Below are 57,248 nucleotides of genomic sequence, written 5' to 3' on the forward strand. Positions count from 1 at the left end.
ACCGTTACGGTCGGCGTTGTAATAGGACGTCAGATACTGGGCATCGAACGTGGCCTTCATCCGGTCGTTCACGTCCCATGCGACGTTGAACGTCATATTCTGGGTCGCGCTCCACAGTTCCTGATCGAACCGGCCGGTTTCGAACGTCTGGTTGCGGATCGACCCCGACGTCGCATAGCCTTCGTCGTTCCAGGTGAAGGTGCCGCCGGGCAACGGATCGGTGACGTTGCGGTTGTTATAGTCGTAATAATAGGCGCCGGTGCGGTTGAACCAGTATTTGGTCCCCTGATACTGCGCCGTTACCAGCACCGCGTCGCTCGCCTGCCACTGGATCGCCGCCGCGACGCCCAGCCGCTTGCGGTCGCCGGTATCGTCATAGATTTCGAAGCCGAACGGCACCTGCGCATTGGTCGGCGCGCCGGCGATGGTCGTGCCGGTCGGGATCGGCCCGAACGGTCCGGCGAGCAGGCCGTCCTGGCGATACTGGCTCTTGGAATAGACCGCGTTGAACAGCACGCCGATCTCGCCGATGCCGGTGTCATAGCGGTTGCTGTAGAGGCCCGAGATCGATCCGCCGAACTTGTCGACCCGGTCGTAGTAATTGCCCTTGGCGGTCATGCTGACGACCTGTCCCGCCGCATCGAACGGCTTGCGGGTGCGCAGGTTCACCGCGCCGCCGACGCCGCCCTCGATGATGTTCGACGGCGCGTTCTTGTACACGTCGATGCCCGAGAGCAGTTCGGGCGGCACCCCTTCGAGGTCGAACGCCCGGCCGCCCGACGCCGAATAGCTGGCGCGGCCGTCGATGAAATTCTGCACCTGCGTCAGACCGCGCACGGTGATCGCCGGCTGGGTACGATGGTCGAAGTCGGTAGCACCTTCGCCGTAGCGGCGCTGGATCTGCACGCCGGTAATCCGTTGCAGCGCCTCGACGGTGTTCGCGTCGGGCAGCTTGCCGATGTCCTGGGCATTCACCGAATCGACGATCTGGTCGGCGTTGCGCTTGATCGCCTGTGCCGAGCGCAGACTCTCGCGCACGCCGGTGACGACGATCTCGTCGGCGTTCTCGCCGCGTTCGGCGACCTGCGCGGCGTTGAGCGAACCGCCCGTCGGGGCGTCCTGCGCCAAGGCGGGTTGCGCGAGCCCGGCGATACCGATCGCCGACAGCGATACGCCCAGACGAATGGATTTGGCGAATGCCTTCATCAGTGTCCTCCCCTATGCACCGGGTGGTCGCCGCGCGTGATCGCGCTGTCGCCCCCAGTTATCTGACATATTAATCCACCATCATTTATGTGACAATATATAATATTACATTACGTACGACTTGATTGAAAAACAGTCGCTCACTGGCGGCTTGTGCCGGACGGGACGTCGTGGCAGCGCGACCGGCGGAACCGGGGCTCGACCGCGGATAGCGACAGGGGCGACGCCGATGAATCGTGGAAACACCACACCCCGTCCGGCCGGCCCGGGCATCGCGTCCGGCCTCGCCTGACCGATGGCCGACAGCGACCCGGTCCGGTGCGACGACCCGGCGATCCGACAGATCCCGCAGTTCGCGATTCCGCGTGACGGCGGGGACGCGAACAGTATCGCCGCCTTCGGGATGGCGGTGCGCGACGTGTTCCATATCGCGCGGGTCGACCCGGCCGATCCGGCCGAGGTCGAGACGTTGGCATGGCATCTGGGCACCGCGATGTTCGGCCGTTTCGCGGGGCCTGCGCTGCGGTTCGACCGGCCGGCCACGCTGGTCGCGAGCAGCGGGCTCGATCATCTGCTGGTGCAATATTACGAGACGGGCGGCTTCACCGGCGATGCCGGCGGCGAACCGGTCGCGGTGCGGGCGGGCGACATCTGCGTGTTCGACCTTGCCGATACGCTGTCGACGACGACCAGCGCGTTCCGCAATCTCAGCCTGCTGCTCCCGCGCGCGTCGATCGCGCCGATCGTCGGCGACATCGCCAGCCTGCACGGCATGGTGGTGCCCGCCGGTTCGGCGGTCGGCGGGTTGCTGTGCGACCATCTCCGTTCGGTCGCGCGACGCCTGCCCGGGCTGACGACCGCCGAGGCGACGCTGGCGGCGCATGCCACGGTCACGCTCACGGCCATGGTGCTGGCAAGCGAGCGGCGGCGCGAGGGACGCAGCCGGACGCCGTCGTGCCCGCGATCGGCGTTGCTGCGAATCAACCGGTTGATCGATGCCGAGATCGGCAACCCCGCGCTCGACGCCGAGCGGATCGCGCATGTCGCCGGCGTCTCGCGCGCCGCGCTCTACCGGCTGTTCGCGCCGGCGGGCGGGGTCGCGCGGCACATCCGCCGGCGGCGGCTGAGCGGCGCGGCGCTGGAACTGGCCGATCCATTGCGCCGCGTGCGGGTGGGCGAGGTCGCGCAGCGCTGGGGCTTCGCCACCGATCGCAGCTTCAGCCGCGCGTTCCAGCAGGCGTTCGGCATCGCGCCCAGCGACGCGCGCGAACGCTGCCTTGCCTTCTTCACGCCGGGCAATGGCGCGAGCGAAACCGATCCGCGCGATTTCGCCGGATGGATGCGCTCGCTCCACGCCGCCGGGCCGGCCGGCGATCAGCCATAAGCGGCGGCATCGAGTCGGCCGGTCGCGCGCAGCAGCGCCGCCTGCGCGACCAGCACGTCGGCGCGTGCCGCCGCGACCGCCAGTTGCGCGGCGCGCAGCGACTGGTCGGCGACGAGGATGTCGATCGTCGAACGCAGGCCAAAGCCATATTCGGCGCGCACGCCGTTCAGCGCGACGTCGGCTGCCGCCAGCCCCTCGACATTGGCGCGCAGCCGGCCCTGCGCCGCGATCAGCGTCGCCCACGCCGCATCGCTCGCCCGGATCGCCTCGCGCTCGGCGGCATCGGCGTCGAAGCGTTCGGCGCGGTTCAGCGCCTCGGCCTGACGGACGCGCGCGGGGACCAGCCCGCCGGTCAGCAGCGGAATGCGCAGCGACAGGCCGGCGCTGGCGGCGGTGACGCCGCGCAGCCGGTCGTCGCGGTAGAGGCCGCCCGGCCCGACGCTGCCGGTCGCATCGATCGCGGGCGCGCGTTCGGCGCGGGCCTGATCGATCCGCGCCGCCGATGCCGCGACCACCTGCCGCTGGCGCAGCAGCAGCGGATTGCCCGCCTGCGCCGCGTCGCGCGCGGCGTCGCGGGTCGCGGGCAGCGTGGCCGGGGGCACGACCTCCGCCGACAGCGTGCCGGCGTCCTGCCCCACCGCCGCGCGGTACGCGGCGGCGGCCTGTGCCAGCGCGCCTTCGGCATCGGCGAGGTTGGCGACGACGCTGGCACGCTGCGCTTCGAGTTGCGCGACGTCGGTGCGGGTCGCCTGCCCCAGCCCGTAGCGCGAGCGGGCCTCGGCTACCTGCCGGTCGAGCCGTTCGATGCCGACGCGCGCGACCTCGACCGCCTGCTGGTTATACAGCAGCGCGGCATAGGCGGTGACGACGCTTTCGAGGATCGCCGCTTCGGCGTCGCGCAGGCCCGCCGCGCCCGCCGCCACGTCGCGGTTGGCGGCGCGGATCGCGGCGGCGGCGCGCCCGCCGGTCCAGATCGGGAGCGCGACGCTGGCGACCGCCGCGCCGCTGCCGCCGTTCAGCCGGTCGTAGCCGGCGTTGCCCCCCGCCGACACGACCGGCCGGGCGAGCGAGCGCGCCTGTTCGGGGGTTTCGGCCAGCGCCGCCTGCCGCGCCTGCGCCGCCGCCAGTTGCGGGTTGGTGGCATAGGCGGCGGCGATCGCCTCGCGCAGCGTCTCGGCCGAGGCCGGCGTGGCGGCGCACAGCGCCAGCGCAGCGATCCACGCCCTATTCATGGCGCAGCGCCCATGCCGGTGCGGCACGGCTGGCGCGCAGCGACTGGCCGAGCACGGTCAGCACCGCGATCGTCGTGGCGAGCAGCGTCGCGCCGAGGAAGTAGAGCGGCGAGAGCGCAATGCGATCCTCGAAGCCGGTCAGCCAGCTTCGCATCGCCAGCCACGCGATCGGCCACGCGATGACGTTGGCGATCAGCACCGGGCGCAGGAACTGCCCGACCAGCAGCCGCACGATGTCGGTCGCAGATGCGCCCAGCGTCTTGCGAATGCCGATCTCCTTCACCCGCCGCTGCATGTTGAACGAGGCTAGGCCCCAGAGGCCGACGCAGCCGATCAGCACCGCCAGGCCTGCGCCGATCCCGAACAGCCGCGCCGCGCGGTCGTCATCCTCATAGAATTGCGCGAGGCGGGTGTCGGCGGTGTCGCCGTTGAACGGCACCTGCGGCGCCATCCGCTGCCACAGCGACCGGACCGCGGCGAGCGCGGTGCGCGGATCGCCCGAGAAGCGGACGGTAGCGACCGTCGTGCCGAGTTTCTCGGGACGGCGATAGTAGAGATAATAGGTCGGCGGGGTGGGCGAGCGCGGCGAGCCGAAGCGCAGATCGTCGACGACGCCGATGATGGTGCGCGGATTGCCACCGCCGACGGTCTTGCCGACGGCTTCCTCGGGCGAACGGAACCGCAGGCTGGCGAGCGCACGGCGGTTGATAACGATGTTGAACCCGTCGGTCACCTTGTGCAGCTCGGCATCGTCCGCGCCGTGCGCATCGTCGAACAGCCGGCCGGCGATCAGCCGCGCGCCGTGCGTCTCGAAGAAGCGCGGACCGACGATGCCCCAGGTGAGCGACGGCCCCGATCCGGCGACGCCGGGCAGCGGCACGTTGTTGTTATTATCCTCCCCGCTGCCGCCGATCGCGAGATTGGCGACCGTCACCTCGCGGACCTGCGGCAAGGCGCGGATTGCGGTGACGATTCCCGACTTGCTGCTGGCTTCAACCAGTGAATCCGCCAGCGACCGGACGACGAGCAGCCCGTCGCGCTGGAAGCCGAGGTCGGTCTGGCGGACATGGCGGGTCTGCGCGAACAGGACGGCGGTGCCGATCATGAACGCGATGGCGAGGCCGAACTGCGCCACGACCAGCAACTCGCGGATGCGCGTACCCGCGCGACCGCCGCCGGGCGAGCGCACCGACGCCAGCACCGCCGCCGCCGGAAATCCCGACAGCAGCAACGCGGGATACACGCCCGCCGCCAGTCCGACGATCAGCGTCAGCAGCACCAGCGCCGGTACGACCACCACGTACGGAATAGTCAGCGACAATCCGCCCGCCGCATTGACCAGCGGCAGGCCGATTTCGGCAAGGATCAGCCCGACGAGCGACGCGAGCGCGACGGTCAGCACCGCTTCGCCGAGGAACTGGCGCACCAGCGTCGCCCGGTCCGCGCCCAGAACCTTGCGCATCGCGACTTCGCGCGCGCGAAGGCCGGCGCGGGCGGTGGCGAGGTTCACGTAATTGACGATCGCGATCAGCAGGGTCAGGAACCCGACCAGCCCCAGCGTGACGATCGTCGTCTTGCGGCTGGCGCTGTCCTGTCCCTGGGGCACGAGATGGGCGTCGGCGAGCGGCAGCAGTTTCAGTTGCTGGACCGCCGACGGTCGCTCGCCGGGGGCGGCCAGTTCCTTGCCGCGCCGGTCGACGAAGGCGGTCAGCTTCGATTCGAACGCGCGCGCCGCTGTGGAATCGGGAAAGCGCAGATAGGTGGCGAGCGACGCGCTGCCCCAATGATACCAGTTTTCCGACGTCGGGGTCCGGGGCAGCGGGATCAGGATCGTCAGCTTGAAGTCGCTGTTGTCGGGCAGGTCGCGGAACACGCCGCTCACGCGGTAGCTGTTCGGCTGGTCGAACGCGACGACCATCGGCTGGCCGATCGGATCGGTGGTGCCGAAATATTTGCGGGCGATGCTCTCGCTGATGACGACGTTGCCCGGCTGCGCCAGCACGCTCGCCGGATCGCCCTTCACCAAGGGAATGCGCAGCACCTGGAAAAAGGTCGGGTCGACCTGCGCCACATTCTCGCTGGTGGCACGGCCCGCGCGCAGCACGCTGCCGCCGTTCTCGCCGCCGCGGATGCGGGTGCCGATCGTGCCCGGAAAATCCTCGCGCATCTGTTCGAGCAGGCCGCCCATCGTATAGGGGTACGCCCCGTTCGCCGGGCTTTCGGGCAGGCTCCACACCGTCTGCACGACATAGGTCTTGCCATGGTCGGGCAGCCATTTCTCGAACCCCGTCTCGAAGCGGACATAGAGGCCGAGGACGAGGAACACCGCGATGCCGATGGCGAGGCCGCCGATGTTGAGCGCACCATAGCGTTTGTGCCGGGTGAGCGAGCGATAGAGCGAGCGAAGCGCGAAGCCGTTCATGGTTCTCCCTTTCGCGTCAGAGCGCGCGCATGGCGCTGGCGACGATGCGGCCGTCGAGCATGTCGATCCGACGCTTGGCCATGTCGGCATGGCTCGGTGAGTGCGTGACCATCACGATCGTCGCCCCTTCGTCGTTGAGACCGGCGAGGATGTTCATCACCTGCTCGCCGTTCGCGGTGTCGAGGTTGCCGGTCGGTTCGTCCGCCAGGATCAGTTTGGGATCGCCGACGATCGCGCGGGCGATGGCCGCGCGCTGCTGCTGCCCGCCCGACAGTTGGTGCGGGAAGTGGCGGGCACGGTGCGCGATGCCGACCTTGTCCATCGCCGCCGCCACGCGCGACCGCCGGTCCCCGGCATCGTGGCGATAGGCGAGGCCGAGCGCGATATTCTCCTCGATCGTCAGCTCGTCGATCAGGTTGAAGCTCTGGAACACGAAGCCGAGCGTACTGCCGCGAAACTTCGCCAGTTCCTTTTCGTCCATCGCCGCCAGATCGCGGTCGCCGAACAGATACTTGCCCCCCGTCGGCCGATCGACGGTGCCGAGCGTGTTGAGCAGCGTCGACTTGCCGCAACCCGACGGCCCCATGATCGCGACGAACTCGCCCGCCGCGATCGACAGGTCGATGGCGTGGAGCGCGGTCGTCTCGACATCGTCGGAGACGTAGCGGCGTTCGATCTTTTCCATGCGGATCATGTGCGTGCCTTTCAGCGGAGATTGAGGATGTCGCCCTTCACGGACGCGGTATTGCTGGTGACGATGCGCTCGCCGGGGTTCAGCCCGTCGAGCACCTCGACCTGTTCGGGATTGCGCCGGCCGGTGCGGATCGTCCGGCGGCGGGCATGCGCGCCATCGGCGTCGAGCACGAAGGCGCTGGTGCCGCCGCCCGATTGCAGCCAGCCGCCGACCGGCACGACCAGCGCGGGCGCGGTGCTGCCGAGCGTGATGCGCGTGTCGATCGTCTGCCCGCGATTGAGCCCGGCGGGCGGGGGCGAGGCGAACAACAGCTCGACGCGGAAGCGGCCATCGGTGACTTGGGGCAGCACCTTGGCGACGCGCAGGCCCATGCGCTCGGCGCTCGCCGCCTGCCCCACCGCGACCCGGCCGAGATAATATTCGTCGACATCGGCGACGAGCTTCCACGATCCCTCGCTGTCGACCTGTCCCGCCGGATCGCCGGGTTTCAGCGCCTGGCCGGGTTGCAGCGTGAAGTTGGTCAGCCGCCCGCCGGCGGGCGCGCGCACAATGAGCGTGCCCAGCCCGGCGCGGACCGCCGACAGGTTACGTTCGAGCCGGGCGCGGGTATCGTCGAGCCGCGCCCCTTGCGTCGCCGTGATCCGTGCCTCGGCCGCGCCGCCGCTCTGAAGCTGGGCGAGGCGCTTCTGCTGATAGGCGACTTCCTCGGCATAGCTTTTGACGCCGGCGTCGGAGACGAAACCCTTGTCGTGGAGCTGCTCGCGGATCGACAGATCGCGGCGCGCCTTGATGAGATCATAGTTCGCCTGCGCGATCTGTCCGGCGCGGTCGAGCCGGGTGCGCGCGATGCCGAGGTCCTCGCCGGCGATGCCGCCCAACTGGCTGGCGATCTGTGCCTCGCGGGTCAGCACGTCGAGTTGCAGGCTCGGGTTAGCGAGCGTGGCGAGCGGCTGGCCCTCCGCGACCATCGCCCCGTCCTGCACCAGCAGCTTCTCGACCTGTCCGCCCGACAGCACGCCCACCAGCGTGGTCAGGCGCGGCGCGACGCTGGCGCGCACCGGCAGATAATCAGCGAAGGGCGCGCGCTGCGCGGTGCCCGTCTCGATCTGGTCGGCGGCGATGTCGGTCGATCCGCTGGCGGGCAGGAACCGCCACACCAGCACCGCCGCCGCCACCAGCAAAACGCCGGCCAGCAGCGCACGGTGCCGCCACCAGCGTTTGCGCGGTCGTTCGATCCGCCGGTCCATCGCCGCGCCCGGAGCGCCATTGGCATGTGCAGAGTGTTCGCTCATCATGCGGACACTGTCGCTGAAACCCGGGCAAAAACCTAAACCACTATGAACAATGGATTTTCACCGTCATCGCCCACCGGCGACCGTCCGGCGGCGGACGCACCGTCCACGAATGGACAGTCGGCGGACCCGTCAATCCTGTTGATCGACGATAATCCGGCGGTCGCCCGCGCGATGGAAATCGCGTTTCGCATCGCCGGCCACCGGCTCGACACGGTGGCCGGGCCGCAGGAAGCCTATTCGCGGCTGGCGCAGCGGCGCTATGGCGCGATCCTGCTCGACATGAACTTCACGCAAGGGTCGGCCGATGGTGAGGAGGGGCTGGCCTGCCTCAAGCGGATCGTCGCCGACGATCCCGGTGCCTGCGTGGTCGCGGTGACGGCGCACAGCGGCATCCGCATCGCGGTGGCGGCGATGCAGGCGGGGGCGCGCGACTTCGTGATGAAGCCGTGGCGCAACGCCGAACTGATCGCCAAGGTCGCGGCAGCGATGGCGCGCGTGCCGGTGGCCACCCCCGCGACACCGCGCGGCGGTGGCGTGTCGCCGGCGATGCTGCTCGGCGAACATCCGGCGATGGCGCGGTTGCGCGACCTGATCCGCCGGGTGGGACCGAGCGGCGCGGGCGTGACCATCACCGGACGGCCGGGCAGCGGACGGATGCTGGCGGCGCGCGCGCTGCACGCCGCGTCGGGTGAACCGGGCGAGCCGCTGCGGATCGACCTGCGCGATGCCGCCGCATGGGACCGGCTGGGCGCGGCGGATACCAGCGTGATCCTGCGCCATCCCGACCGGATCGACGCGGTGGCGCAGGACCGGCTGCTCGACCGGCTGCCCGGCGGCGTCCGCCCGATCGCCATCGTGCAGGAGGTCGCGCTGCTGACCCCGGCGCTGCGCCGGCGGCTGGCGACCGTGGAGATCGCGGTGCCGCCGCTGGCCAGCCGGGGCGACGACGTGCTGCTGCTCGCCCGCCATTTCGCGCGCGATGCCGCCGAACGCTTCGGCCGGGGCGAGGTGCGGCTGACCCCGGCGGCCGAAGCGGCGATCCGCGCGGCACCATGGCCCGACGAGGTGCGCGGGCTGGCGCTGGCGATCGAACGCGCGGTGCTGTTGAGCGACGACGGCGCGATCGACGCGGCGGCGGTGGTTCCGCCACCGCCGGTCGTCGTCACCGATCCGGGCGCGGAGGCGAATTTCGCGCTGTCCGATGCGGAGCGGGCGATGATCGAGGCGGCGCTACGCGAACATCGCCACAACGTCACCCATGCCGCGACCGCGCTGGGGTTGAGCCGGGGCGCGCTGTACCGACGGATGGCGCGCTATGGGCTGTAGCGGCAAGGCTCCCCTCCCTGACAAGGGAGGGGTTGGGGGTGGATCGGCCTGCGAGGGAACGGCAGCACCTGACCCGAACCTACCCACCCCCGACCCAGTTTCGGGTGAACAGTGCCCCGCACTGTTCAGGTCATGCCTGGGGCATGACCGACCCGAAACTCTTCTCAGGGAGGGGAGAGCATCAATCATCGGTCTGCGATCGGTCGTGCGCGCGGTGTTGCTGGTCGCGGCGGGCGGGGCCGGTCTGTTCGCATGGCAACAGGGCGCGTGGGGGTCGCTCGCCGGGGCGGCGCTGGTCACGCTGCTGCTGACGCTGTCGGCCGGGTGGCGCGAGGCGGGGGTAGCGAGCGCGGCGGCTCCGGCGCAGGGTGACGACGCCGGCAACCGGCTGCTGCTCGATGCCGCGCCGACGCCGATGATCGCGCTGCACGACGGCCATGGCCGCGCGCTCAACCGCGCCGCGCGGCGGCTGTTCGCGACCGACGACCGGATCGTCGCCCTGCCCCCGGCGCTCGCCGACCCGCAGGCACGCGACCTGCGCCACGAGGCACGCCACTGGCGGATCGAGCGGGTGACGCTGAGCGACGCGCGGACGATCGCCACGCTGATCGACGTCGAACAGGAAGCCCGTCTGGCCGAGGCGCGGGCGACCGCCGAGATGATCCATGTGCTGGGCCATGAACTGCTCAACGGCCTTGCCCCGATCACCTCGCTGGCCGACAGCGCGTTGCAGGCGATCGAGACGCCGGGGACCGATCCGGCGCTGCTGCACGAGATTATCGGCACGCTGGCAAGGCGGGCCGAAGGACTGGAGCGGTTCACCACCGCCTATCGCACGCTGGCCCGGCTGCCGGTGCCGCAGCCGCGCGCTACGTCGCCTGCCGGACTGGCGGCGGACTGGGCGCGGCTGTTCGCGGGACGCTGGCCGGGGGTGCGGCTCGACCTGTCGGTCGCGGCCGACGCCGACTGGCCGCTCGACCGCGATCAGGTGACGCAGGGGGTACTCGCGCTGCTCCAGAATGCGGCGGAGGCGGCGGCGGCCGGCCAACAGCGACCGGCATGGGTCGCGCTCGCCGTGTCGATCGAGGCGGCCGGGCTGACGATCGAGGTCGCCGACAGCGGCAACGGCGTGGCCCCGGACGACGCCGCGCGCATCTTTCGCCCGTTCCACACCACCAAGGTCGACGGGACCGGGGTCGGCCTCAGCCTCGCGCGGCAGATCGCCCATGCCCATGGCGGCACGCTGGCGCTGCTGCCCGGCCTGCCGACGCGCTTCCACCTGACGCTGCCGCCGCGCGACCGAATTGCGATGGTTGATGGCGGGGTATAGGGTTTCGGTCGTGCCCGATGCTTCCCCCACCACCGACGCCCGCGCGCTGCTGCGGCAATGGCTGCATGCCGATGAGGACCGGGTGGCGCAGGCGATCGACGCGATCGGCCGGCGCGCGATAACCTCGGCGGCCGATGCCAGCGCGCGGCTGTCGCGCGGCGCGATCCATACCGAGAGCGCCAAGACCGGCCTCGCCGAAGTCGAAGCGGTGGCGCGGGCGCTCGACACACCGCCGCCGCCCTCGGGCTGGCGATCGCTGTTCGCCGCCCCTCCCGCACCGCCCGTGCCGGCGCGGATCGACGCGCTGGTCGAAAGGCTGGCGCGCGAGCGCGATGGCGTCGCCCGGTCGGTCCTGTCGCTGGAAACCGATCGCGACCGCTTCGCCGCCGCCGTCGCCGCGCTGGACGAAGCCGGCGCGCTGATCGCCGCGCTCCGCCCCGCGCTGGAAGCCGCCGCGCGCGAACTGCGCCACGACCGGCCCGAGCGCGCCGCGTTCCTGCGCGAAACCGCGACCGAAGCGCTGCTGGCGCGCGAACAGGACATCCTCACCCAGTCGGCGGTGACACGGCAAGGGCTGCTGACGATCGGCATCCTGATCGACAGCCACACCACGCTGGCACAGGCGCTGGCCCGCGCGCAGGAAACCAGCATCGCCGCGCTGCGCACCGCCGCCGCCGCGCGGGGTGCGGTGGCGGGCAGCCGGGCGCTGGCCGATCAGGCACGCGCGCTCGATCGGGCGGCGGCAGCGGCGGACGGCAGCACCCTGTCCGCCCCGGCGGCCAGCCGCGCGCTGGGCGACGCGGTGATGCAGGCCCGCCGCGCGATCGCCGCGATCGAAGGGAACTAACTGCCTCTAGCGGCATCGTGTCACCATGCACTATCATGCGCGGGCACAGGCAACGGGACGTCGATTGTGACCGGTTTTCTCGACAAGCTCGCAACATGGCTCGGCGGTCCCCTGCCGCCGGCGACCGATGCGCCCGGACCGACGCCCACTCCTGCCCGCGCCGGCATCCAGCCCGACGATCCACGCCTGCCCGATACCTCGCGTCCGCTGGTCGCGCGGTTGCTGGGGCTGATTGACGATCTGGAGGCGCGCGCGGGGCGCGATGCGGTGCTGATCGCGACGCTGACCGAAATCCGCCAGATGCGCGACGATCACCTGCCGCGCCTGATCGCCAGCTATGCCGAGATTCCGCCCGCGCACCGCGCCGAAATCTTTCGCCAGACCGGCCGCTCGGCCAGCTACAAGCTGAACCAGGGGATCGAACGGATGGTGGAGCGGTTGCAGACGCTGTCGCGCTCGCTGGCGCAGGACGACCTCGACAGCTTCGCCGACAATCTGCGCTTCATCGAACGGCGCTACGGCGACGACGATCCGGCGCGGTAGGGTTTGATTCGCCTCGCGGCGGATGCGGTGCCGGCCCGCTCCCCCACCCGGCCACCCACTTGAGTATCCTGCTGGGTGGCCGGGTGGGGGAGCGGGCCGGCACCGCCTTTAACCAAGCCGCATCGTCGGCGTCAGCCACACCGTGCCGCGCCCACGGAACACGAACACCAGCCCCTCGCCGGTGCGCATCGCGTTGCGCAGGCCCCGCACCAGCGGGCGCAGCTCGACCTGCAACGTCGCGGTGTACATCAGCATGAGGTCGCCATCGACGATCAGCTCGTTCTGGCCGTCGAGCTCGATCACCTCGATCTCGTCGACCGGGACCGGCGATTCGATCGCGAACGCCCCCGCCCCGGTCAGCTTGGGCTGCATCAGCCCGTTGCCCGACATGATCCCCGATACCGATCGATGGACATGGGTCGACACCGCGATGTTGGCGTCGCAGGCGTAGAAGGCCCCGTCGTCGAGGATCAGCGAATCCTGCGGCCCGTCCATCGCCGCGAGGATGAAATGCTTGGTCGTGACTTCGGTCCACACCTCGCCATGCCCGGCATAGCGGGTCGCGAACGCGCTTTCGCCCGAGCCGGCCGAGGTGATCGCGCGCGAGAAGAAGCCGCCCGCGCCGGCGTTCTTCTGCACGTCGACCTGCAACTTGCCATGCGCATATTGCAGCGCGCCGGGTTCGAGCAGCGCCGCACCGCCTTCCAGCACGATGCGGACCTGCCGCGCGCTGACCGGGTGCGGCAGGTGGACGTGAATCCCTCCTTCCGCGCCGGCCCCACCCGCGCCGGCGACCGTCATCGGCTGATGGCCGAGGCCGTGTGCCTTGCGGTTGAACTCATGAACCTCGAAGCGGACGCCGGGGCTTTTCTGTTCGTCGATCTTGCTGCGCGTGGTCATTGGTCCGTTCCTGCTATCAGACGAAGGGAATGGGCGTCGGCCACCCCGAACAGCGCGGCGCGACCGAGAAGCCGTTCGGCCCAGGCGGCATGGGTAGCGGGTTCGCACATCACCCCGTCGCACGCGAACACCGCCGGGGCGTCGTCGGCGAGGATCAGCCGCGCCTCGGCGACCTGTCGTTCGCACGGGGCCAGCGCGGCGTGGATCACCGCCACCTGATCGGGGTGGATCGCGGTCTTGGTGAACAGGCCGTGTTCGATGTCGCGGGCGATCTCGGCACGCAGCAGGTCGGCATCACCGAACTGTTCGAGCACCGGCGCGCTCATCGCGAAGCCCCATGGCACGAAGCTCGTGACCAGCATCGCGATGACCCCGCCCAATGGCCCGTCATAGGCGGTGCGGCCGGGCGTGCGCCGCAGCCCCATCGCGCGCAGCAGGTCGTTGCCGCCGATGCGCAGCGCGAGGATACGGTCCTGCACCGCCAGCAACTGGTCGCGCAACCGGCGGATTTCCTGCGGGTCGAGCGACTCGCGCGTCTCCAGCGTCGGCATCAGCCGGTGGCGATCGTGGAGCGGCAGCGCCAGATAGGCCGGCATCGATTCGGCATGCGCCTTGGGCACGACGAAGCCGGTCAGCCGCTCGACGCCGGGCATGCACAGGATATGCCCCAGCATCGCCGCGTCGCGCGGGCGCACGAACAGCAGCGGTTCGGCCGGGCCACCCTCGCGGTTGCCGAGCGTGCGCAGGAATGCGGCGAGCCGCGACATCGCCAGCGGCAGGTCACTCTCGCGCACCGCATCCTCAAGGCAGATCACCGCCGAGCGCAGGCCGGCCACCCGGCGGTTGCCGAGCAACACCTCGACCAGATCGGCACGGGTCGCGGGCAGGTACAGCGTCGCGCCGAGTTCGAGCGCGGTGACGGGTCCATGGTTCATTGATCGTCCCCCAGCGAACGGATGATCGCGACCGCGCGATAACGGGAAGCGGCATCCAGCGGTTCGACCGGAATGCCGTGTTCGGTGGCGAGGTGGAGCAGATGCGCGACATCGGGATCGGCCGCATCGCGCACCAGCAGTCGTTCGGGCATCCGCCGCAACAGCGCACGCGTCGCCTCGGCGATGCCGGGTTTGATGCGGTTGCGGTCCTGCGTGCCGGCGCGCACCAGCAGGTCGGCCAGCATCGCCTCGCAGGCGTCGACGAGCGCCGGGCGGCGGGCGGCATGGCCATCGATCGGTTGCGGCAGCGCGGCGATGGCCAGCGGCGCCAGCGTATCGACGAACGCCTGCGACCGGTCGGCGGCGGCGAACTGCGGATAGGTGACGCAGGCGTGGAAATCGCCCGGGCCGACCACCGCGTCGTTCAGGATCGATCGGCTGACCAGCCCGGAAACGATGCCGTTGAGCAGGCCCGAGGCGATCAGATAATCATCATCGGTCGCGGCAATATCCGCCTGCCCCGCCGGATCGGCGATCACCGCCAGCGTCGGCGCGAACCCCATCGGCCGGTCGGCCAGAGTCGCGCGCAATTCGCCGCCGATCGCGCCCTTGCCAGTCCAGCCGTCGATGAACACCGCTTGGGTCGGATCGTGCCGCGCGGCGATATGCGCCAGCGCAACCCGGTCGATCCCGCGATCGCGGATGATGCTGACCGAATAATGCACCGCCGGGTGGCCGTGCGCGCGCAGCGTCCGCGCGAGCAGCACCCCGATCGGCGTACCGGCGCGGGCGAGCGATACCAGCACCACCTCACGTCCGTCCGCCCGCCGCGCCAGATGCGCGGCGAGGTTCGCGACATCCTGCGCCAGCCGCGCGCCGTTGCGCGCGAGCGCCGCGTCGTACAGCGCGAGATAGTCGGGACCGGGCACCCGTTCGGGGGCGATCATCTCCGAATAATGGCGCTTGCCCGACTGGATCGCCGCTTCCTTGTCCGCCACCGCCGTGGGCGCCAGCGCCACCGGTTTCATGAGGAAGGTGACATCGGCGGGATCATAGCTGCCCGAAAACGGCGCGGGATCGGCCCGGACCGCCTCAGCCGGCATCGAACATGCCCCCGGCAAGCTGCGAGCGCGGCGGCAGCATCGCGAAGTCGCACAGCCCCATGAACGGCGCATCGGTCAGGCTGTCGCCGATGCCGATCACCGGTGCGTCGGGAAAGCGCGCGCGCAATCCCGGCAGGATGCGCGCCACCGCATGCGCCTTGCCCAGATAGGGCGGCATCAGCGCGACGTTGTTGCCGTTGCGATGGTCGGTCCAGCCCGGCGGCAGCGCGGGCACCGCCGCATCGACGACGCCGAACAGCGCGTCGGCATCGGCATCGGCATGTTTGGCGAGCGCATAGAGCGCGAGATCGCCCTCCATCAGCACCCGCGCGTTGATCGGCACGTCGCGCAACGCCGCCTCGGCAGCGATGGCCGCCACCAGTTCGTCGAGCGTGGCGCGGTGTTCGGCGGCGCGCCCGGCGACGATCGCCGCCCATTCGGCATCGATCTCGCTCTCGTCGTTCAGGATCACCCCGCCATGCGCGCACACCGCCGCCTTGAACGGGATATGCGCGCGGCGCAGCGCGTCGAGGCTGCGCGCCGTCACCGGCACCAGATGCGTCGTCTCCGCCAGCCAGTCGAGGAAGCGCATCTGCACCGGCGTCGCATAGCTGAGCGGCGATCCGTCCTTGGCGAAGCCCAGCGGGGTCAGCCGTTCGGGCGGCACGTCGGCCGGGCATTTACGCAGCGTCTGGAACAGCGTGTCGTCGAGATCGACGAGTGCGATCGCGCGGATCATGCCGCCCATCCGATCAGCGTGGCGTTCAACGCCGCGACCAGCGCGGGGTCGATCGTCGCCGCCCCCGTCTCGTGCGCGATCCAGTTGGTCCGCCCATCGGCGGTATCGGCGTTGTAGAGATAATTGGGCACGCCGGTTCCATAATTGTCGGTGAAACAAAGTTTGCTGGCCATCGCCCAGCCGATCCGCGCCGGGCTGCGGCTGGTCGCCTGCACGACCACGTCATGGCCCGCTTCGGCAAGCGTTTCCGCCAGACGGAACGGGGGATAGGTGAATTCGCCGGTGCCGATGATCCTGAGCGGGCCGGTGACGGGCGGCAACGGACCGATCGGCGGCGGCGCGGCGGCGCTGGTGATGCCGGTGCGCCCCATGTTGCGATGCGTCGCCAGGGTGCCGAGCGACGCCGCCGCCATGTCGAACGCGGCATCGGCCGGGGCGATGTCGCCCTGCGTCCATTCCAGCCGGCCGTGGAGCAGCGCGGCGATTGCCGTCGGGCGCGGCATCCGCGCCTGCCAGTCGCGCCCGACCGACCAGTCGGTCAGCGTCGCGACGACGATCCGCTCGACGCCCGGCCATGCCGTCACCAGCGCCTGCGCCAGATTGGTGAGGGTGGTGCCGGTCGACACCTCGTCGTCGACGATCACCAGGCTGTGCGGGGCCGGCAGGTCGGGGCGATAGATCAGATGCGCCGAGGCGTGGCTGTGCGGTTCCTCGAACCGGCACAGCAACGGATGGTCGATCCGCTGGCGGGTCGAATGGATGAAGTGGATGTCGTCGCGCCCCAGCGCCGCGCGCAGTTCGCCATGGACCGTTTGCCCCAAGCACACGGCGGTTTCGGCGAGGCCGACGACCATCACCGGTCCGGGCAGATCGGCGGGGATGCGGGCCACCAGATCGCGGACGCTGGCGCGCATCACCTGCGGGCTGGCGGGCAGATGCCGGCCGAGCACGCGCGACACGATCAGGAAGCCGCGTTTGGGGTTCTCGCGCGCGGCGAAGGCGCACAGGTCGTCCAAGGGCCATGCCGCCTCCTCGACCGCGATGTCGAGCCGGCCGGTCGGCAAGGCCACGCTGCGATGCGGGTTCGGGGTCGTCAGCACTGGCAGGCGATCCGTGCGATCGCGCTGCGGGTACGGGCCACCACCGCCGTCCGGCCGATCGGGGTCGCGTCGTGCGCCATCTGGGGTTCCAGTCCGTGAGAATCGAGAAAACTGAGGATCATCGCGCCCTTGATGCCGAAGTTGATGTTTTCCGCGCTGGCCCCCGACCGGCGGATCCGGTCGAGGTTGAGCGAAGAGCTGACGAGGCCGATCAAATGGCCCGCCATGTCGAGAATCGGACCGCCACTGTTGCCGCTGGCGATCGGCGCGGTGAACTGAAACACGCTGCTGTCGTTGCCGATCCCGCACAGCGCGGCGATATTTCCGGCGCTCGCCTGCGGCCCGGTGCCGAGCAGCCCCTGCAACGGAAAGCCGAGCGCCACGACATCCTCGCCCAGATGCAGTCCCACCTGCGAGCGGAACTGCGCGATCTGCATGAGCGGCGTGTCGACGCGGAGCAGCGCGAGGTCGTTGCGCGGGTCGGCGAACACCATCTCCGCCGCCAGCGTCCGCCCGCCGACATGGACGCTGATCGTGCGAACGTCCTCGACGACATGCGCGTTGGTCAGGATGTGATGCGCCTCGATCGCGATGCCGCTGCCACTCGACTGGCCGGGGCGGTCGCCGCGATCGGGCGTGTCGTCCTGCAACCGGGGGTTGAGCCGGTCGCACCATGCCCGGTCGAGGCCATAGGCGGCAGCGATGGCGGAAAGGCCGACCGCGAACCCCTGTCCGTTGGCGGCGATCCGCCAGCCGCCCTGATGGCGGTACAGCTCGATCAGGATCACCGCCGCCGCAGCCTGCCTGCCCGGGTCGACCGCGAAGCGCAGCGTGTCGCTCGCGATGGTCAGCCGGGCGTCGATCGGGCGATTGGCGGGATCGAACGCGATCAGCAACAGCCGGTCGACCCCGGCCGGCAGCGCGGCGGGATCGATCCGCAGCCGCGTCGCCTCCTCGAAGCCGACGCCGCTGCGCAGTTCGCGGGTGATCGAATCGATCGGTGCGAAATCGGCCGCCACCCGCCGGTCCGCGCCCAGCGCCACCAAAGCCAGCGGCGGCGGCGCACCGCCGGCCAGCACGAACGTGGTCGCGCCGGCCGCCGGTGCCCGTTCGCCCGCGATCAGATCACGCATCGCGGGCAGGTCCTTGCGGTCAGACGTTGACGCCGAACGACCGCGCCAGCGGCCCGAGGCCCCCGACGAAGCCCTGACCGATCGCCTTGAACTTCCATTCGCCATTGTGACGATAGAGTTCGCCGAAGATCATCGCCGTTTCGGTCGAGGCGTCTTCCGACAGGTCGTAGCGCGCGAGTTCGGTGCCGCCATCGGCGTTCAGCACGCGGATGAAGGCGTTCGACACCATGCCGAAATTCTGGCGACGGCCCTCCGCCTCGTGGATCGTGACCGCGAAGTTCAGCTTCGTGATCTCGGCCGGCACCTGATCGAGCGACACCGCGACCACCTCGTCGTCGCCGCTGCCCTCACCGGTGGTGTTGTCGCCCTGATGGACGACCGAGCCGCCGGCGCCTTCCTTGTTGTTGTAGAACACGAAATCGGCGTCGGAGCGGACCTTGCCGGCCTCGTCGGTCAGGAACACGCTGGCGTCGAGATCGAACGCGCTGCCGTCGGTGACGCGCGTGTCCCAGCCCAGCCCGACGCGAACCGCCTTCAGCCCCGGTGCTTCCTTGCTCAGGCTGACGTTGCCGCCCTTGGAGAGAGATACTGCCATGATGTTGTCCTTACGTTGAACGCCCGGGGTCAGCCGATGTTGACGCCATAGTTGCGCGCCATCGGGCCGAGCCCGCCTTTATACCCTTGCCCCACCGCGCGGAATTTCCACTCGGCGTTGTGGCGATAGACTTCGCCGAAGATCATCGCGGTTTCGGTCGAGGCATCCTCGGCGAGATCATAACGCGAAATCTCGCGGCCGGTCGCATCGTTGACGATACGGATGAAGGCGTTGGACACCATGCCGAAGCTCTGCCGCCGGCCCTCGCCCTCGTGGATCGTCACCGCGACCGCGATCTTCTGCACATCGGCGGGCAGGCGGGAGAGGTCGACGGTCAGCGCCTCGTCGTCGCCGTCACCCTCGCCGGTGCGGTTGTCGCCGGTATGCTCGACCGATCCGTCGGCCGAACGCAGATTGTTGTAGAAGATGAAATCGCCGTCGCTGCGCACCCGGTCGCCCGCGCCCAGCAGGAACGCGCTGGCGTCGAGGTCGAAATCGGCCCCGTCCGTGACGCGCGTGTCCCAGCCGAGCCCGATCAGGATACGGGTAAGGCCGGGTTCTTCTTTCGACAGGCTGACATTGCCGCCTTTGGACAGGCTAACCGACATGGTCTTCTCCCAATTGGATCATTTGCGCCCCGCGACCCAGCGCAGGCCCCAGCCGAGCTGCTCGTCGAGCACCTGCTGGTCGCGGACGTAATCGACGATCCGCGTCACCTTCATCTGGCCGCCGATATTCTCGATCAGCACGATGCCGCACAGGCGGCGGTCGTTGCGCCCCTCGGTCATGCGGACCTCGATCGGCGGCTGGTCGGGCATGGTGACGAGCACGACACCATCGGTCGCCTGCCAGTTGGGCACGCCTTCGTAGATATTGGCGAAGATCGCGATGCGACGGATCGCGCTCCACTGGCCGCCGTTCACGCGGATCGTCTCGCCCTGCGACACGTCGCCGGTGCGGTCGTCGCCCGACAGCGCGATGAACGGCAGGCTGTTGTACGACCCGAAGCTGTTGCCGAGCGCCTGCACCACGCCCTTGCGCCCGTCGCTCAGCTCGTAGAGGCAGCCCAGATCGAGATCGATCGCGCTGCCGCCGCCGAAGAACCCCTTCTTGCCGCGCGACCAGTTGAGGTTGATCGTCACCTCGCCGAAGCTGCTCCCGCGCTTTTGCAGGCTGACGGTCTGCCCCTGTTTCTCCAGCGTCACTTTCGACAGGCTGATCGAAGGCGGCGGCGGCGGAGCAGGTGGCGGCGGTGGCGGAGCAGCGGGCGGCGGAGCAGCGGGCGGCGGCGGCGGAGCAGCGGGTTCGTCGGCGACGTCGATGCCGAACGAGCGCGCGAGCGGCCCCAGGCCACCGTTGAACCCCTGCCCGATCGCGCGGAACTTCCACTGGCCGCCCCGGCGGTAGAGTTCGGCCAGCATCATCGCCGCCTCGGTCGCGCCTGCCAGTGACGGGCGGAACGACAGCGTATCCCCGCTCTGCCCCGCCAGCGTGACGCCCACGCCCTGCAACATCGCCAGCGTCTGCCGCCGCGCGGTCGCCTCGTCGATCGTCACGCAGAACACAATCCGCTCGACCTCGCCCGACAGCCGCGCCGGATCGATCGTGAAACGCCCGCCCGCCCCGGTCCTTGTCGCGAAGCGGATCGCGCCGCCGTCGCCCTCGCTTTGATTGTAAAAGATCATGTCGGCGTCGCCGCGCACCCGCCCGTTCCCGAGCAGCAGATAGGCCGAGCCGTCGGCCTCGACGCCCGCCGGCGCGGTCCAGCCGAGATCGACGGTCAGCGTGCCGGGCGGCACGGCGGCGTTGCCGCCTTGTTGCAGTTCGGTCATGCCGGGTCCTGTATCAACGCGGTCGGGATCACAGCGCGCCGGTGATCGCGCCCATCATCTCCTGGAACGTCCGGCCCGAGGTCCGCTCGCCCAGCGCCTTCATCTCCCAGCCGTCGCCGCTGCGCACCAGCTTGGCCATGACCTGTCCGGTATGCGACCCCGACCCGCTGAGATCATAGCGCGCCAGTTCCTGCCCGTTGGTCGCATCGACCAGCCGGCAATAGGCGTTCTCGATCCGGTCGAAGCTGTCGCCGGTGAAGCTGTTGACGGTGAAGATCAGCGTCCGCACGCCCGGGGGCAGGCGCGTCAGATCGACCGCAATCGTCTCGTCATCGCCGTCGCCGGCACCGGTGCGGTTGTCGCCGCTATGGACGATGCTGCCGTCGTCGCTGGTCAGCTTGCGGAACCACACCACGTCGAGCTGCCGGCCCGACGCATCGAAGGCGAGGCACGAGGCGTCGAGATCGACATCGCCGCCCCCGCCGCCGCCGAACAGCCCGAGCAGCCCCTTGGCCTTGCGCACGTCCCAGCCGAGGCCCATCGCAACGCGGGTCAGCGTGCCGCCACCCGATTTCTCGAGACGGACGCTCTGACCCTTCTGCAGACTGACCATCGGCTTCTTCCTCTCGTTGCGTCGCGTCACGGCGACCCTTGTGGGCGGCGATTATGACCGGCGCGCGACAGGCCGCAACCCCCGAAAGCGGCCGGAACGACAGGTAAATTTCACTGGCGGGGGTTTGACGGAGTCCCGCTTTTCTGCTGTGCGCGCGGCGTCGCATGGACCACCGCGACGACCTGCGCATCGATCGCTCCATCAAATGCCTGCGCGGTGCCGGTGACGACATCGATCCATGTCGCGCAGAACGGAATCCCCACCGCATCACCGTAAGACGCCCCGCCAGCCGCGCGGCTGTTGATCTCGAGGATGCGCCACTGGCCGGCGGCGTCCTGCTTGTACTGCACGTTGAGCGCCCCGTGCAGGGCATGGCGCGCGACCAGCATCGTCGCATGGGCGATCAGCGGGTGGCGCGTCTCGATCCGCTGGCGATTGGGGTCGAGCTTGGTGCGCACCGCCGCCAGCAGCACCCGGCCATGGTCGGCGACGATGTCGACCGATGCCTCCAGCCCCGGCAGATGCTCCATCACCAGCAGCGCGAAGGTTTCCCCTTGCACCTCGGCATGGCGCAACGCGTCGACGTACAGCGCAGGCGCGATCCGGCGGGCATCGGGATCGGCGAGATGCGCCAGCGGCGTGGCCCCGTCGAGCGTCCAGTATCCCGCGCCATAGACGCCGCGCACCGGCTTAACGCACGCCGCCCGGCCACCTCGCGTCAATGTGGCCACCGCCGCGTCGAAGCCGTCGGCGGTCGTCACCGCGATCGACGGGCAGCGATGCGGATCGTCGCCCAGCGACACGGTGAACGCCGCCTTGTCGTCGAGCAGGTCGAGCGTGGCGGCATCGGCCGCGACGTGCAGCGCGATCCCCGCCGCCGCGAACCGCTCGCGCTGCGCGGCGATGCCCGTGCGCCCCCGTCCGGCGACCAGATGCGTCACGCCGCGATCGATCGCGGTGGCGAGCGCCCATTCGACATAATCGGTCGCCCCGCGCGCCGGCTCGACCCAGAAGTCCGGCGCCACGTCGCGCACCGGCGCGTCGCCGTCGATGGTGCTGACCGCGATGTCCAGCCCCGGCCGGGCGGCGACCATGTTCGCGATGACGTTGCGAAGCGAAAACGACTGATTGAACCAGATCTTCATCGGAACTTTCGGGGAAACATGCCGCACGATTGCGACGGCCCCCTATCGCGCGAGGATGCGACGGACGTCGAGAGGGGAAAGCACCATGCCAGGCACGCTTGCGTACCATCGCCGGGCACGATAGCGTATTATATTGGCAATACACATTGGGGGTTGATCCATGCCGTCGTTCCTGCCCGCCGCCCTGATCGGCGCGACCCTGTTGCTTGCCCCTGACGTCGCGGCGCAGGAATCGGGGTATCGACCGACCTTCCGCCCCGAAACGCTGAAACGGACCGGCACCGCCAATCCCAATATCGTCATGGTGCTCGGCACGACGCATCTGGCCAACCTGCCCGAAAGCTTCCAGCCGGCGGTGCTTGGCCCCCTGCTCGACCGGCTGGCGGCGTGGAAGCCGACCGCGATCGCGACCGAGGATCTCTCGGGGCTGCAATGCGACGCGCTGCGCCGCTATCCCAGCCGCTATGCCGAGACGGTCGAAACCTATTGCTACGACCCCACCCCCGCCAACACCGCGACCGGGCTGGACGTGCCCGCCGCCAATGCCGAGGGCGAGCGGCTGGTCGCGGCGCTCGGCAAGGCGCCGACCCCGGCGCAGCGCCGGCGGCTGGCGGCGGTGTGGCTGGCGGCGGGCGAGCGATTTTCGGCGCTGGTCCAGTGGCTACGCCTGCCCCCGCCCGAACGCCGCGCCGGCGACGGCCTCGACGCGCCGCTGGTGGCGATGTTGACCGAACTGGCCGGACGGCGCGGCGAAAGCAGCCAGATTTCCGCCGTCCTCGCCGCGCGCCTGGGGCTCGAGCGGACGTGGAGCGTCGACGACCACTCCGCCGACAGCCCGGGGGACGCCGATCCCGCGCGCCGCAAGGCGGCGGACGACGCGGTCGTGCGGGCATGGGACAATCCCGCCTCGCGCCAGCGCCGTGCCAACGACGAACGGCTGACCGCCGGCCTCGGCACGCCGGGCGGCGTGCTGGCGCTCTATCGCTCGATGAACGCGCCGGACGCGCCCGCGCTGGTCTATCGGTCCGATTTCGGCGCGGCGCTGGCCGAACCAACCGGCCTCGCCCGCGACTATGTCGGCTATTGGGAGACGCGCAACCTGCGCATGGTCGCCAACATCCGCGACGTGCTGGGCCGCACGCCCGGCACGCGGATGCTCGCGGTGGTGGGCGCGTCGCACAAGGGCTATTACGAGGCGTATCTGCACCAGATGCACGACGTGACGCTGGCCGACGTGATGCCGTTGCTGCGGGAATAGGGTTGAGGTCCGGATCGACATTCGGCTTTGAGCGGCACACGACCCGACGTTTTGGGTCGAACGCGCTATCCGCTTCGTCACCCCGGACCTGTTCCGGGGTCCACCCAGCAGCACACGCTGCCGTTCGAGCCTCTGACTACACCGATCGCCGCACCGTGGACCCCGGAACAGGTCCGGGGTGACGGCACGGACAGGAATGTCGCGTCCGCCCTACCGCGTCTCGAACCTGCGCACCCCCGGCCCCAGCCGGTTAACCCCCACATTGACCCCGTCGCCAGTATAATCGGCGACGAACGCCGGGCTCTTGTCCACCCCCGGTGCCAGCGTCGCGACATTGTTCTCGACGCTGAGGCCCGTTGCCGGGAAGGTCCGCTTCTCCGCGCCGACGACGATGAAGCCGGTCCAGTTCTCCTTCGCCTTGCCCTGGACGAAGGTGTTGCCCGCGATCCGCCCGGTCGCCCCTTCGGGCAGGTCGATCATGTAGTTGGTCTTCGTGCCCCGGCTGTCGTCGAAGCTGCTGTCGGTGATGTCGATGCGCGGCGCGCGGATCTTCACGTAATGGCCGCCGGTCCCGCGCTCGAAGCGTGACCGGGTGATGGTGATCGACCCGTTGTTCGACAGATAGACCGAATGCGCGCAGTCGGTCGATTCATCGCATTGGCCCAGACCAGCGAAGGTCGACCGGTCAATCACGATCCGCTGCCGCCCCTCCGGGTTGCCGCCCAGAATGCCTTCCTGACTGTCGAGGAAGGTCGAATTGACGACGGTCAGGTCGCCGATCTCGGTACGGATGCCCGCGCCATTGCCGTCGGGCACGCGGACGCGGCGGAACACGATGCCGTCGACCGTCGATCGCCGGCCGCGCAGCACGAACGTCGCCTTGTCCTCGCACGCCGCGCCGTCGAAGATGACGCTGCCGGGGTTGCGCGCGCGATAGGTGATGTCGCCACCGGTCTGCACCGTGCAGTCGCGATAGGTGCCCGGCGCGATCAGGATGGTGGCGGTGCCGTCGCGCACCGCGCTGACCGCCGCATCGATCGTCGCAAAGCCCTGTCCGGTCTGTTCGATGACGAACGGTGCCGGGGTTTGCGCGGGCAGCGGCGCGGCGACGGCAAGCAGGACGAGGGGCAGCAGACGGCGCATCGGACGGTTCCTGTCGCGTAAGTGATCGCCCCGGACATGGGGGATGCCAGTAACATCGGGCAAGGGGCGATTGCCGCTTGTCCCTCGCCGGGACGATAGGTACCGCTTGTCTGAAGCATGGCGTACCCCCGCGCAGGCGGGGGTCCAGAGTCAGGCAGAACAACGGCCTGTATCCATGGCTCTGGATCCCCGCCTGCGCGGGGATACGACCGGGGCGACGACCTGTGAATCACCGCAGCGTCTGGATGATCCCCGAAAAATCGGTCGCGCCCTGCCCGTCCTCGACGAAGCGGCCGTACAGCTCCGCCGCCCGCGCGCCCATCGGCGTATCCGCGCCGACGCCGGCGGCGGCCTGCATCGCGAGGCGCAGGTCCTTGAGCATCAATGCCGCTGCGAACCCGCCCTGAAACCCGCGATCGGCCGGCGTCTCCGGGCCGACGCCCGCCACCGGGCAATAGCTCGTCATCGACCAGCATTGTCCCGAACTGACCGAGGAAATGTCGTAGAAGGTCCGCGCGTCCAGCCCCAGCCGTTCGGCCAGCGCGAACGCCTCGCACGTCGCGATCATCGATGCGCCGAGCAGCATGTTGTTGCACATCTTGGCCGCCTGTCCCGCGCCGCTGTCGCCGGCATGGATCACCGCCTTGCCCATGTCGGACAGGAACGGCTCGGCCCTGGCGAACGCCGCTTCGCTGCCGCCGACCATGAAGGTCAGCGCCCCGGCATTGGCCGCCGCGATTCCGCCCGATACCGGCGCGTCGACCGCGTGCAGCCCTTTCGCACGCGCCGCCTGCGCCACGGATTTCGCGGTATCGACGTCGATCGTTGAGCAATCGATCAGCACCGCGCCGGTATCGACCGCCTCGAACAGCCCGCTACCATAGACTTCGGCGACATGGGCACCGGCGGGCAACATGGTGACGACCGCCTGCGCCCCCGCCGCCGCCTCGACCGCACTGGCGGCGGGCAGGCAGCCGGCAGCTTTCGCGCGCGCCAATGCCTCGGCCGACAGATCGAACGCGCGCACGTCATGCCCCGCCTTCGCCAGATTGGCGGCCATGCCCCCGCCCATGTTGCCGAGGCCGATGAAGCCGATCCGTGCCATGCTGCTCTCCCGTGTTTTTGTCCGCCTCCCGGCGGAGGGCGGTGCCGGCCCGATTCTTACCGCCCGGTCCAGTTGCCCGGCCGTTTCTCGACGAAGGCGGCCATGCCTTCCTTCTGGTCCGCCGTCCCGAACAGGCCGTGGAACAGGCGACGTTCGAACTGCACGCCCTGCGCCAGAGTCGTGTCGAACGCAGCGTTGACCATTTCCTTGTTCGCCTTCACCGCCAAGGGGGCCATCGCAGCGATGGTCTGCGCGGTCTTGACCGCCTCCTCGACCAGATCGTCGGCGGGGACGATCCGCGCGACGAGGCCGCACCGCTCGGCCTCCTCCGCGCCGATCATCCGCCCGGTCAGGCACATCTCCATCGCCTTCGCCTTGCCGACCGCGCGCGCGAGGCGCTGCGACCCGCCCATGCCCGGCGTCACCGCCAGCTTGATCTCCGGCTGGCCGAACTTCGCGCTGTCGGCCGCAAGGATGAAGTCGCACATCATCGCCAGCTCGCAGCCGCCGCCCAGCGCGAAGCCGGCCACCGCAGCGATGATCGGCTTGCGGGTGCGGGTAAAGGCGTCCCAGCCGCTGAAATGATCGCCGCCGTACATCGCGGCGAAGTCCATTTCCTGCATTTCCTTGATGTCGGCCCCGGCGGCGAACGCCTTAGGCGAGCCGGTGACGACCGCGCAGCCCTGTGTCGGGTCGGCATCGAACGCGCGCATCGCGTCCAGCAGTTCGGCCAGCACCTGTGCGTTCAGCGCGTTGAGCGCCTTCGGCCGGTTGAGCGTGACGAGCGTCACGGCATCCCGGCGCTCGACGAGGATGGTTTCATACGTAGACATGGTGGCTCCAGTGCAATTCGTCATTCCGGCGCAGGCCGGAATCCATGGACGTGAGACGGTAGCGATAGAAGCGCGATCTCCCGACACAATGGATTCCGGCCTGCGCCGGAATGACGAAGTGAGTCATCGCGGCTGCCATTCGTCGGCGGCGTCGAGCGGCGCGAAGATGCGGTCGATCATGTGATCGCTCACCGCCTCCGGGGTCGCCGGGTCCCAGCGTGGCGCGTGATCCTTGTCGACGATCACCGCGCGCACCCCCTCGACGATGTCGGGGCGCTGGACGATGCGCGTGGCGACGGCATATTCCTGCCGCATCTCGTCCTCGAACGTCGGCATCGCCCTGCCGTCGAGCAGCAGTTTCAGCGACACCTTGCACGACAGCGGCGCGCGCTGGCGCAGGATGCCGAGTTGCTCGCCCGCCCACTCCCCGCCATCGGCGTCCAGCACGGACAGGATTTCCTCGAAATCGTCGCTGGCGAACAGCCGGTCGATCTCGCCCTGGCGCGACAGGATCGCCGCCTCGCCCGGTTCGCCCGACAATTCGCTCAGGATCGCCTCGGCAGCTTGCGGATCGGCAGCGATGCGGGCGGTGGCCTCCGCCACCCGCTCCGACGCCACGAAATGCGTGGCGAGGCCCAGCGCGAGCATCTCCGCGCCGTCGATCCGCGCGCCGGTCAGCGCCAGATACTGGCCGATCCGGCCGGGCAGGCGCGAGAGATACCAGCCGCCGCCGACATCGGGAAACAGCCCGATCGCGGTTTCAGGCATCGCGAAACGGCTGCGCTCGGTCGCGACACGCAATTTGCACGGCTGCGAAATGCCGACCCCGCCGCCCATCACGATCCCGTCCATGATCGCGATCACCGGCTTGGCATAGGTGAACAGCCGGTGGTTCAGCCGATATTCGGCGGCGAAGAACGCCCGCGCCTCTGCGCCGTCGGCGGCGCTGCTCGCCGCGATCATGCGGATGTCGCCACCCGCGCAGAACCCACGCCCCTCGGCATGGTCGATCGCCACCGCCTCCACCGCCGGATCGCCGCGCCAGTCCTCCAGCGCGGCGAGCATCGTGTCGCACATGCCATGCGTCAGCGCATGCAACGCCTCCGCCCGGTCGAGCCGGAGACGCCCGACCCGGCCGTCGATTTCCACCCGAACGCTCATTTGACCAGATCCCGTCCGACGATCATCCGCATCACCTGATTGGTGCCTTCGAGGATCGAATGGACGCGCAGGTCGCGCCAGAAGCGCTCGACCGGATAGTCCATGAGATAACCGTAGCCGCCATGGAGTTGCAGCGCCTGATCCACCACCTTCGATCCGGTGTCGGTGGCGAAGCGTTTCGCCATCGCGGCGAAGCGCGTCTTGTCGGGGGCGTTCGCGCTCACCTTCGCGGCGGCGGTGTAGAGCAGCGCGCGCGCCGCCTCCAGCTCGGTCGCCATGTCGGCCAGCGTGAACTGCGTGTTCTGGAAATCGGCGACGGGTTTGCCGAACTGCTGGCGCGCCTTGGTATAGGCCACCGCCTCGTCGAGACACCGCTGCGCCCCGCCGAGCGAACACGCCCCGATGTTGAGCCGCCCGCCGTCCAGCCCCTGCATCGCAATCGAAAAGCCCTGCCCCTCGGCACCGACCAGATGGGCGGCGGGAACGCGCACGGAATCGAGGATCACCGCGCGGGTCGGCTGCGAATGCCAGCCGAGCTTGCGTTCGTTCGCGCCGAACGACACGCCGGGCATGTCCTTCTCGATGAGCAGGCACGAGATGCCCTTCGGCCCCTCCCCGCCGGTGCGGACCATCACCAGATACACCTCGTTCTCGCCCGCGCCCGAGATGAACTGCTTGGTGCCGGTGACGATATAGTCGTCGCCGTCGCGCACCGCCTTGGTCTTGAGCGCGGCGGCATCCGACCCCGACGACGGCTCGGTCAGGCAATAGCTCGCCAGCTTGTCCATCGTGACGAGGTCAGGGAGGAACCGCGCCTTCAACTCGGCCGACCCGAAGGCGTCGAGCATCCACGCCGCCATGTTGTGGATCGAGATGAACGCCGAGGTCGACGGACAGCCATAGGCCATCGCCTCCATGATGAGCGCCGATTCCATCCGGCCAAGCCCGATCCCGCCCGACTCCTCCGACACATAGATCGCGGCGAAGCCGAGGTCCGCCGCCTGCCGGATCGTGTCGCGCGGGAAGATATGCTGCTCGTCCCATTCGGCAGCATGCGGGGTGATGGCATCGGCGGTGAACCGGCGCGCCAGTTCCTGGATCTCGCGCTGGTCGTCGGTCAGGTCGAACGGGTTCACGCTTCACTCTCCACTATCGCTTCGGCCTCGATCTCGACCCGCCATTCGGGTCTGAGCAGCGCGGCCACCACCAGCATCGTCGCGGCGGGCCGCACGGTGCCCATCACTCGTCCATGCACCTGCCCGACCGCCTCGGCATCGGCCGGATCGGTCAGGTACATCCGCGTACGGACGACATCGTCGATCCGCCCGCCCAACTCGCCGATCGCCTGCGCGATGATCGCGAAGCACCGTGTCGCCTGTGCGGCGGCATCGCCCGGCGTGCTGCTGCCGTCCGGCTCGACCGGCGCGGTGCCCGACACGAGGATGCGGTCGCCCACCCGCACCGCGCGGGCAAAGCCGATCGCCGCCTCATAGGGCGATGCCGAGGCGGTCCGCTGCCTCACCGCCGCGTCAGCACGCGCGTGTCGAACGCCGCCTGCGCCGCCTTCGCGTCGCCCAGCGACGGGTTGGCAAGGCCGCCGATCCCGCGGGTCTGCGCGATCTGGCCGGTCAGCGTGCCGTTGGCATGGGCCGGGTCGGTCGCGACCTTGCCCAGCGGATCGGCATAGGCGGCGTCCGCCGTCGCGATCGTCCAGCCCTTCGCCTTCAACGCCTTGACGAAATCCTCGACGAACAGCGCGGCAATATCGGTTTCGTGCATCAGCATGACATGGATCGGCTGGCGCGCGCCGAACACCTTCTGCGCATTGGCGTAATGCGTCTCGACGCCCTGCATCATCATGTCGACGTAGAGCGTGCGCAAAGCGGCCATGTCCATCGCCCGGCCTGCCTGCTTGGCGGCGATCGTCATTCCCTCCAGTTGCCAGTCCGATCCGTCGAGCGTGACATAGCCGTTGGCAAGCCCGCGTGCCTTCAACCCCGCGCGCACCGCGTCGCGCTTGACCTTGTCCGCGCCGCCTTCGTCGAGGAAGGGATAGCGGAACCATGCACGATAGCCCTCGCGCCCCTTCAACCAGCGCTCGGCCCGGTCGATGTCCGCCAGATATTGCTCTGGCGTCAGCTTGCTCAGGGCCGGATGGCTGTACGAATGATCGGCCAGCACATGGCCGGCGGCGACATAGTCGGTCAGCCGGTCGACCCCGTCGACGCCGTCCGCCGCATCGGCCAGATTGCCCGGATTGACGAAGAACGCCGCCTGGGTGACGCCCGCGCGGTGCAGCGCGGCGATCAGCTTCACCGTGCGCTGGTCGAGCGTCAGGAACGCGCCGGCCGATCGCGGCGCATCGTCGAACGTCAGCGCGATCCGCTTCTGCGCGGCGGCGGGCATCGCCACCAGCAGCGCCGCGAACATCCCCAGCATCAGGCGTCGTATCATCTTGGCAATTTCCCCTGTCGTGCGGCGACCATGAAGCCGGTCGCGGCGGCACCAAGATTCGATATCGTCCATAGCCAGAACCCCGGTCCAGTCCCTTTGAAGGCCCAGAACGCCGGCCGAAGGAACAGGTCGAACGCCTGCAACGTCGTGAGCAGCAGTAAGGCGGACCATCCGATCAGCCAGCGCCGCCCCATGCCCCAGGACGACAGTCCGGCGAGAACCCCGAACAGCGCGACATTGGCCAGCCAGCCGAACTGATACGCCGGCAGCGCATGATAGCCGTTCAGCAACAGCGCCCAGCCGCTCAGCATCGGCGTCGCGCCCCACATCCCGACATTGATCGCCGGCAGCCACAGGCTGATCGCCCAGCCGAGCAGGAACGGCATCGTCCGCACCAGCGCCGGGGAACGCCGCACCGCTGTCACCCCATCGTCGGGATGACGAACGCATCCTGCGTCCGCGCCGCCGCGCCATCCTCGGCTTGGGTGCCGAGCACCGATCCGTCGGGCCAGCGCTGGGTGATTGTCTTGACCCTGGTCCAGAAGCGCACGCCCTCTTCGCCGTGCTGGTTCATGTCGCCGAACGCACTGCGCTTCCACCCGCCGAAGCTGTGATAGGCCACCGGCACCGGGATCGGCACGTTGATGCCGACCATGCCGACGTTGACCCGCGCGGCGAACTCGCGCGCGGCATGGCCGTTGCGGGTGAAGATCGCGACGCCGTTGCCATATTGATGCTCGCTCGGCAGGCGCACCGCGCTCTCGAAATCGGGCGCGCGGACGATTTGCAGGACCGGCCCGAAGATTTCCTCGCGGTATGCCGACATGGCGGGCGTCACATGATCGAATAGCGTCGGCCCGACGAAGAAGCCGCGCTCATGCCCTTGCAGGCGGAACCCGCGCCCGTCGACGACCAGCTCGGCGCCTTCCTCGACCCCCTTGGCGATCCAGCTTTCGACCCGCGCCTTGTGCGCCGCGTTCACCACCGGGCCGTAATGCGCCTCGGGATCGGTCGACACGCCGACGCGCAGCGCGTGGATCGCCGGGATCAGTTTTTCGCGTAAGGCCTCGGCGGTCTTGTCGCCCACCGGCACCACCACCGGCAGCGCCATGCAGCGCTCGCCCGCCGATCCGAACGCCGCGCCCGCCAGATCGGCGACGACCTGATCGAGATCGGCGTCGGGCATGACGATGCCGTGGTTCTTGGCCCCGCCCATCGCCTGCACCCGCTTGCCCGCCGCGACGCCGCGCCGATAGACATAATGCGCGATGTCGCTCGACCCGACGAAGCTGACCGCGCCGATCGCGGGATGATCGAGGATCGCATCGACCACGGTCTTGTCGCCATGGACCACCTGCAAGATGCCCTCGGGTGCGCCCGCCTCGCGCATCAGTTCGGCAAGGCGCACCGGCACCGACGGATCGCGCTCGCTGGGTTTCAGGATGAAGGCGTTGCCGCACGCGATGGCGACGCCGAACATCCACATCGGGATCATCGCCGGGAAATTGAACGGCGTGATCCCCGCGCCGATGCCTACGGCCAACCGCATCGAATAGACGTCGATGCCCGGCCCCGCGCCCTGCGTATGATCGCCCTTCAACAGATGCGGCACGCCGCAGGCGAATTCGATGACGTCCAGCCCGCGCTGGATGTCGCCCTTCGAATCGGCGATGACCTTGCCATGCTCGCTCGACAGCAGTTCGGCGAGCGAATCCATGTTCGCCTCGACCAGTTCCTTGAATCGGAACAGCACGCGCGCCCGGCGCTGCGGGTTGGTCGCCCCCCACGCCGGCTGCGCGGCAAGCGCGGCGGCAACCGCACGTTGAACATCGGCAACCGCACCCAGCCGGACATGCGCCTGCACCTCGCCCCGATTGGGATCGAACACCGCGCCGAAGGGGCCGCCCTCGTCGCCCGATACCGCCGTATCGCCCGCGATCACATGATCGATGACCCGCATACACTCTCCTGCGATGGCGGCCCGTCCGGTCTGTCGCCGACTCAATCCCGCGTAATATTATTGCTTGTGACATAGCGGGAGGCGGCTGTCAGCGGGAAAACGAGCCATGCCGCGCCGCGCCTGTCGGGGACGGACATGGAACCACGGCCACCGATCGACCGCTCTGCCGGCCATGTCGCACGCCCCCGCCGCCGAACGCGCCCATGCCACCGTCCAGACCCGATCGCGGCTGCGCTACCGGCTGGTCGCCTCCGCGATCAACGGAGTGATATTTTCCACACTGATCGGGGCGGTCGGCGCGCTGGTGCGGGTCGGCCCCGACCAGTTCTGGGGAGCATTTGCGCAAGGCGTGCCGATCGGCTTCGCCACCGCCTTTCCGGTGTCGCTGGTGGTCGTGCCGGTCGTCCAGCGGCTGGTCGACCGGCTGTTCGGACTGAACCCGCCCGACTGAGATTTCAGCGCATGATCGGGCTGGCGATCCGGTCGACCGCGGCGTCCAGCCAGCCGGTGTCGTCGCGATAAAGCTGGAACGTGTTGGTGTACCCCCATGCGCAGCTCTGGATTCCGGCCGAGGCCCATGCGGTGCTGACGATCGGATAATAGCGCGCGCGCTGGTCCGCCGACCGCCCTTCCCACGCGCCATATTCGCCGACGAACGGCACGCGCCCAGTGCGCTTCACATAGGCCGCGACCTTGGCGATCGCCGCGTCGAGCTGCGCCAGATCCTGTTTGTCGCCATAGGTTTCCTTGACCTTCGGGGTCAGCCAATCGGCCTTGTCCAACCCGAAGTTCGGCGGATCGTAGAAATGGAACGTCGGCACGACATGGGGATCGTCGGGGAAGGGCGAGGTCAGCATCGCGTCCAGCCCGGCCCATTCGGGACCATCGATCACCACCGGCCGCGTCGGATTGCTCTCGCGCACCGCCTTCAACGCCGGGGTCAGCACCGACAACAGATTGTCGGCACCCAGCTTGTCGTGCGGTTCGTTGATAAGCTCGAAATAGACGCTGTCGGGCGCGGTCCGAAATTCCTGCGCGACCTGTCGCCACAGCGCGGCGAAGCGCGGCGCCTGCCCCTTGGGATCGGTGAACAGCTCCTCATAATGGTGCATGTCGACGATCACCGCGATGCCGTTGGCGGTGGCAAGGTCGACGATATGCCGCACCCGCTGCAGGAAGGCGGGATCGATCGCATAGGGCGGCTTCGCATCGGCATGTGCCGAGAAGCGCACCGGCAGCCGCAGCCCGGTGAAGCCCTTCGCCTTGATCCGGGTCATGTCGTCGTCGCGGAACGCGCGGCCCCATGTGGTTTCGGTCGGTGCCTCCAGCATGTTCGACAGGTTGATGCACTTGCCGAGCTTCAACGCGGCACCCTTCGCGGGCACGGCGGCGGGTGCCGGCGCATAGCGCGGTTTGGGCTGGGCGACGGCGGCGGTGGCCAGCGTCAGCGCAAGCGTGGCGGCAATGGTGTGGCGCATGAAATCCCCTCCGGTTGTTTTGCGCGGAACGTGGCGCGGAGGGCGGCGATTGTCCAGCGTTGTCGGAAGTAACGATGATTGGTGGTCACACTGGATGACCGTCGGTTTCTCCCCTCCCTGACAAGGGAGGGGTTTGGGGGTGGGTAGGTCCGCGAGGGAAGGTACGCTTTCCACAACCGGCCGACCCACCCCCAGCCCCTCCCTTCCAGGGAGGGGAGCAACGCCGACCGTTCCTACCGCCCCCGCCCGCCGCCGCCGGCCATGCGCATCGCCTTCTGCTTGCCGTAGCGCGTCTTGCGCGTGCCCGGCTTGCCCTCGTTCGAGCGGCCCATGATCGGCGCCTTGTGTTCGGACGCGGGCAGGCCGAGTTCCTCGTTCTCGAGGCTGCGGATTTCGTCGCGCAGCCGCCCCGCCGTCTCGAATTCGAGGTTCGCCGCCGCCTCGCGCATCTGTTTTTCGAGGCTTTCGATATAGCTGCGCAAATTGTGGCCGACCATGTGGCGCGGGCCGTCGTCGTCGATCTCCACCGTCACCTGATCGCGCGAGGCGACGTCGGCGATGATGTCGCCGATCTGGCGCTTGATCGTCGTGGGGGTAATGCCGTGCGCCTCGTTATATTCGCGCTGCTTCTCACGCCGGCGGTCGGTTTCGGCGATGGCGCGCTCCATGCTGCCGGTCATGCGATCGGCATAGAGGATCACCCGCCCGTCGACGTTGCGCGCGGCGCGGCCGATCGTCTGGATCAGCGAGGTTTCGCTGCGCAAAAACCCTTCCTTGTCCGCATCAAGGATCGCGACCAACCCGCACTCGGGAATGTCCAATCCCTCGCGCAGCAGGTTGATGCCGACCAGCACATCGTACACGCCCATGCGCAGGTCGCGGATCAGCTCGATCCGCTCCAGCGTCTCGACGTCGCTGTGCATGTAGCGGACCTTCAAGCCCGCCTCGTGCATGAACTCGGTCAGATCCTCGGCCATGCGCTTGGTCAGCGTGGTGACGAGCGTGCGATAACCGTTCTTCGCCGTCTCCTTGGCCTCGTGGATCAGATCGTCGACCTGTTCCTCGACCGGGCGGATCGTGATCGGCGGATCGATGAGGCCGGTCGGGCGGATGACCTGTTCGCTGAACACGCCGCCGGTCTGCTCCATCTCCCAACTGCCCGGCGTTGCCGAGACGCAGACGGTCTGCGGGCGCATCGCGTCCCATTCGTTGAAGCGGAGCGGCCGGTTGTCGATCGCCGAGGGCAGGCGGAAGCCATATTCGGCCAGCGTGATCTTGCGCCGGTGATCGCCGCGCGACATGCCGTTAATCTGGCCGATCGTCTGGTGGCTTTCGTCGACGAACAGCAGCGCGCTTTCGGGCAGATATTCGAACAGCGTGGGCGGCGGTTCGCCGGGCAGGCGCCCGGTCAGGAAGCGGCTGTAATTCTCAATCCCCGCGCATGATCCGGTGGCGGCGATCATTTCGAGGTCGAAGTTGGTGCGCTGCTCCAGCCGCTGCGCCTCCAGCAGCTTGCCCTCCATCACCAGTTCCTTGAGCCGCTCGGCCAGCTCGTGCTTGATCGCCTCGCCCGCCTGTTTCAGCGTCGGGCCGGGCGTCACATAGTGCGAATTGGCATAGACCCGGATCGAATTGAGGTTCGCGACCTTCTTGCCGGTCAGCGGATCGAATTCGGTAATCTCCTCGATGTCGTCGCCGAAGAAGGTGATCCGCCACGCGCTGTCGTCATAATGCGACGGGAAGAGTTCGAGGCTGTCGCCACGCACGCGGAAATTGCCGCGCTGGAACGCGGCGTCGTTGCGCTTGTATTGCAGCGCGACCAGCTTGCGCACGATCTCGCGCTGGTCGACCACGTCACCTTTCTTCAGGTCGAAGATCATCGCCGAATAGGTTTCGACCGATCCGATGCCGTACAGGCACGACACCGACGCGACGATGATGACGTCGTCGCGCTCGAGCAGCGAGCGGGTGGCGGAATGGCGCATCCGGTCGATCGCCTCGTTGGTCGAGCTTTCCTTCTCGATATAGGTGTCCGACCGCGCGACATAGGCCTCGGGCTGGTAATAGTCGTAATAGCTGACGAAATATTCGACGGCATTGTCTGGAAAGAACGACTTCATCTCGCCATACAACTGCGCGGCGAGGATCTTGTTCGGCGCGAGGATCAGCGCGGGGCGTTGCAGTTCCTCGATCGTCTTGGCCATGGTAAAGGTCTTGCCCGAACCGGTGACGCCCAGCAGCACCTGATCGCGCTCCCCCGCCCGCGCCGCCGCGACAAGTTCGCGGATCGCGCTCGGCTGGTCGCCGGCGGGCTCGTACTCGGACTTGATGACGAAGCGCTTGCCGGCATCGACCTTCGCCGGCCGGCTGGGCCGGTGGGGGATGAAGGTCTGTCCGGTTTCGGGCTCGGACAGGTCGGTGCGGATCGTGATCGCCATGTACCGGAATATGGGTGACGCGGAACGGGACGGCAACATCCTCGTCGGGTGGGGTCTGGATTGATTCACGCGGAGGCGTGAAGGGCGCGAAGAAGAAGGTTGGGTTCGCGCAGAGGCGCGGAGGCGCGGAGGAGGTTTTATGCGCGGAACGGCGGCGCGGCTCAGGAGCAGTGGAATGTCTCCCGCCGGATACCGTCATGCCAGCGAAGGCTGGCATCTCCCGCGGCGAGGCGCGCGCCATACGACCGGGAGACCCCAGCCTTCGCTGGGGTGACGATGGTGGTGGGCCGGATGCTCGCCGATCGCGCAACCTCCTCCGCGCCTCCGCGCCTCTGCGCGAACAACCCTTCTACTTCTTCCTCCGCGTCTCCGCGCCTCCGCGTGAACCCAACCTTCTCCTTCGCGCCCTTCGCGCCTTCGCGTGAACCAAAACCCCCTCGACACACGCCCCAAAGCCGATAGCCTGCGCCGCACAAGGGGACCCACATCATGCGCAAGCTCATCGCCACCGCCGCCTGCCTGCTCGCCGCCACGCCCGCCGCCGCCGAACCCGACTGGGCAGGCGCGGTGCGTACCGATTATCAGGCGTCGCTGGGGCAAATGTGGGACTGGTTCCACCGCAACCCCGAACTGTCGTTCAAGGAGGTCAAGACCGCCGAGCGCATGGCGACCGAGCTGCGCGCCGTCCCCGGCATGGTGGTGACGCCCGGCGTCGGCGGCACCGGGGTCGTCGGCGTCTTGAGGAACGGTGCCGGCCCGACCGTGCTGGTCCGCGCCGACATGGACGGCCTGCCGGTCGAGGAAAAGTCCGGCCTGCCCAACGCCAGCAAGGCGCGGCAGGTCGGCGTCGACGGGGTCGAGGCGCCGGTGATGCACGCCTGCGGCCACGACACCCACATCACGTCGCTGGTCGGCACCGCCCGCCGGCTGGCCGCGCTGAAGGACCGGTGGAAAGGTACGGTGGTGTTCATCGTCCAGCCCGCCGAAGAGCGCGTCGGGGGTGCGAAAGCGATGCTCGCCGACGGCCTCTACTCGCGCTTCGCGAGGCCCGACTATGCGCTGGCGTTCCACGTCGCCGCCGGCCTGCCAACCGGGAAGGTCTCGGCATCGGAGGGCATCCAGTATTCGTCGTCCGATTCGGTCGACATCACCGTCCCCGGCATCGGCGCGCACGGCGCCAGCCCGCATGCCGGCAAGGACCCGGTCTACATGGCCTCGCAACTCGTGATCGCCTTGCAGGGCCTCATCAGCCGCGAACGCCAGCCGCTCGAACCCGGTGTCATCACCGTCGGCTCGTTCCATTCGGGGCTGAAACACAACATCATCAGCGACGAGGCGAAGCTGCAGGTGACGGTGCGCGCCAACGACGAGGGCACGCGCAAGCAGTTGCTCGACGGCATCCGCCGCGTCGCGGCCGGCATCGGCACGCTGAACGGCATGCCGGCCGACAAGATGCCGGTGGTGAAGGTGATCGAGGGCACGCCGACGACGATCAACGACGCCGCGCTCGCCCGGCGGTTGAACGCGGTGATGGCGACGACGCTGGGCGCGGGTAATGTCGTGCCGTTCGAACAGACCGGCATGGGCGCGGAGGATTTCGCCGCCTATGTCCAGCCCGACATGCGCGTGAAGGGCTATTATTTCGCTGTCGGCGGCACGCCGGCCCGCGACATCCTGGCGGCGCAGAACGGCGGGCCGGCGGTGCCCTCGCACCATTCGCCGCTGTTCAAGGTGGCGGCCGAACCGGCGATCGTCACCGGCACGATCGCGATGACCGCGGCGGTGCTCGACCTGTTGGGGCCGGGAGCGGCGGGGCAGTAACGCCCCGCCCTACCCGAACACCGACCAGTCGGCCTTGTCCGCCAGCAGCTCCAGCGCGCGGACGCCGAGGATCGAATTGCCGTGTCGGTCGAGATTGTTCGACCACACGGCGATCGACGCGACCTGCGGCACGATGGCGAGGATGCCGCCGCCCACCCCGCTCTTGGCGGGCAGGCCGACGCGATAGGCGAAGTCGCCCGACCCGTCATATTGCCCGCTGGTCATCATCAGCGATAGCACGCGCCGCATCCGCTTGGCGCGCGCGTCGTCGCCCTCGTCGCCGGTCCGCGCGGTGCGGCTGAGGAACAGCCCGGCCTTCGCCAGCGCGCGGCAGTCGAGTTCGATCGCGCACTGGTGGGCATAGCCTTCCATCACCGTATCGATGGCGCAGCGCAGATTGCCGTGATGCCTGGCGAAGCTCATCATCGCCCGGTTCAGGTCGCCGCTGTCGCGCGCGGTCGCCAGCACGTCGTCGTTCAGCACGACATGGGCCACCCCCGCCTCGCGCCCGACGAAATCGACGACCGTGCGGGGATCGCCGCCGTGATGTTCGGCAAGGATGTCGCACACCACCAGCGCGCCGGCGTTGATGAACGGATTGCGCGGCACGCCCTTGTTGCGTTCGAGGTCGACGATCGAATTGAACGGATCGCCCGACGGCTCGCGCCCGACCCGGTCGAACACCCCGTCGCCGACCGCCTCGAACGCCAGTTCCAGCGCGAAGACCTTGGCGATGCTCTGGAGCGGAAAGCGGATATGCGCATAGCCGCCGTGATGCACCGCGCCGTCGGCGGTCGCCACCGCCATGGCGAACCAGTCCGGACCATAGTCGAGGTCGGGCGCAGCGGCCTTTTCGATCGTCGCGGCGTTGGCGGTGATCTCCTCCGTCACCTCGGCGACGATGCGGGCGAGATCGGTCACGGGCAATTCCTTGATTTGCAAGCGGTGAGGCGGCGGTAGCATGCCGCGCGTCGTCACGCGAACCGGGGTTGGTGCCACCATCGGCACCCATCGATCCCATCGTCACTCCCGCGCAGGCGGGAGTCCATATACGCTGACCTCATCGATAGAACTAAAACGCCAGCGTTTATGGACTCCCGCCTGCGCGGGAATGACGAAGCTTTGTCGGACGCGCGCCAATATCGATGGCGCTCAGATCGTCACCAGATTGTTGAGGTTGATGATCGGCAGCAGGATCGCCAGCACCATCATCAGCACCAGCCCGCCCATCAGCAACAGCACCATCGGCTCGACCAGCGCGACCAAAGTCGCGACCAGCGCATCCAGTTCGCGCTCCAGTTCGCCCGACGCGCGGTCGAGCGCGGGGGCCAGCCGCCCCGACGTCTCGCCCGAGGCGACGATCGCGACCAGCATCGACGGAAAGATTTCCGCCTCCGCCATCGCCGCGCGCAAGCTCAGTCCCTCGCGCACCCGCGCGGCGACGGTCAGCGCCTTGTCGCGCACGAAGCGGTTGGGGGTGACGGCGGCGGCGGCGTGCAGCGCCTCGACCAGCGGCACCGCGCTGCCGACCAGCGTCGCGAGACTCCCGGCGAAGCGCGCGGCGTTGTGCTGCCGGCTGAACCGGCGGAACGGCGCGCGCGTCGCCAGCCGCCGGTCGAGCCGCAGCCGGTTGCCCGGCACCTTCCACCAGCGCGCACCGACCAGCACCAGCACCAGCGCGCCGATCGCGACATACAACCCGTAGTTCTGGATGAACGCCGACAGCGCGATCAGCGCCCGCGTCAGGAACGGCAGTTCCGCCCCGCGCGACACGAACACCCGGACGATGTCGGGCACGACATAGACCATCAGCAGCACCATCATGCCGAAGCTGACGGTGGCGAGCAGCGCCGGATACATCAGCGCCAACTGCATCTTCTGGCCATTGGCCTGCCGCGTCTCGACGAAATTGGCGAGGTGACTGAGCACGTCGGGCAACCGCCCCGACTGTTCGCCGGCCGCCACCGACGCGCGATAGAATTCCGGGAACGCCTTGGGGTGCCGCGCCAGCCCTTGTGCGAAACTGCGTCCGTCGAGGATCGCGGCACGCACGTCGAGCAGCAGCGCCTCGACCGCCGCATTGTCGGCCTGTCCAGCGACGATGCGCAGCGATTCCTCGATCGAAATGTCCGACCCGACCAGCGTCGAAATCTGTCGCGTCAATGTCGCCAGCGCCTTGGACGACACGCCGCGCCGGAACAGCCGGGGCAACTGGACGCCGCCCAGCTTCGGCCCCTTCTCCGCCGCTTCCTCGACCGACAGCGGCAATTCGCCGCGTTCGCGCAAGGCCGCGCGGGCGGCGGCGGGGCTCGACGCCTCGATCACGCCCTTGACGGTCGCCCCGCTGCGCGACGCCGCGCGATAGGCATAGGCGGTCATCGCGTGCTCGCCCTCTCGTCATTCCCGCGAAGGCGGGAATCCATAACCGCTACCGTATCGGCTGGAATCGTGACGTCAGCGTGTATGGGCTCCCGCCTGCGCGGGAATGCCGGAACATGCCCCATCGTCACGCCTCGTCGCGCACCACGCGCGCGACCTCCTCGACGGTGGTGATGCCGGCCTTCACCTTGGCGACGCCGTCGTCGAGCAGCGCGGGGTTGGTCAGCCGCGCGGCGCGTTCCAGTTCGGCTTCGGCGACGCCGTTGTGGATCATCGCCTGCAACCGGTCATCGACCGCCACGACTTCATACAGCCCGGCCCGCCCGCGATAGCCCTCGTTATGGCACGCCTCGCAGCCACCCTTGCGCCACAGCTTCTTGCCCGGCTTGATCGCCCCGCCCAGCAACACGCTGTCCGCCTCGGTCGCGCGGTCCTGCCACGCGCATTCGCGGCACAGCCGCCGCACCAGCCGCTGCGCGACCAGCCCGACCAGCATCGGCGCCAGCAGATAGCGTTCGACCCCCATGTCGATCAGCCGCGTGACCGATCCGATCGCGGTGTTGGTGTGGAGCGTCGACAGCACGAAATGCCCGGTCATCGACGATCGCACCGCCGTCTGCGCCGTCTCCTGATCGCGGATCTCGCCGACCATGATGACGTCGGGGTCCTGCCGCAGGATCGCTCGCAGGCCGCGTGCAAAGGTCATGTCGGTGCGCGGATTGACCTGCGTCTGCGCGATCCCGGCCAATTCGTACTCGATCGGGTCCTCGACCGTCATCACGTTGCGGCGGCGATCGTTGAGCCGGGTGAGCGCGGTATAGAGCGTCGTCGTCTTGCCCGAGCCGGTCGGCCCGGTCACGAGCAACAGCCCGTGCGGGCGTTCGAGCAGCCGGCCGAACACCGCCTCGTCACGTTCGGACATGCCGAGGCTGGCGAGGTCGAGCGCCATGCCGCCGCGTTCGAGCAGGCGCAGCACCACCCGCTCGCCATGCTGCGTCGGCATGGTCGAAACGCGCGCATCGACGTCGTGCCCGCCGATGCGCAGCGTGACGCGCCCATCCTGCGGCGTGCGCCGCTCGGCGATGTCCAGCTTGGCCATCACCTTGATCCGGCTGACCAGCAAGGGGGCGAGCGCGCGCGGCGGCTCGACGATGTCGCGCAGCACGCCGTCGATGCGGAAGCGCACGACGAGGCGCTTTTCCTGCGTCTCGACATGCACGTCGGACGCGCCTTCCTTGATCGCTTCCAAGAGCAGCGCGTTGATGAGGCGGATGACCGGCGAATCGTCGCGCGCGTCGAGCAGGTCGTCGACCGCCGCCGCGCTGTCGGCCAGCGCCGCCAGATCGGTTTCGGCCAGTTCGATGTCGGCGGCGGTGGTGGCGCTGCCGCCATAGCTTGCCTGGAGCGCGGCATCGAACGCCGCGTCGGCGACCGCGACGAACGGCACGCCGGGTGCCACCCGCTGCACCTCCAGCATCGCATCGAGCGTCGCATCGGCGCGGTGGAGGCACTCCATGCCGGCCGCACCCAGCCGGATCAGCACGCCGCCCTTGCGCGCATAGCCATAGGGCAGCCGCACCGGTTCGGCGCGCAGCAACGTGTCGGTCATGGGCGGAACCCGATGGTGGCGTTGACCCGGCCCGATGCCGATCCGCGCTGCATCGCCACCCGTTCGATCCCGATCGTGCTGGTGCGCGCGACCTCGCTCAGCCACGTCACCACCGCCGGATAGGGCGCGTCGGTCAGCGTCGCGGTGATCCCCGTGGCCCCGAGCGCGATCGCCGGTTGCAGTTGCTGCGCGGCGGCGGCGTTGGTGATGATCGTCTGCGGCGTGCCCGCGGCGACCGTCGGCGGTGCCGCCTCCAGCCGCCCGGCGGCGCGGATGCGCGCCATCAGCGTCTCGGCCTGACGAATGTCGGCGCGGGCCTGCGCGCGCGCCGCCTGCACCGGCTTCACCACGCCGTACACCAGCACCGTGCCGGCGATCAGCACCGCCAGCGTGCCGACCAGCACCCGCTCACGGCCGGTCAGTCCCTGCCACCAGCCGTCGAACCGCGCCAGCGCCGCCTCGATCCGGGCATTGCGTCGCACCACGATCATGCCCCCCTCGCCACGATGCGCAAGGCCCCGCCGGGGCCGTTCGCGACCTGCGCGGCGATGCCGGCGGCGGACAACGCGGCGCGGACCCGGTCGGCCATGCCGGTCTCGGGCGATTCGCACTCGATGGTCAGCGCATTCCCCTCGAACGTCATGCCGCGTACGATCAGCGTCGCGCCGATCGGCGTCAACGCCCCGCCCACCCGCGACAGCAGCGGCACGAAGCGGTTGGTGCCATTGGCGCGCGGCAACAGGTCGGCGACCCGCGTCGCGAAATCATCGCCGCCGGTGGGAACGCCGGGCGCGGTCGTCACGACCAGTTGCTGGAGCGCCGCCTGTCGCCGTTCGGCGATCCGCTGGAGCATCAGCGTATCGGCGATGCCGATCACGCCATGCGCCAGCGCGGCGAGCCCGAGGATCATCGCCACCTTGCGCGCGGTGCTGGGCAACGCGCCGCGTCGCCGGGCATAGATGCCCTGCCGCAGATCGATCGGCGCCGCCGCGACCCGTTCGGGCAGCGCGGCGGCGGGAAAGGCGCTGCCCTGCCCCGCCATCGCTTCCGGCAGCGGATCGCCGCTCGCCTGCACCGCCGGCTTGCCCGCCGCGCTCCACGCCGCGACCAGCATCGCCTGCCCCATGGCAAAGGCGGTGCCGTCGGCCGCGCGCACCAGCGCACGGCCGTCGCGCAGATCGACGCTCCACCCCTCGACCGGGGCCGGCAGCACCAGCGCGTCGGGCACGAACGCCGCCCCGCCGATCCCGGCGGCTTCGGCGATGGCGATCCATTCGGCCATCACCGCGTGGCGCACCACCGCGACCAGATAGCGCTTGTCGCCGATCGCCCCGCCCAGCACCAGATGCACGGCGTCGATCGGATCGGCGATGCGGTCCTCGATCGCGAAGGGCAGCGCCGCCAGCCGCTTCGCCCGACTGGGCAGCGGCAGGTCGACGCCGAGCAGCAACACCGACTCGCTCGGCACGAGCAAGGTTGCGGGTCCGGCGGCATCGACTACTATGGCGCGGCCGCCGGCGATCGCCCACACGCCGGCGGCCGGACCGGCGGGGGCGGGTTCGATTGTCACAATGGCTTCATCGTGGGGACGCATTGGGGCGTGGATGCGCATCATATTCCGAAAGTTTCGTGACACCTTGGCCGCGAACCCCGCCGCCCGCAAGGTTTCTGTCCCTGACCGTGAGGCTGGCCTGACGCTGGTCGAGATGATCGTCGTGCTGGCGATCATCGCGCTGGTCGCCGCCCTGATCGTCCCCAACGTCATCAACCGCCCCGATCAGGCGCGGGTGACGACGGCGGGCACCGACATCAAGTCGATCTCCGCCGCGCTGAAAATGTACCGGCTCGACAACGGCGATTACCCGACGACGACGCAGGGGCTGAAGGCGCTGGTCGAAAAGCCTTCGCAGCCGCCGGTCCCGGGTGCCTATCCGCCCGACGGCTATCTGTCGCAGATGCCGCAGGACCCGTGGGGCAACCCGTATGTCTACGAATCGACCGGCGGACGCTTCGCGATCAAGTCGCTCGGCAAGGACGGCAAGCCCGGCGGCACCGACCTCGACGCCGATATTGACGGCACGACACGCTGAGCGACGCCCATCGCCTCGTACCCCATGGTCGTCATTCCCGCGAAGGCGGGAATCCATACACGCCGGCGTCGCGCATGAATCGCGACCGTCAGCGGCTATGGACTCCCGCCTGCGCGGGAGTGACGAGGGAGCACGCCCAGAGCGGCATGACGCTCATCGAAATGCTGATCGTCCTCGCGATCATCGGCGTGGCGGCGGGCGCGGTCAGCCTCGGCATCGGCTCGGCCACCCGCGCGCCCAACGTCGAGGCGGAGGCGCGGCGGCTGGCGACGCGGTTGCAGGCGGCGGCCGACGACGCGATGCTCGGCGACCAGTTGATCGCCTTCACCATCGAACCGCACGGCTATGGCTTCGCGCAGATGGGGGCAAAGGGTCTCGTGCCGCGCACCGACGATGCGCTGGCGTTCCACAAACTGCCCGGCGGCATGGCGATGACGGTGTCGGTCGCCCCGCCGGTGATCCTCGGCGTCGACGGCACCGGCCAGCCGCTGTCGGCGACGATCACCGGCGGCGACCAGACATGGCAGGTCGACTATGACGGCATCACCGCGCATGCGGTGAAGGTGGCGTCGTGACGGCCGGTCATCCAGCTTTATTGACTCCCCTCCCTGACAAGGGAGGGGTTGGGGGTGGGTCGGTCCGGGGCAGGTGCCAGCGTTTCCTCGCGGGCCAACCCACCCCCGACCCCTCCCTTCGCAGGGAGGGGGGCAACCCCGCCCAGTCCGGCTTTTCTTTGATAGAGGCGATGGTCGCGCTGGCGGTACTGGCGATCGCCACGGTAGGGCTGATCGGCGCGGTCGAGCAGCATATCGATTCGACCCGCGGCGTCGAACGGCGTGCGATCGCGATGTGGGTGGCCGAAAACCGGCTCGCCGATCTGGAAGTAGGGACGCCCGAGGCGAATGGCGAACAGGTGGACATGCTCGGGCGCAACTGGAACGTCGCGGTGAGCCGCGTGGCCACCGCCGATCCCGATCTCGACCGGGTGACGATCACCGTCGCGGCCGCCGGGGAAAGCGCGCCGCTCGCGCGGCTCGACGGCTTCCTGCGCGGGGACGGGGCATGATCGTGATCGAACGCCTCCGCCTGCGCGACACGACCCGCGCGCTCGACATCCTCGCCGGGGTCGCCATCGTCTCGGTCGCGATCGCGCTTGCCGGGCTGGTCTGGCGGATCGCCGGCCATGCCGACAGCGGCGCGATCACCCTGCCCTCCGACGCCCGCGCCCGCGCGGTCGTGGTCGACACCGGGCCTGCCATCGCGTGGAACCCGTTCGGCAGCCCGACCGCCGCCGACGCCACCGCCGCAACGACCATTCAGGCGGTGCTGAAGGGCGTCGTCTCCGCCCGCCCCGCCGAACTGTCGGTCGCGTTCGTCGCGATCGGGGCCGAACCGCCCAAACCCTACCGCGTCGGCGACGCCGTGGCCGGGGCGGCGATCACCGAGATCCGGCGCGACCGCATCATTCTGAACAACGCCGGCCGGCTCGAATTCCTCGCCTTCCCCGATCCGTTCGGACAGGCGACCCCGGCCCCCGGCGCGGCCCCGGCGCAACCCGCCTCCGGTGCCCCCGCCGCCCCGCCGGCACCGACCGCGCAGGCCGTCCTCTCGCGGCTCAACGCCACGCCGGTCGCCGGCGGCTATGCGATCGGGGCCAATGCCCCGCCGGGTATGCGCAGCGGCGATGTCGTCCAGTCGGTCAACGGCGCGGCCATGACCGACCCATCGGCGGTCAACGCCGCCATCGCCAGCGCCGGCACGTCGGGGCAGGCCCAAGTCACCATCCTGCGCGACGGCAAACCGATCACCGTCACCGTTCCCCTTCGCTAAGGCTATTCCCGTGCGTCACCCGCTCCGTATCGCCATCCTCGCCCTCGCCGCGACCAGCCTGTCGCCTGCCCTCGCGCAATCGCCGCAGGCCGCCGACATCGTCGTCAACATGCGCGGCGTCGAGATCGCCGACGTCGCCGACCAGATCAGCCGCATCACCGGCCGCACGCTGATCCTCGACCCCAGCGTCAAGGGGCAGGTGACGGTGACGTCGGCCGAACCCCTCTCGCCCGCCGGGGTGTGGGAACTGTTCCAGTCGGTGCTGCGCGCCAACGGCTTCGCCGCCGTGCGGTCGGGTGCGGCATGGCGGATCATTCCGCAGGCCAATGCGGTGCGCGACGGTGGGGTGCGCGCGCGCGGCGTCAGCGGGCAGGAACTCACCACGCGGATGGTGCGCCTGTCCAACGTCCCCTCGGCCGATGCCGCGCGGATCGTCCGCCCGCTCGTCGCCAGCTTCGGCAGCGTCGAACCGCTGACACAGCCCAACGCGATCGTCGTCACCGACTATGCCGACAACGTCCGCCGGATCGAGGCGCTCGCGCGCTCGCTCGACGGCGGCGGCGGATCGACCTTCACCACCATCACGCTCCAGAACGGCAACGCCGCCGACATCGCGACAACGATGCAGGGCGTGCTGGGCGAAGGCGGCGCGCGCGTCGCGGGCGATGCGCGCAGCAACACCATCCTCGTGCGCGGCACGCCGGCCGCCGTCGCCGAGGCGCGCCGCATCGCCCAGTCGCTCGACGCGCGCGGCGGCAGTGCCAGCATGGCGACCCGTGTGTTCCGGCTGAACTACGCCGATTCGGAAAGCGTGACCGAAGTGCTGCGCGGCATCCTCGGCCAGCAGCAATCCGCCTCCAACCCGGTCGCGCGCAGCCTGTCGACCATGTCGCAGCGCAACAACGCCGGTGCGGCGCTGTCCGGCCTGATCGCCAACGGCGGGGCGAGCGCCGCCGGGCTCGCGGCAGCGGCGGGCGGCGGCACGTCGTCGGGCGGCACCGCCACGATCGGCCAGAACCAGCCGACCCAGACGCCGCAGGGCTTCACCACCCCCGACATCACCGTGCAGCCCGCGCCCGACATCAACGCGGTCGTCGTGCGCGGCACCCCCACCGCCATCGCCCAGATCGAACGGCTGATCCCCGACCTCGACGTGCGCCGCCCGCAGGTACTGATCGAGGCCGCGATCGTCGAGATTTCGGGCCGCGACGCCGAACAGCTCGCGGTGCAGATCGGCACCGCCGGCGCGGCGCTCAATCAGGTGAGCGGCGTCGGCACCTCGTTCGGCAACGCCGGCGCGTCGCTTGGCCAGATCCTGAGCCTGCTGGGCGTGCCCGCCGCCGGACTGCTGACCGGCGGGCTGACCGGCAATGTGTCGATCGGCAACGACTTCTCGATTCTGGTGCAGGCGCTCAGCACCTCGACCAAGGCGAACCTGCTCTCGACCCCGCAGATCACCACGCTCGACAACAAGCTGGGCGAACTGGTGGTGGCGCAGGAAGTGCCGTTCGTGACGGGCTCCATCCTGACCGGCAACGGCACCGCCAATCCGTACACCACCATCGAGCGCAAGGACGTCGGCATCACGCTGCGCGTCATTCCGCGCATCAACGCCGGCGACACGATCCGGCTGGAAGTCAGTCAGGAAGCCTCGGCCTTGTCGGCGACGCAGCTCAGCACCGCCGCCGACCTCATCACCCAGAAGCGCTCGACCACCACGACGGTCCTCGCCGACAACGGCCAGACGATCGTGCTGGGCGGCCTGACCAGCGACGATTACAACCGCGTGCGCAGTCAGGTGCCGGTGCTCGGCAGCATCCCGATCCTCGGCGAACTGTTCAAGGGCCGCAGCGAAATCCGCGAGAAGCGCACGTTGTTCGTGTTCCTCAAACCCACCATCCTGCGCGACGGCGCCGACGCCTCGGCAGCGGCCAAGGCACGCTACGACCGGCTGCGCGGCGAGGAAGTGCTACAGGGCGAAAAGCGCAGCCTGCTCCTCAACCCGCCCGCCCCGCGCCTGACGCTGGAGATCGACGGGATTTATTGAGGGGGGCGGTCGCTCGCCCCACCCCGACGTCACCCCGGACCCGTTCCGGGGTCCACTGCTCCGCGAATGCTGTCGATCGAGGCTCGATCGCACCGATCGCCGCGCCGTGGATCCCGGAACAGGTCCGGGGTGACGAGAGAGCCTCGAGCAGCCGATCCATCCCTGTCGGCCCGCGCGTCATCCCGGAGAAAGCTGGGATCTCCGCCAAGTGGCGCGCGATAGAAACCGCTGGAGGCCCTCATCTGCGCCGGAGCGACGTTGTCGGGCAAGATGGATCAACCGCCAGCCGCCTCTGTCCTACACCCCCCGTTCCGGCGCAGAGCAGCGCCTGTGAAACGGCCACGCCCCCTGCCCAGCCCGACACCGTCACCCCGGACCCGTTCCGGGGTCCACCGCTCCGCGCACGCCCCCGCCAGCGGTTCCGGCAACGGGTTCGACTCCGCGCAAGCCCTGCGAACCATTCGCAACCCATGCGTCGCAAGTGTAAACTTTGGACGCGCGACAAACCGCGCCACGGGCAAAGCCCGCGACGTCGAACGGCGCTCCCCGCGCCGCCGGCCGCGCGCGCCTAATGCGGCGCGGTGCCGCTTCGCTGCACCCCGCCCGGCGCGCCACAACAAAACGGGCGGCGGTCCCTCGACCACCGCCCGCCCGATTACAGCGTGGAGGCCGCGCCTACAGCGCGACCACGCCGCCGTCGTTCTTGGTAATCACGACGGTCGCCGAACGCGGACGGCTGCCCGCCGTCGTCGCCGGCCAGATGCTGGTGCTGCGCGACAGGTCGCCGTTCTCGCCGGGGTGCTGGATGTTGACGAACAGCGAGCGGCCATCGGGCGTGGAGTCGACACCGGTGATCTCGCAGCCGACCGGGCCGACCAAGAAGCGGCGCAGCGTCGTGCCCGGTGCCTTGCCGATCCGGGTGGTCGCGGTGCTGGTCGCCGACGCGCCGGTGTTGGTGATGGTGCGCGTGCCGCCATCGCCCACGCTGCCCGGCATCGCCGCCAGCATCATGCAGTTGGTGACGTCGGTATAGGCACCGTCGTCGGTCTGGATCCACAGCACCGGCGTCACCTGGCCCGAAGCGTTCGACGCGCGACCGAACCACAGCCCGTCGGGGCTGGAGAAGTCGTTGGTCGCGTCGAGCGACGACAGGTTGATGTTGGTCGGATCGAGGTCCGCGCCGGCACCAAAGGCGTACACGTCCCAGGTGAACGCCGTCGCCTCGGTCGTGTCGCCGCGTTCGCGCAGGCGGACGATATGGCCGTTGGCATTGCCGGTCGAGCGCGTGCCGTTGGTGCGCGGATCGATGTACGAGCGCGGGTTGGCGGCATCGACCTGCCCCGGCGCGCGCGACGAGTTGTTGGTGAGCGTGCAATACATCTCGCCGGTCGCGGGATTGACGGCAGTCCATTCGGGCCGGTCCATCCGCGTCGCGCCGACCGCATCGCCGGCAAGGCGGCAATGCGTCAGCACATCGGCCTGATCGGCGAAGGCATAGAGCGGGTTGGAGGCGTTCAGGCCGTTCTGGCCGAACACCAGCGCGATCCACTCGCCCGAGCCGTCGGCATTGAACTTCGCAACATAGAGCGTGCCGGTATCGAGATATTTGTCGCCGGTCGCCAAACGGCTGGTCGCCGCCGCATCCGCCGCCGACCATGGCGTGGCCGAGACGAACTTGTAGATATATTCGTTCTGCGCATCGTCGCCCATGTAGAACGCCGGCTTCACGCCCACGAACACCCGGCCCGGCCACACGCCTTCGTGGTTCATCCGGCCGAGCGCGGTGCGCTTGCGCGGGGTCGCGGCGGGATCATAGGGATCGATCTCGACGCACCAGCCATACTGGTTCGGCTCGTTGCGGAAGTCGCCGGTGCCGTTGGTCGGCTGGCTCACGTCGAGCGTCGCGTTGAACTTGCGGATCAGCGTCTGCCCGGCGACCTGCTCGGCCGCCGTGGTCCAGCCATAGTTGCCAGCGCGCAAGGCATCGCCGCTGCCGGTGTTCAGGCCATAGCGGGTGAACGCCTGCACCGCCCGGACGCCCAGCACCGCCGTACGCCGGGCATTGTCGCCCGCGTCGCGCCGGAAATAGCCTGCCCAATTCTCCTCGCAGGTCATGTAGGTTTCCCACGGCATATGGCCGTTGGCGCAATTGTTGATCGTGCCGCGCCCGGCGGTGCCATCGGTCGAATAGGCGGTGTAGAGCAGCGCGCTGCCGCGCACCGGGCCGCTGAAGCTGGTCGGGGTATAGGGGGTGATGCGCCGGTTGAGCGGCGATCCCTGGACATAGCTCCAGCCGCCGGTCGACGCGCGGGTCACTTCGACCACCGAGACGCCGTGGCATTCCATCTCCTTGACCACCTCGGCGGTCGGCCGCACGCCGTTCGTCAGCGTGACGCCATTGGGGTGGAGATACTGTTCCGAGATATTCTCGTGGTTCATCACCAGCACGCCGCGCGTCGAACTGGTCGCGTCCTGCGCGGTGCCGCTGGCGGCGAGGCCGAAATAGCTCATACCGTCATGGTGATCGCCCGCCCGCGCCGAAAAGCCGGTGTCGGTGCCGTTGTTGGCATAGGCCGGCGTCGCGGCGTTCAGCGGATCGCCCAGCCGGTACAGCACGGTCGCGGTATAGTTATCGGGAACGACCAGCGCGTCGGCAAGGCTCTTGCCCACGGCGGCGAAGCCCAATGTCGCGGGCGACACGGCGACGGTGATGTCGGTGGTGCTGGCGGCACCCTTCACGTCGGTCGCCGAATAGCGGAAGACGAGGTTGGTCGTCGCGGCAACGGCGGGTGCGATGAAGGTCGCGGTGCCGGTGTTGGCGTTCGCCAGCGCGACCGTCGGGCCGGATACCTGCGTGAACGCCTGGCTGACGATCGCGTTATCGTCGGTCACGGTGCCGGTCAGCGTCACGACGCGGCCGCCGCTCGTCGCTCCGCTCGACGAACCGCCCACCACCGGCGGGATGTTGTCGATCCCTTCGCCCTTGTCGTCGCACGCGGCGAGCAGCGAGCCGCCGAACACCGCGACCGCCGCCGTCGACGCGCCGTTGCGCAGCGCCTGCCGCCGCGAATAGCGCCGTTCGACCAGATCGTGCAGGCTCGGGCCGGCGCTGGGATTGGTTTCGATGTCGCCGTCGGAATAGCCGACGACCAGATTGGTATCGCTCATGATTTCCCCGCTAAGTCCCGGACCATCGGTCGCGCCGATGCCCTCCATTTTTCAGCGTTGGCGTATTCATGCGACACGACGGTTGCCGATCGAAGGCAGTTGGATGGCGGAATGACGACGGTTTCGTGACGCGCTTGTGCCGCGCCCGGCGGCAGGCGTAGGAGCGGACGATGGCCGCCGACCCCCTGCCCGCCAACGACGACGCTCCCCGCACGCCCAGCCTGTTCGACCGCGCGGTCGCGGCGGCACGGCGGCGGCCGGACGCTGCGCCGGTCGAACCCGCGCCAGCGCCGCGCCGCGCCGCGCCGTTCGATCGGCCGACGCTGGCAGTCGCCTGCGCGATCGTCGTCGCCCCCCTGCTCACCTGGGGCGGGGCGACGTGGCTGGCGGCATCGGCCCGCGCCGACGGCCACATCGCCGCTGCCCGTGCCGCACCGGCCATCGCCGCGCGCGACGCACGAACGGCGGCGCTCGCCACGCTGACGCAGACATGGTCGCGGCAACCGCTCGGCACGACGATCGAGGGCATCGCCCGCGCGCTGCCGCCCGAAGCCTCGCTCGCCCGCGCCGAAGCCGATGCGGCCGGCCGGCTGTCGCTCGACATCGTCACCCCCGATCCCGACCGACTGATCGCCGCGCTGCGCCGCGACGCCGCGCTCGCCCGCCTGCGTCCCACCGCGCAGAAGCGCGTCGACGGCCGGATGCAGGTCACGCTGGAGGCGCTGCGATGAACCCCCGCCCGATCCTCGCCGCCGTCGCGCTCGCGGCGGTGCTCGCGCTTCCGGCCGCGCGGGCGCTCGCCGATCTCGATCGGGCCAGAGGGTGGCGCGATACGATGCGGGCGGCGGCCACCGCGCCGCCGCCACCGCCGATCGCCGTGCCCGCCGCCGCCTTTCCGGCGAACGACGCCGCCGACGCCCGGCGGCGGCTGGCGGCGCGGGTACAGGCGGCGGCGCGCAGCGGCGGCGTCCTGGTCGAAGCGATCGGCAGCGATGGCCCCCAGCCACCTGCGCTCGCTACGCTGACGCTGCGCGCATCGGGGCCGGAAAAGGCGATGCTGGCGTTCGTCGACACGCTGGAGCGCGGTGAACGGCCGGTGCGGCTGCACCGCTGGCAATTGACCCCGGTGCCCGGCGGCATCCGGCTGATCGGGCGGATGGTGGCACCATGGCGCGGGTGACCCGGCCACAGGGGATCGCCATCGCGGCGGTCGCGGCGGCGATCCTCGTGCCGCTCTGGCTGTTGCAGCCCTCCGGCGGCAGCCCCGCGCCCGACCGTTTCGAGCAGGAGCCATTCGCCGCGCCGCCAGCGCCCCCACCACTGCGCGCCGCCTTCGCCCGTCCGCTGTTCGCGGCCCCCGTCATCGATGCCGCACCGCCGGCCGATGCACCGCAACTGATCGGCATCATCGGACGGCTGGGCCGCGACGCGGTGGCGCTGGTGCGCGGCAGCGACGGCACCCGCACGCTCGCCCCCGGCGACAGCGTCGATGGCTGGCAGTTGCGTGCCCTCGCGATCGACGCCGCCTATTTCACCCGCGGCGGACAAAGCGCGCGGGTGGCGGTGCCCGGCGGCGACGATCAGCGATAGCTGAGTAGTATCCGCGTCTCGTTGCCAAACGTCCGGTCGGCCAGTGGGGGGCGATAGGATTGTGTGCGCAGCGGCAATGCCACCGGCCCACCCGGCGCATCGGCCACCGCGCTGGCCAGCGGGCGTTCGACGCGGTGATAGAAATTGAAACGGCTGCTGGCGCATCCGCCCGCAAGGTCGAACACGCCGATCAGCGGCAGTGCGAGGATCGACGCCTGCGCCTTGCCCATCGCCACCGCTACCTGACATTGCGCGCGCAGGTCGCCCAGCCGCCGGTCCTCGATCCCCGTACCCGGCGACAGGATCAGCGGACGCAGCGACAGCGCCTGTGCCGCCGTCCCACCGCGCAGGAACCAGCGTCCTTCCGGGATCGCCGGCAGGGCGAAACGGCCGTCGCTGTCGACCGTCACCGGCAGTTGCCGCGTCCCGTCGGTCAGCACCAGTGCAAGATCGTTCGCCGCCACCCGCTGCCCGCCGCGCCATAGTTCGAACCGCAGCGTGGCCGCCGGGGCCAGCGCAGCGCGATCCTTCGCCAGCCGCCGCTGGGCGATGCGCAACAGTTTCGCATCGACCTGCAACGGCTTGCCCGGCGCGGTGACGACGATGTCAGGACCATCGGTTTCCTGCGCCGCCACCGGTGCCGCCATCACCAGTACCACACCTGCCACCATCACCCGCATCGCCGAACTCCCGATCGTTTCGGCGCCGTCATCCTGGCCGATTGCGGCGGGATGATGGTCACATGCGCACGATCCGTGTTGCCAGCCGTTCGGCCTCCGCCAGATCATGGGTGACGTACAGGATCGGCAGGGCGAGCGCATCGCGCAATCGCTCGATCGTCGCCATCACCTCCTCGCGCCGCGCCCGGTCGAGCGAAGACAGCGGCTCGTCCATCAACAGGAACCGCGCGCCCGACAGCAGCGCGCGTCCGATCGCCACCCGCTTCGCCTCGCCGCCCGACAGCGTCGCCGGCCAGCGACGCAGCAGCGGCCCCAGCCCCAGCAACGCGACCATATCGTCATAACCGACCAGTGGCGTTCCCCGACCCATGCCATAGCGCAGATTGGCGGCGACCCGCCGGTGCGGGAACAGGCGCGGTTCCTGAAACACATAGCCGCAGCGCCGCCGCGCGACCGGCACATCGATCCCCGCCGCCGAATCGAACAACGTCTCGCCGCCGACGCGGACATGGCCCGCCGCCGGTCGCAACAGCCCGGCGACCATGTTCAGCACGCTCGACTTGCCGACCCCCGACGGGCCGAACAACACGGTCAGGCCGGTGTCGCGGCCGTCGTCGGGCACGACCGCGCCGACCACTGCCTCCCCCAGCCGCACAGTCACGTCGATCTCAAAGGACATGGACCCGCCGCCCCCCGCGTCGCACCAGCCATTCCGACACGATCAGCGCGACCAGCGACAGCGCGACCGACAGGCCCGCCAGCCGCACGACGCTCGCCTCGGCACCCGGCACCTGCAACGCGCTGTAGATCGCCAGCGGCAGCGTCGCCGTTTCGCCCGGCACGTTGGAGACGAAGGTGATCGTCGCGCCGAACTCGCCGAGCGCGCGGGCGAACCCCAGCACCATGCCGGCCAGTACGCCGGGCAGGCTGAGCGGCGCGGTGACGCTCCAGAACACTTGCCAGCGCGACGCACCGAGCGTGCGCGCAACGCTTTCCAGCCGGCGATCGACGCCCTCAAGCGACAGGCGGATCGCCCGGACCATCAGCGGCAACGCCATCACCCCGGCGGCGATCGCTGCACCCGTCCAGCGGAACAGCACGCTGGCATCGAACCATGCCAGCAGCCACCGCCCGACCGGGCCGTGCGGTGCGAACGCCAGCAGCAACAGCCACCCGGTCACGACCGGCGGCAATACCAGCGGCAGGTGGACGATCCCGTCGAGCAGCACCCGCCCCGGAAACCGCCCCCGCGCCAGTGCCCATGCGATCGCATAGGCAACCGGCAGGGTGGCGAGCATCGCCACGCCGCCGATCTTCAACGACAGCGCGACGATCGCCCATTCGCCCGCATCGGGCATCAACGCGCGGTGAAGCCGTAGCGCACGAAGACCGCCTTGCCCGCCCCGCTAACAAGGAACCGGCGAAAGGCTTCTCCCTCGGGATTACGCGACGCCTTCAACCGCGCGATCGGATAGACGATCGGCGGATGGCTGGCGGCCGGGAACACTGCGACGACCCGCACCCTGGCCGATGCCTTCGCATCGGTCGCATAGACGATGCCGAGCGGCGCCACGCCACGTTCGACCAGCGCCAGCGCCGCGCGAACATTCTCGGCACGCACCACCAACGGGGCGACGTCGTTCCACGCACCCAGCCGTTCGAGCGCGGCCTTGCCATAACGCCCGGCGGGGACCGCAGCGGGATCGGCCATCGCCAGCCGCCCCTGCCCCAGCGCTTGCCGCAGGTCGACGCCGGGCCGCAGCGCGATCCGCACGGCGCTGGCCCGGGGCGCGACCAGTACCAGCCGGTTGCCGAGCAACGTCGCGCGGGTGGCACTCGCCAGCACGCCACGCGCGGCGAGATAGTCCATCCATTCCATATCGGCCGACACGAACAGATCGGCCGGTGCCCCCGCCGCCGCCTGTCGCGCCAGCGCCGAACTGGCCGCGAACGACAGCACCGGGCGGGGATGCCCGCGTCGTGCCCAGACATCGGCGGCGGCATTCATCGATTCCTGCAGGCTGGCGGCGGCAAGCACCGTCGCCGGACGCCGCTGCGCCATTGCCGGCGTGCCAGCCGTCACGGCCAGCGCCAGCCACATCAGGAATCGAATCATCATGCCCCCCGTTCCGCCGAACCCTAATCCGGCGATCGGGACAACGCACCTCCGACGGTTGCGTTGCTCAGCCCTGGCCGCCTGTCGGGCCGCCCATCTGGCCAACCGCGTTGCGGCCGAACTGGGCGATCAGCTCGCCGACCTCGCGCGCCTGCGCCATCGACCGCTCGCCCTGCGCGCGCAGATACTCGGACTGAATCCGCATCACTTCGTTGATGTCGTTCGCCTGTGCCGCCGCGCGCATCGCGCGGAACGCTTCCTGCGTGTTCGATTCGGCTTGCGACAGGATGCGCAGGCTGAACTGCGATCCCTGATCCGCCATCTGGCTGCCCGCCGCGCGCATCCGCTCGCCCGCATCCTGCATCGCGGCCGCCGCGCGATCGGCGGCATTGGTCGTCTGGTCGTTCATCATCCTCTCCTGCTTACTTGGTTAAAGCGACGTTTGAAGATCGGGTTTGTTCCTTTTGTGACATGATTCCATCAGGAAGCCGCGATGGGCGTTCCCGCATTTCCGTAGGGTTCGGTTGCGGTGCAGCATGGAAGTTGCCGTAATATCCATCATCGTAAAAAACGATCATGTTAATTCGAAAGTCGGGTTTGCATTCTACGGTACGATCACCCAATAACGTTGGTAGAGATTAACCAGGACAAAGACGAGGAGCCGAGGATGCACGCGAAATTTTCCGGGCGCACGACTATCGCCACGATCGCCGGGATGACGATCGTGGGCTGGGCCGGCGTGGCGCTGATCGTTCAGGTGGTGATGCACGTCGTCGTCTGACGATGTCGCCAACGCTTGACGCCAGACGGCCCCGGCGCGTGCTCCCTTCGCGCCGGGGCCGTTCTGATTCAGGGTCGGCCTTGATCGGCGGTCAGGCGATCAGTTTTCGTCGCCCATGCGCAGCGCGGCGATGAACGCTTCCTGCGGGATGCTGACCGAGCCGTACTCGCGCATCTTCGCCTTGCCCTTCTTCTGCTTGTCGAGCAGCTTGCGCTTGCGGCTGGCGTCGCCGCCATAGCATTTCGCGGTCACGTCCTTGCGCATCGCGCTGATCGTCTCGCGCGCGATCACCTTACCGCCGATCGCCGCCTGAATCGGGATCTTGAACAGGTGGCGCGGGATCAGTTCCTTCAACCGCTCCACCATGCCGCGTCCGCGCACTTCGGCGGTGCCGCGGTGGACGATCATGCTGAGCGCGTCGACCGGCTCCTCGTTGACGAGGATGCTCATCTTGACGAGGTCGCCCTCACGATAGCCGATCTGTTCGTAATCGAAGCTGGCATAGCCCTTCGACAGCGATTTGAGCCGGTCATAGAAATCGAACACCACTTCGTTGAGCGGCAGTTCATAGGTCGCCTGCGCCCGCCCGCTGACATAGGTCAGGTTGAGCTGGATGCCGCGCCGGTCCTGACACAGTTTCAGGATGCCGCCGAGATATTCGTCGGGGACATAGATCGTCGCCTTGATCCACGGCTCGCTGATCGTCTTGATCTTGTTGACGTCGGGCATGTCGGCGGGATTGTGCAGGTCGATCTGCGTGATGCCGGCCGGATCGGGATGGGTGAATTCGATCTGATACACCACCGACGGCGCGGTGGTGATGAGGTCGAGGTCATATTCGCGGGTCAGCCGCTCCTGGATGATCTCCAGATGCAGCAACCCCAAAAACCCGCAGCGGAAGCCGAAGCCGAGCGCCGCCGAGCTTTCCATCTC

55 protein-coding genes (2 of these 55 cut by a window edge) are annotated in these 57,248 nt (G+C 69.3%); 16 read left to right on the plus strand and 39 right to left on the minus strand.

The window, feature by feature from the left end; genetic code table 11:
* Positions 1-1,206, minus strand: partial view of a TonB-dependent receptor gene (locus tag ASG37_RS16135; RefSeq protein WP_055762759.1) — the beginning only. Its footprint begins 1,608 nt before the window's first position; 1,206 of the gene's 2,814 nt are visible here — the first part of the coding sequence; its start codon is at positions 1,204-1,206; its stop codon lies beyond the left edge, outside the window.
* 295 nt (positions 1,207-1,501) lie between these two features.
* Here ASG37_RS16135 and ASG37_RS16140 point away from each other — a divergent pair, with 295 nt between their 5' ends.
* Complete coding sequence (locus tag ASG37_RS16140) at positions 1,502-2,590, plus strand: helix-turn-helix domain-containing protein (RefSeq protein WP_055762762.1); 1,089 nt, start codon at positions 1,502-1,504, stop codon at positions 2,588-2,590.
* Here ASG37_RS16140 and ASG37_RS16145 read toward each other — a convergent pair.
* Genes ASG37_RS16145 through ASG37_RS16160 form a run of 4 tightly spaced genes read right to left on the minus strand, consistent with a single transcriptional unit; the run spans position 2,581 to position 8,230 of the window.
* A complete protein-coding gene (locus ASG37_RS16145) occupies positions 2,581-3,822 on the minus strand; it encodes a TolC family protein (RefSeq protein WP_055762765.1) in 1,242 nt (413 codons plus the stop codon). The genes ASG37_RS16140 and ASG37_RS16145 overlap by 10 nt on opposite strands.
* A complete protein-coding gene (locus ASG37_RS16150; RefSeq protein ID WP_055762766.1) occupies positions 3,815-6,244 on the minus strand; it encodes an ABC transporter permease in 2,430 nt (809 codons plus the stop codon). Before ASG37_RS16150 ends, ASG37_RS16145 begins: the two co-directional genes overlap by 8 nt.
* A gap of 16 nt (positions 6,245-6,260) precedes the next feature.
* On the minus strand, positions 6,261-6,938 hold the full coding sequence (locus ASG37_RS16155; RefSeq protein ID WP_055762769.1) for an ABC transporter ATP-binding protein: 678 nt from the start codon (positions 6,936-6,938) through the stop codon (positions 6,261-6,263).
* Between the two features lie 11 nt (positions 6,939-6,949).
* Positions 6,950-8,230, minus strand: coding sequence for an efflux RND transporter periplasmic adaptor subunit (locus ASG37_RS16160; RefSeq protein WP_235525287.1), 1,281 nt, complete (start codon positions 8,228-8,230; stop codon positions 6,950-6,952).
* 141 nt (positions 8,231-8,371) lie between these two features.
* On the opposite strand from ASG37_RS16160, the gene ASG37_RS16165 reads away from it, so the two are divergent.
* The 4 genes from ASG37_RS16165 to ASG37_RS16180 all read left to right on the plus strand — a co-directional run bounded on the left by ASG37_RS16165 (position 8,372) and on the right by ASG37_RS16180 (position 12,279).
* The gene (locus ASG37_RS16165) at positions 8,372-9,559 is read left to right on the plus strand and encodes a sigma-54-dependent transcriptional regulator (protein ID WP_235525288.1); all 1,188 of its coding nucleotides are present in this window, start codon (positions 8,372-8,374) and stop codon (positions 9,557-9,559) included.
* 205 nt (positions 9,560-9,764) lie between these two features.
* Positions 9,765-10,889, plus strand: coding sequence for a sensor histidine kinase (locus ASG37_RS16170; RefSeq protein ID WP_235525290.1), 1,125 nt, complete (start codon positions 9,765-9,767; stop codon positions 10,887-10,889).
* A 10-nt stretch (positions 10,890-10,899) separates the two neighbouring features.
* Complete coding sequence (locus tag ASG37_RS16175; RefSeq protein ID WP_055762776.1) at positions 10,900-11,736, plus strand: toxic anion resistance protein; 837 nt, start codon at positions 10,900-10,902, stop codon at positions 11,734-11,736.
* Positions 11,737-11,802: 66 nt separating this feature from the next.
* A complete protein-coding gene (locus ASG37_RS16180; protein WP_235514972.1) occupies positions 11,803-12,279 on the plus strand; it encodes a hypothetical protein in 477 nt (158 codons plus the stop codon).
* Between the two features lie 108 nt (positions 12,280-12,387).
* Here ASG37_RS16180 and ASG37_RS16185 read toward each other — a convergent pair whose 3' ends face one another.
* From ASG37_RS16185 to ASG37_RS16235, 11 genes are all read right to left on the minus strand, one after another.
* Positions 12,388-13,179 (minus strand): AIM24 family protein, encoded by a 792-nt coding sequence (locus tag ASG37_RS16185; protein WP_055762782.1) that lies wholly within the window; start codon positions 13,177-13,179, stop codon positions 12,388-12,390.
* On the minus strand, positions 13,176-14,114 hold the full coding sequence (locus tag ASG37_RS16190; protein ID WP_055762784.1) for an HpcH/HpaI aldolase/citrate lyase family protein: 939 nt from the start codon (positions 14,112-14,114) through the stop codon (positions 13,176-13,178). The genes ASG37_RS16185 and ASG37_RS16190 overlap by 4 nt, the downstream gene beginning before the upstream one ends.
* Positions 14,111-15,217: a cysteine protease StiP family protein gene (locus tag ASG37_RS16195; protein ID WP_055762787.1), complete on the minus strand. Its 1,107-nt coding sequence runs from the start codon at positions 15,215-15,217 to the stop codon at positions 14,111-14,113. The genes ASG37_RS16190 and ASG37_RS16195 overlap by 4 nt, the downstream gene beginning before the upstream one ends.
* Positions 15,207-15,956, minus strand: coding sequence for a hypothetical protein (locus ASG37_RS16200; RefSeq protein WP_055762942.1), 750 nt, complete (start codon positions 15,954-15,956; stop codon positions 15,207-15,209). The genes ASG37_RS16195 and ASG37_RS16200 overlap by 11 nt, the downstream gene beginning before the upstream one ends.
* On the minus strand, positions 15,953-17,056 hold the full coding sequence (locus ASG37_RS16205) for a phosphoribosyltransferase domain-containing protein (RefSeq protein WP_055762790.1): 1,104 nt from the start codon (positions 17,054-17,056) through the stop codon (positions 15,953-15,955). Before ASG37_RS16205 ends, ASG37_RS16200 begins: the two co-directional genes overlap by 4 nt.
* Complete coding sequence (locus ASG37_RS16210; protein ID WP_055762793.1) at positions 17,050-18,189, minus strand: trypsin-like peptidase domain-containing protein; 1,140 nt, start codon at positions 18,187-18,189, stop codon at positions 17,050-17,052. Before ASG37_RS16210 ends, ASG37_RS16205 begins: the two co-directional genes overlap by 7 nt.
* Before the next feature lie 19 nt (positions 18,190-18,208).
* Entirely contained in the window at positions 18,209-18,784 is a 576-nt protein-coding gene (locus tag ASG37_RS16215; RefSeq protein ID WP_055762796.1) for a TerD family protein, read from the minus strand.
* 29 nt (positions 18,785-18,813) lie between these two features.
* Positions 18,814-19,392, minus strand: a complete 579-nt coding sequence (locus tag ASG37_RS16220) for a TerD family protein (protein WP_055762799.1) — start codon at positions 19,390-19,392, stop codon at positions 18,814-18,816.
* A gap of 18 nt (positions 19,393-19,410) precedes the next feature.
* Positions 19,411-20,616 carry a TerD family protein gene (locus ASG37_RS16225; RefSeq protein WP_055762802.1) on the minus strand — a complete coding sequence of 402 codons (1,206 nt, stop codon included), beginning with the start codon at positions 20,614-20,616 and terminating at the stop codon, positions 19,411-19,413.
* 28 nt (positions 20,617-20,644) lie between these two features.
* A complete protein-coding gene (locus tag ASG37_RS16230) occupies positions 20,645-21,229 on the minus strand; it encodes a TerD family protein (protein WP_055762805.1) in 585 nt (194 codons plus the stop codon).
* A 110-nt stretch (positions 21,230-21,339) separates the two neighbouring features.
* Entirely contained in the window at positions 21,340-22,374 is a 1,035-nt protein-coding gene (locus ASG37_RS16235) for an ATP-grasp domain-containing protein (protein WP_055762808.1), read from the minus strand.
* A gap of 160 nt (positions 22,375-22,534) precedes the next feature.
* Here ASG37_RS16235 and ASG37_RS16240 point away from each other — a divergent pair, with 160 nt between their 5' ends.
* On the plus strand, positions 22,535-23,632 hold the full coding sequence (locus ASG37_RS16240; protein ID WP_235525292.1) for a DUF5694 domain-containing protein: 1,098 nt from the start codon (positions 22,535-22,537) through the stop codon (positions 23,630-23,632).
* Between the two features lie 210 nt (positions 23,633-23,842).
* On the opposite strand, the gene ASG37_RS16245 is transcribed toward ASG37_RS16240, so the two are convergent.
* The 9 genes from ASG37_RS16245 to ASG37_RS16285 all read right to left on the minus strand — a co-directional run bounded on the left by ASG37_RS16245 (position 23,843) and on the right by ASG37_RS16285 (position 32,288).
* Complete coding sequence (locus ASG37_RS16245) at positions 23,843-24,775, minus strand: right-handed parallel beta-helix repeat-containing protein (RefSeq protein WP_055762813.1); 933 nt, start codon at positions 24,773-24,775, stop codon at positions 23,843-23,845.
* A gap of 229 nt (positions 24,776-25,004) precedes the next feature.
* Complete coding sequence (mmsB, locus tag ASG37_RS16250; protein WP_268795754.1) at positions 25,005-25,934, minus strand: 3-hydroxyisobutyrate dehydrogenase; 930 nt, start codon at positions 25,932-25,934, stop codon at positions 25,005-25,007.
* A gap of 2 nt (positions 25,935-25,936) precedes the next feature.
* Positions 25,937-26,713: an enoyl-CoA hydratase gene (locus ASG37_RS16255; RefSeq protein ID WP_055762817.1), complete on the minus strand. Its 777-nt coding sequence runs from the start codon at positions 26,711-26,713 to the stop codon at positions 25,937-25,939.
* Between the two features lie 123 nt (positions 26,714-26,836).
* Positions 26,837-27,874, minus strand: coding sequence for an enoyl-CoA hydratase/isomerase family protein (locus tag ASG37_RS16260; protein ID WP_055762820.1), 1,038 nt, complete (start codon positions 27,872-27,874; stop codon positions 26,837-26,839).
* Positions 27,871-29,010, minus strand: coding sequence for an acyl-CoA dehydrogenase family protein (locus ASG37_RS16265; RefSeq protein ID WP_055762823.1), 1,140 nt, complete (start codon positions 29,008-29,010; stop codon positions 27,871-27,873). The genes ASG37_RS16260 and ASG37_RS16265 overlap by 4 nt, the downstream gene beginning before the upstream one ends.
* Entirely contained in the window at positions 29,007-29,396 is a 390-nt protein-coding gene (locus ASG37_RS16270; protein ID WP_055762826.1) for a RidA family protein, read from the minus strand. The genes ASG37_RS16265 and ASG37_RS16270 overlap by 4 nt, the downstream gene beginning before the upstream one ends.
* Positions 29,393-30,313, minus strand: coding sequence for a polysaccharide deacetylase family protein (locus ASG37_RS16275; RefSeq protein WP_055762829.1), 921 nt, complete (start codon positions 30,311-30,313; stop codon positions 29,393-29,395). Before ASG37_RS16275 ends, ASG37_RS16270 begins: the two co-directional genes overlap by 4 nt.
* Before the next feature lie 11 nt (positions 30,314-30,324).
* Positions 30,325-30,744 (minus strand): hypothetical protein, encoded by a 420-nt coding sequence (locus ASG37_RS16280; RefSeq protein WP_156349255.1) that lies wholly within the window; start codon positions 30,742-30,744, stop codon positions 30,325-30,327.
* 5 nt (positions 30,745-30,749) lie between these two features.
* Positions 30,750-32,288, minus strand: coding sequence for a CoA-acylating methylmalonate-semialdehyde dehydrogenase (locus ASG37_RS16285; RefSeq protein WP_055762834.1), 1,539 nt, complete (start codon positions 32,286-32,288; stop codon positions 30,750-30,752).
* Between the two features lie 172 nt (positions 32,289-32,460).
* Here ASG37_RS16285 and ASG37_RS16290 point away from each other — a divergent pair, with 172 nt between their 5' ends.
* Entirely contained in the window at positions 32,461-32,739 is a 279-nt protein-coding gene (locus tag ASG37_RS16290) for a DUF2798 domain-containing protein (RefSeq protein WP_055762837.1), read from the plus strand.
* Positions 32,740-32,743: 4 nt separating this feature from the next.
* Here the strand turns inward: ASG37_RS16290 and ASG37_RS16295 are convergent, their stop codons facing one another.
* Both ASG37_RS16295 and uvrB read right to left on the minus strand, forming a co-directional pair.
* The gene (locus ASG37_RS16295; protein ID WP_235525294.1) at positions 32,744-33,766 is read right to left on the minus strand and encodes a glycoside hydrolase family 5 protein; all 1,023 of its coding nucleotides are present in this window, start codon (positions 33,764-33,766) and stop codon (positions 32,744-32,746) included.
* 233 nt (positions 33,767-33,999) lie between these two features.
* Positions 34,000-36,204, minus strand: a complete 2,205-nt coding sequence (uvrB, locus tag ASG37_RS16300; protein ID WP_055762840.1) for an excinuclease ABC subunit UvrB — start codon at positions 36,202-36,204, stop codon at positions 34,000-34,002.
* Between the two features lie 489 nt (positions 36,205-36,693).
* On the opposite strand from uvrB, the gene ASG37_RS16305 reads away from it, so the two are divergent.
* Positions 36,694-38,025 carry an amidohydrolase gene (locus ASG37_RS16305; protein ID WP_055762844.1) on the plus strand — a complete coding sequence of 444 codons (1,332 nt, stop codon included), beginning with the start codon at positions 36,694-36,696 and terminating at the stop codon, positions 38,023-38,025.
* Positions 38,026-38,034: 9 nt separating this feature from the next.
* Here the strand turns inward: ASG37_RS16305 and glsA are convergent, their stop codons facing one another.
* From glsA to gspL, 5 genes are all read right to left on the minus strand, one after another.
* Entirely contained in the window at positions 38,035-38,946 is a 912-nt protein-coding gene (gene glsA, locus ASG37_RS16310) for a glutaminase A (protein WP_235525297.1), read from the minus strand.
* 231 nt (positions 38,947-39,177) lie between these two features.
* Positions 39,178-40,404 carry a type II secretion system F family protein gene (locus tag ASG37_RS16315; protein WP_055762847.1) on the minus strand — a complete coding sequence of 409 codons (1,227 nt, stop codon included), beginning with the start codon at positions 40,402-40,404 and terminating at the stop codon, positions 39,178-39,180.
* A gap of 127 nt (positions 40,405-40,531) precedes the next feature.
* Positions 40,532-42,013, minus strand: a complete 1,482-nt coding sequence (locus ASG37_RS16320; protein WP_055762850.1) for a GspE/PulE family protein — start codon at positions 42,011-42,013, stop codon at positions 40,532-40,534.
* The gene (gspM, locus tag ASG37_RS16325; RefSeq protein WP_055762853.1) at positions 42,010-42,504 is read right to left on the minus strand and encodes a type II secretion system protein GspM; all 495 of its coding nucleotides are present in this window, start codon (positions 42,502-42,504) and stop codon (positions 42,010-42,012) included. Before gspM ends, ASG37_RS16320 begins: the two co-directional genes overlap by 4 nt.
* On the minus strand, positions 42,501-43,583 hold the full coding sequence (gene gspL, locus ASG37_RS16330) for a type II secretion system protein GspL (protein ID WP_162233483.1): 1,083 nt from the start codon (positions 43,581-43,583) through the stop codon (positions 42,501-42,503). The genes gspM and gspL overlap by 4 nt, the downstream gene beginning before the upstream one ends.
* A 67-nt stretch (positions 43,584-43,650) precedes the next feature.
* On the opposite strand from gspL, the gene gspG reads away from it, so the two are divergent.
* From gspG to gspD, 5 genes are all read left to right on the plus strand, one after another.
* Positions 43,651-44,103 (plus strand): type II secretion system major pseudopilin GspG, encoded by a 453-nt coding sequence (gene gspG / locus ASG37_RS16335; RefSeq protein ID WP_268795708.1) that lies wholly within the window; start codon positions 43,651-43,653, stop codon positions 44,101-44,103.
* A gap of 74 nt (positions 44,104-44,177) precedes the next feature.
* Positions 44,178-44,678 (plus strand): prepilin-type N-terminal cleavage/methylation domain-containing protein, encoded by a 501-nt coding sequence (locus tag ASG37_RS16340; protein ID WP_268795752.1) that lies wholly within the window; start codon positions 44,178-44,180, stop codon positions 44,676-44,678.
* Positions 44,675-45,169 (plus strand): type II secretion system minor pseudopilin GspI, encoded by a 495-nt coding sequence (gspI, locus tag ASG37_RS16345; RefSeq protein WP_268795753.1) that lies wholly within the window; start codon positions 44,675-44,677, stop codon positions 45,167-45,169. The genes ASG37_RS16340 and gspI overlap by 4 nt, the downstream gene beginning before the upstream one ends.
* A 2-nt stretch (positions 45,170-45,171) precedes the next feature.
* Complete coding sequence (locus ASG37_RS16350) at positions 45,172-45,933, plus strand: type II secretion system protein N (RefSeq protein WP_235525298.1); 762 nt, start codon at positions 45,172-45,174, stop codon at positions 45,931-45,933.
* Between the two features lie 10 nt (positions 45,934-45,943).
* Entirely contained in the window at positions 45,944-47,980 is a 2,037-nt protein-coding gene (gspD, locus tag ASG37_RS16355) for a type II secretion system secretin GspD (protein WP_235525304.1), read from the plus strand.
* Between the two features lie 675 nt (positions 47,981-48,655).
* On the opposite strand, the gene ASG37_RS16360 is transcribed toward gspD, so the two are convergent.
* The gene (locus ASG37_RS16360) at positions 48,656-51,148 is read right to left on the minus strand and encodes a PhoX family protein (RefSeq protein WP_055762961.1); all 2,493 of its coding nucleotides are present in this window, start codon (positions 51,146-51,148) and stop codon (positions 48,656-48,658) included.
* A 170-nt stretch (positions 51,149-51,318) separates the two neighbouring features.
* Between ASG37_RS16360 and ASG37_RS16365 the strand changes: the two genes are divergently transcribed.
* From ASG37_RS16365 to ASG37_RS16375, 3 genes are read left to right on the plus strand one after another with little or no spacing between them, the layout of a single operon-like run.
* Positions 51,319-51,879, plus strand: coding sequence for a hypothetical protein (locus ASG37_RS16365; protein ID WP_055762865.1), 561 nt, complete (start codon positions 51,319-51,321; stop codon positions 51,877-51,879).
* Positions 51,876-52,328, plus strand: coding sequence for a hypothetical protein (locus tag ASG37_RS16370; protein WP_055762868.1), 453 nt, complete (start codon positions 51,876-51,878; stop codon positions 52,326-52,328). Before ASG37_RS16365 ends, ASG37_RS16370 begins: the two co-directional genes overlap by 4 nt.
* Complete coding sequence (locus ASG37_RS16375) at positions 52,316-52,738, plus strand: hypothetical protein (RefSeq protein ID WP_055762871.1); 423 nt, start codon at positions 52,316-52,318, stop codon at positions 52,736-52,738. Before ASG37_RS16370 ends, ASG37_RS16375 begins: the two co-directional genes overlap by 13 nt.
* Here the strand turns inward: ASG37_RS16375 and ASG37_RS16380 are convergent.
* The 6 genes from ASG37_RS16380 to lepA form a co-directional block, all read right to left on the minus strand.
* Positions 52,729-53,418 carry a hypothetical protein gene (locus tag ASG37_RS16380; RefSeq protein ID WP_156349258.1) on the minus strand — a complete coding sequence of 230 codons (690 nt, stop codon included), beginning with the start codon at positions 53,416-53,418 and terminating at the stop codon, positions 52,729-52,731. The genes ASG37_RS16375 and ASG37_RS16380 overlap by 10 nt on opposite strands.
* Positions 53,419-53,476: 58 nt before the next feature.
* Entirely contained in the window at positions 53,477-54,097 is a 621-nt protein-coding gene (locus ASG37_RS16385) for an ATP-binding cassette domain-containing protein (protein WP_055762877.1), read from the minus strand.
* On the minus strand, positions 54,087-54,776 hold the full coding sequence (gene modB, locus ASG37_RS16390) for a molybdate ABC transporter permease subunit (RefSeq protein WP_055762880.1): 690 nt from the start codon (positions 54,774-54,776) through the stop codon (positions 54,087-54,089). The genes ASG37_RS16385 and modB overlap by 11 nt, the downstream gene beginning before the upstream one ends.
* Positions 54,776-55,534, minus strand: a complete 759-nt coding sequence (modA, locus tag ASG37_RS16395; protein ID WP_055762964.1) for a molybdate ABC transporter substrate-binding protein — start codon at positions 55,532-55,534, stop codon at positions 54,776-54,778. The genes modB and modA overlap by 1 nt, the downstream gene beginning before the upstream one ends.
* A 67-nt stretch (positions 55,535-55,601) precedes the next feature.
* Positions 55,602-55,943 (minus strand): phasin family protein, encoded by a 342-nt coding sequence (locus tag ASG37_RS16400; protein WP_055762967.1) that lies wholly within the window; start codon positions 55,941-55,943, stop codon positions 55,602-55,604.
* Positions 55,944-56,414: 471 nt separating this feature from the next.
* Positions 56,415-57,248, minus strand: partial view of a translation elongation factor 4 gene (gene lepA / locus ASG37_RS16405; protein WP_055762970.1) — the final stretch only. It continues 975 nt past the right edge of the window; only the last 834 of its 1,809 coding nucleotides appear in the window; the start codon falls outside the window, past its right edge — the gene reads right to left on this strand; its stop codon occupies positions 56,415-56,417.

This window comes from Sphingomonas sp. Leaf407 (assembly GCF_001425385.1).
Lineage (GTDB): Bacteria > Pseudomonadota > Alphaproteobacteria > Sphingomonadales > Sphingomonadaceae > Sphingomonas.

Excerpts from the sequence above, each read along its gene's own strand:
- ASG37_RS16140 (WP_055762762.1), top strand. The coding sequence starts at position 1,502 with ATGGCCGACAGCGACCCGGTCCGGTGCGACGACCCGGCGATCCGACAG.
- ASG37_RS16145 (WP_055762765.1), bottom strand. The coding sequence starts at position 3,822 with ATGAATAGGGCGTGGATCGCTGCGCTGGCGCTGTGCGCCGCCACGCCG.
- ASG37_RS16150 (WP_055762766.1), bottom strand. The coding sequence starts at position 6,244 with ATGAACGGCTTCGCGCTTCGCTCGCTCTATCGCTCGCTCACCCGGCAC.
- ASG37_RS16155 (WP_055762769.1), bottom strand. The coding sequence starts at position 6,938 with ATGATCCGCATGGAAAAGATCGAACGCCGCTACGTCTCCGACGATGTC.
- ASG37_RS16160 (WP_235525287.1), bottom strand. The coding sequence starts at position 8,230 with ATGAGCGAACACTCTGCACATGCCAATGGCGCTCCGGGCGCGGCGATG.
- ASG37_RS16185 (WP_055762782.1), bottom strand. The coding sequence starts at position 13,179 with ATGACCACGCGCAGCAAGATCGACGAACAGAAAAGCCCCGGCGTCCGC.
- ASG37_RS16190 (WP_055762784.1), bottom strand. The coding sequence starts at position 14,114 with ATGAACCATGGACCCGTCACCGCGCTCGAACTCGGCGCGACGCTGTAC.
- ASG37_RS16195 (WP_055762787.1), bottom strand. The coding sequence starts at position 15,217 with ATGCCGGCTGAGGCGGTCCGGGCCGATCCCGCGCCGTTTTCGGGCAGC.
- ASG37_RS16200 (WP_055762942.1), bottom strand. The coding sequence starts at position 15,956 with ATGATCCGCGCGATCGCACTCGTCGATCTCGACGACACGCTGTTCCAG.
- ASG37_RS16210 (WP_055762793.1), bottom strand. The coding sequence starts at position 18,189 with ATGCGTGATCTGATCGCGGGCGAACGGGCACCGGCGGCCGGCGCGACC.
- ASG37_RS16215 (WP_055762796.1), bottom strand. The coding sequence starts at position 18,784 with ATGGCAGTATCTCTCTCCAAGGGCGGCAACGTCAGCCTGAGCAAGGAA.
- ASG37_RS16220 (WP_055762799.1), bottom strand. The coding sequence starts at position 19,392 with ATGTCGGTTAGCCTGTCCAAAGGCGGCAATGTCAGCCTGTCGAAAGAA.
- ASG37_RS16225 (WP_055762802.1), bottom strand. The coding sequence starts at position 20,616 with ATGACCGAACTGCAACAAGGCGGCAACGCCGCCGTGCCGCCCGGCACG.
- ASG37_RS16230 (WP_055762805.1), bottom strand. The coding sequence starts at position 21,229 with ATGGTCAGTCTGCAGAAGGGTCAGAGCGTCCGTCTCGAGAAATCGGGT.
- ASG37_RS16235 (WP_055762808.1), bottom strand. The coding sequence starts at position 22,374 with ATGAAGATCTGGTTCAATCAGTCGTTTTCGCTTCGCAACGTCATCGCG.
- ASG37_RS16240 (WP_235525292.1), top strand. The coding sequence starts at position 22,535 with ATGCCGTCGTTCCTGCCCGCCGCCCTGATCGGCGCGACCCTGTTGCTT.
- ASG37_RS16245 (WP_055762813.1), bottom strand. The coding sequence starts at position 24,775 with ATGCGCCGTCTGCTGCCCCTCGTCCTGCTTGCCGTCGCCGCGCCGCTG.
- ASG37_RS16255 (WP_055762817.1), bottom strand. The coding sequence starts at position 26,713 with ATGTCTACGTATGAAACCATCCTCGTCGAGCGCCGGGATGCCGTGACG.
- ASG37_RS16260 (WP_055762820.1), bottom strand. The coding sequence starts at position 27,874 with ATGAGCGTTCGGGTGGAAATCGACGGCCGGGTCGGGCGTCTCCGGCTC.
- ASG37_RS16275 (WP_055762829.1), bottom strand. The coding sequence starts at position 30,313 with ATGCTGGGGATGTTCGCGGCGCTGCTGGTGGCGATGCCCGCCGCCGCG.
- ASG37_RS16285 (WP_055762834.1), bottom strand. The coding sequence starts at position 32,288 with ATGCGGGTCATCGATCATGTGATCGCGGGCGATACGGCGGTATCGGGC.
- ASG37_RS16290 (WP_055762837.1), top strand. The coding sequence starts at position 32,461 with ATGTCGCACGCCCCCGCCGCCGAACGCGCCCATGCCACCGTCCAGACC.
- ASG37_RS16295 (WP_235525294.1), bottom strand. The coding sequence starts at position 33,766 with ATGCGCCACACCATTGCCGCCACGCTTGCGCTGACGCTGGCCACCGCC.
- uvrB (WP_055762840.1), bottom strand. The coding sequence starts at position 36,204 with ATGGCGATCACGATCCGCACCGACCTGTCCGAGCCCGAAACCGGACAG.
- ASG37_RS16305 (WP_055762844.1), top strand. The coding sequence starts at position 36,694 with ATGCGCAAGCTCATCGCCACCGCCGCCTGCCTGCTCGCCGCCACGCCC.
- ASG37_RS16315 (WP_055762847.1), bottom strand. The coding sequence starts at position 40,404 with ATGACCGCCTATGCCTATCGCGCGGCGTCGCGCAGCGGGGCGACCGTC.
- ASG37_RS16320 (WP_055762850.1), bottom strand. The coding sequence starts at position 42,013 with ATGACCGACACGTTGCTGCGCGCCGAACCGGTGCGGCTGCCCTATGGC.
- gspM (WP_055762853.1), bottom strand. The coding sequence starts at position 42,504 with ATGATCGTGGTGCGACGCAATGCCCGGATCGAGGCGGCGCTGGCGCGG.
- ASG37_RS16340 (WP_268795752.1), top strand. The coding sequence starts at position 44,178 with ATGAATCGCGACCGTCAGCGGCTATGGACTCCCGCCTGCGCGGGAGTG.
- ASG37_RS16360 (WP_055762961.1), bottom strand. The coding sequence starts at position 51,148 with ATGAGCGATACCAATCTGGTCGTCGGCTATTCCGACGGCGACATCGAA.
- ASG37_RS16365 (WP_055762865.1), top strand. The coding sequence starts at position 51,319 with ATGGCCGCCGACCCCCTGCCCGCCAACGACGACGCTCCCCGCACGCCC.
- ASG37_RS16370 (WP_055762868.1), top strand. The coding sequence starts at position 51,876 with ATGAACCCCCGCCCGATCCTCGCCGCCGTCGCGCTCGCGGCGGTGCTC.
- ASG37_RS16375 (WP_055762871.1), top strand. The coding sequence starts at position 52,316 with ATGGCGCGGGTGACCCGGCCACAGGGGATCGCCATCGCGGCGGTCGCG.
- ASG37_RS16380 (WP_156349258.1), bottom strand. The coding sequence starts at position 53,418 with ATGCGGGTGATGGTGGCAGGTGTGGTACTGGTGATGGCGGCACCGGTG.
- ASG37_RS16385 (WP_055762877.1), bottom strand. The coding sequence starts at position 54,097 with ATGTCCTTTGAGATCGACGTGACTGTGCGGCTGGGGGAGGCAGTGGTC.
- modB (WP_055762880.1), bottom strand. The coding sequence starts at position 54,776 with ATGCCCGATGCGGGCGAATGGGCGATCGTCGCGCTGTCGTTGAAGATC.
- modA (WP_055762964.1), bottom strand. The coding sequence starts at position 55,534 with ATGATTCGATTCCTGATGTGGCTGGCGCTGGCCGTGACGGCTGGCACG.
- ASG37_RS16400 (WP_055762967.1), bottom strand. The coding sequence starts at position 55,943 with ATGAACGACCAGACGACCAATGCCGCCGATCGCGCGGCGGCCGCGATG.